The organism is Shinella sp. M31 (assembly GCF_049199205.1).
GTDB lineage: Bacteria > Pseudomonadota > Alphaproteobacteria > Rhizobiales > Rhizobiaceae > Shinella.
Genome location: NZ_JBLZPH010000101.1, coordinates 1 through 40,676 on the forward strand (window position 1 = coordinate 1; position 40,676 = coordinate 40,676).

The window sequence follows — 40,676 nt, forward strand, 5'->3', positions numbered from 1 at the left end:
ACCTCGCGGGGGGCGCCGTCATCGACATCGGGCCTGCCGAGCGCTATGCCTGCGTCGAAATCCCAACCTACAAGGAATATGGAATGCCGCGCGGATCGCATCGCGTTGCGGATCGCGTTAAAATAATCGTCGGCGTCCACGATGATTGAAAAATCGTCCGCGCGTGACATACGCCAGCAATTGGCCGCGGGCCGAAACAAAGACCCGTCAGGCATTCAGACCTCCCTTAAGGCACTCGGACAAACATTAAACCGGAGAAGTGTTTTCGATCAATCGTGACCGGCATGGCGAGCGGAAAATTCATCGCGACTTTATTCAATTTCCAGTGGCGATTTGAACAAACGTCTGGCCCATCATTTCAGGCAATGTTCTTGATCGCCCCCTGCTCGCCGGTTGAGAGATCGCCGAGGATGCATTCGGACTATGTCAATGATGTTGAAGAGTCACCATGATAAGACGGGCAATCAGTCGATCTTGAGTAGCTCGCTCGATCCGCCTGAGGAATTCTGGGCTCTGAATCCGGTGTTCGGTGCACGCACGATGCGATACCTCGCCTCCACCAGATTGTATATGCCGAAAGAAGCCAGGCCAAGGGCGACCACCGAATACAGGGTACCCCCAAACGGCAATCCGCGAATCCAGTTCAGTGCGTCAACCATGCCTCCCGCTTGTTCGGTGCGACGCTGACAGCGGCATAGACAAAGAAACACCCTGCAATCACGAACAGGACGCCCCTGGAGGCGAGGCCGTAGACGCAGGCAATTCTCAGCGGTTTGAGACCGCAGGCCGCCTCATCGAGATATCGCTCATATTTTCGAAGGACGCCTTTTGCGATGGTGACAGAGCCGCCGATCACGAAGCTGATTCCAATCACGCCCGCAAGGTAGCGCCCGAAAGGTTGCGCCATCACCCATTCCGCCAAACCCCGCTGGCCATCGCTATTTCCCTGGGACCCAAGATCGAGTGCGTGATCAACCGCATAGTAGGCGAGGCCGGAATAGGCGATCGCGCTTCCAAACAGGGCGACCCGGATGGCCGTGCCTTTCAGATCGCTGTGCTGGTTGTCGGCATTCAAGATGGACTGCGCGAGCCGCCAGATGACGAAACCCATTAGCCCCAACGCGATCAGGCCAACCCAAATCCTCCCGAAAGGCTGCCCGAGCAGCGTGTCCAAAGCAGACTTTGTGTCCGATTTTCCGCTGGAGAGCCCGGAAAAAAGGGCGAGGCCGCCAATAAGGAAAAACACTGCGGCCCGGGCCGCATATCCAGCCCTGGCTATCCATTGAAATTCTTTTGCGGACTGCATGCGTAACCCGTTTCCATGTGGCGTGTTGGCCTCAAACGGGTAAGCCGATGACAGGTTCCCGCTCCTTCAACGCTCTTGTTCTAGGATTCGCGACAAAGTGTTCGCTAAACCTGTTGCGAAGAAACGAACGGATCCACGGTTAAAGCTCCAAGAGATCGGGAAACCGCGACGGCGGCATATGGTAGGGCGCGTGTCGGTTGAGACGTGCGGGAGACGATCATGCGGGATCGGCTCCCATCACAAGGCCTTCGATGTCGTGCTTCTGGGTGATCGGCACCAGTTCATCGACGACTCGACAGACGAGATGCTGCCTGGCGATTTCGGGGAGGGCGTCATGCCACTCGCGCGTCACCATCATGTCGTGCAGTTCGGCATGCCCAGCTCCCGGTCGGTCGACGCCGAGCACCATTACGGGCCGGGCAATGGGCGACAGATGTTCGGTGCCGCGATGAACCGTCAGCGCCGAACGGCAGGAAATGTCCCCCCGCCGCGGATATTTGCGCGCGGCACGTTCCTGGAAACGGCCCCACAGCGCCTTGTCGGGGAACATTTCGTGCTTCCAGTCACGACCATCGTCATACTGCGTTCCCGGCGCGACCTCGAAAGGCCCCATATCCTCCGTTACGTCTACGCCGGTGAGATTGAAAGCGAGCGAGGTGATTTTGCGGTCGCGATAGGTGTCGACCGGCGAGGGGAAGTCGCGATGCCAAGGCTGGTACTTTGCGCCCTGGAAGGGCACGTCGAAGCCGATTTCCACGATCTGATAGTCCGGTCCGAGCACATTGGTGCAGACATCGACGACCCAAGGATGAGTGATGAGATCGACAAAGCCGCCAAAGGCCTGCGGGTGGATTTCAACATACCATCGGCGTGGCCCGCGACCGACGGCGCCGCCCGGTCTTTGTATGGCAGACCAGAACGCGGTCATCATGTCTTCGCGCATCGCGTCGGCCCATTGCGGGGTGAAAGCGCCCTTCAGCCCAATAATGCCATCCTCGGCAAGCTGTGCGACTTGCGCACCGATATCATAGTCGAATGTAGGTTGCGTAATCATTCGTCCGTTCCTCCAACTACTCTCAGGCTACCTCTACTAATAATTATTAGTCAATGGTCTAAATTTATTAGTTGGGTTAGAAGGAACGGAATGGAGGCGTGATGAGCAGCCCGAAGACGAAGAAGCGCGTGACGATGATGGATGTGGCGAAGGCCGCCGGCTGTTCGCAGGCGACCGTCTCCGTCGTCCTGAACAATGTCACCGATATCAAGATCTCGCCGGACCTGCGTACGCGGGTGCTGGAGCTGGCTCAAACCCTCGGCTATGGGCTTTCAGGTCCGATACGGCGGGCGGGCTTGGATAATTTGCGCGGGAGTTGCATCGGCTTCATCGTGGACCAGCTCGCGACGACGCCGGAAGCGGTCAACGCGATCGAGGGCGCCCGGCACGCCTCCTGGGAAAACGACGTGACAATCTTGGTGGCACAGACGCAAGGGCGGGCCGAACATGAGCGGAAGGCCGTGGAGCGCCTTCTGCAGGCCGGTGCGCAGGGTATTGTCTACATGTCGATCTTTACCCGTCGCGTGTCGCTCGACCCCGTTCTGGAAAAGCTCCCCGTACCGCTGGTGCTGCTCAATTGCTATACGAACGACAACCGATTCCCAGCCGTTGTTCCGGATGAAACGACCGGCGGCCGCATGGCCACGATGTCCCTGATCAGAAAGGGCCATACACGTATCGGCACGATCGTCGGCGAGAGCTTCATGGAGGCGGCACAGGATCGCTTGACGGGATACAGGGAAGCACTGGCACAAGCGGGCATCGCCTACGACGACAGCCTGGTGGCCGAAGGGAACTGGACGCCGACCTCCGGTTTCGAAGCAACGCAGAAACTTCTGTCGCTGGAGCACCCACCGACCGCGATCTTCTGCCAGAACGACAAGATGGCGATGGGATGCTTCAACGCAATCACAGAGGCGGGGATGAAGATCCCTGATGATCTTTCCGTCGTAGGCTATGACGATGATGAGCTTTCGCGCCATCTGCGCCCTCAACTGACCACGCTCGAACTTCCCCATCGACCGATGGGTGCGTGGGCGATCGCGCAGCTCGCTAGGAAACCAGCCTCGGCACCGCACGCTATTCACAAAGTTGCATGCGCGCTAATCGAACGTGCTTCGGTTGGCAGGTGCTCCGCACGGTCCTGAACGTGTTCCTTCGGGGTCACTCGCCCCGGTGTCTTGCGACGGCAATGACGCCGCTCATACCTCGATCGCGCGGCGGCAAATACTGCGAGGTCGCGATAGCCGCCGCGTCAAGTTTGGGATAGCTGCGTAGGAACGCGACCGTGGTCCACGCCTCTCGTAGCGCCACGCAACCGGCTAGGCCGGCCGGGCGCCACACGCGCTCATTAGCCGAGCGAGCTTGGCCGTATCAACCAGTTCGCCCTTCTCGAGCTTTGTTATTTCCAATTCCGTCAGTCCGGATATCACCGAAAGCTGCTCGAGCGTATAGCCCCTGGACTTGCGAAGCTCTGCGATCGGATTTTTCACGTCGATTGTCATGCGCATCTCCTGTTGGTGCATCGCAATATAGGGATATTGCAGCGCAATCCAAGATGCATGACACGACAGGCAGCGCGTTGACGCGGAACAACGTTATGCACCGAGCATTGCACGTCCATCAAGGAGAGCAGTCATGAACCGCATCATTTACATTGTGGGTCTAATCGTCATCGTACTCGTCATTCTGTCCTTCCTCGGGCTGAGATGACGCGACGCTAACTGAAACGAAGTATTTCTGCCCGCTTCAGGCGCTCCTGTGCCGTGTCATCAACTTGGCTTGCAGCACCACGACAACCAAAAGGAAGGCGCCGCGGATGACGGATTGCCAATAGGCGGAAAGGGAGATCCAGCCGAGGCCGTTTTCGAAATTGAGAATGTTGAAGACCATTGCGAGCAGCAATGCGCCGGCCAGCGTCGCGCCGACCGAGCCGGAGCCGCCGGTCAGAAGCGTGCCGCCCACGACGACAGAAGCAATCGCGAACAGTTCCCAGCCGACGCCCTCTGTCGGCTGGCCGGCGCCGAACTGTGCGGCAAGGATGACGCCGGCAAGGCCGGCGAGCGTGCCGGAGGCGGCGTAGACGATAGCAAGTGTCCGCTCGACCTTGAGGCCCATCAGACCGGCCGTCGCCTCGCCGTCGCCGATCGCCAGGATATGGCGGCCGACCGGCAGCTTTTCGAGTATCAGCCAGCCGAGAACATAGGCCGCAAGTCCGATCCAGGCCGGGATTGGAAAGCCGAGGAAATCATCTTGGCCTATGGTGGTGAAGCCCGTGTCGTAGGAGACGGAGACCGACTGGTTGTCCGCCAGAAGCAGCCCTGTGCCATAGGCGGCAAGCATGGTCGCGAGCGTGGCTATAAAGGGCTGGATGCGCATTTTCGTGATGATGAAGCCGTTGAGCGCGCCAACCGCGAGGCCCGCCGCCATGCCGCCGAAAAGTCCGGCCGCCCAGTGATAGGGCGAAAGCAGCGCTGCGACCACGCTCGCCATGGCTGCCGTGCCGCCGACGGAAAGATCGATGCCGCCGGTGATGATGACGAAGGCCATGCCCAGTGCGATCAGCGCGAACATGGAGTTGTAGCGCAGGAAACTCAGAATATTGAAAGGCGACAGGAAATTGTCGTAGCGCAGCGCGCCGAACAGGATGAGGCCGGCGAGCGCCAGGATGACGCCGATGCGGGCGAGATCGCCTGACGACTTGATGGTGAAGGGGCGGAGGAGGGCGTGCATGAAGGAACTCCTCAATGTTTGTCGGCGCGCTGCTGGATGAAGACGGCGAGCACGATCAGCCCGGCCTTGACGATGAGGGCTGCGGCATCCGGCACGCCATTGGCGAGAAGCGTGTAACGCACGAGTTGGATTACGAAGGCGCCGAGCAGAGTGCCGACGATATTGGCCCGCCCGCCCGTCAGCAGCGTACCGCCGACCGCGACGGCGGCGATGGCGTCGAGTTCCATGCCGAGCCCGACGAGATTGGCGTCGCTCGCCGAATTGCGCGCCACCACGATCAGGCCGGCAAGGCCGGCGAGCGCCCCGCTGATCATGTAGACGAGCAGCTTGACGCGCTTGACCGGAATCCCGGTCAGCCGCGCCGCCTTCTCGTTACCGCCGACCGCGATGATCTGACGGCCGATGACGGTGTAGCGGATCATGGCGGAGGCGAGAACGGCGATGACCAGCATCAGCACGACCTGTGCCGGAACGCCGGCGATGCGGCCCATGGCGATGAACTGGAAGCCTTCGTTCTTGAAGACCTGGAGGTTGCCGTTGGTCATGACCTGCGCGATGCCGCGGCCGGCGATGAACAGCACGAGCGTCGCAATGATCGGCTGAATGGAGAAGTGCGTGACGAGCAGACCGTTGAACAGTCCGAAGAGGCTGGCGACGACGACGGGCAGCAGCAGCGCGAGTGCCACCGCGAAAGCCATGTTCTCGACGTGGAAGAACTGGCCCATGAAGATCATTGGCGCGAGCGCCCCCGATATCGCCATCAGCGAGCCAACGGACAGGTCGATGCCGCCGGTGGCGATGACTAGCGTCATGCCTGTCGCCACGATGACGATGGTGGCGACCTGCGTCAGGTTCACGTTGAGCGTCTGCCAGGACAGGAAGTTCGGCGTCACCGCGATGTTGAAAAGGATGAGCGCCAGGAAAGCGACGAGGGTGCCGTATCGGCCAGCCAGTGTGAACAGCCGGCTGCCTGAGGAAAGCGTGCCCGAAGGCTGCGGGGCGGGGGTCTCGATCGTGGTCATGCCATTTCACCCGATGGGTCCACCTGACGGGCCATGGCGGAAAGCAGCGCCGCCTCGCTCAATTCCTTGCGCGGCAGGGTCGCGACCGATGTGCCGTCGCTGAGCACGGTGACGCGGTCGGCAGCGGCCAGAAGCTCTTCCAACTCGGAGGAGATCATCAGCACGCTGAGGCCCTCATCGGCAAGTCTGCGCAGGAGTTTGAGAATCTCGGATTTGGCGCCGATATCGATGCCGCGGGTCGGCTCGTCGATGATGAGCACGCGCGGGTCGGTGGCGAGCCAGCGGGCGAGCAGCACCTTCTGCTGGTTGCCGCCGGATAGCTCCTTGATCGGCTGATCCGGCGAGGCGCATTTGATGCCGAGCGCGCGGATGTAGCGGGTGACGATCTCGTCCTGCCGCGCGCGATCGACGACGCCGGCCTTTTTCAGTTTCGGCAGCAGCGCCAGGGTCATGTTCTCGCGAATGCTCATGTCTGGCACGATGCCGTCGATCTTGCGGTCCTCGGACACGAGGCCGATACCGTCGGCGATCGCATCCGTGGGTTCGTGATAGGCACATTCGCGACCGTCCATACGTAGGGTGCCGCGCTGCATCTTGTCGGCGCCGAAGATAAGGCGGGCCGTCTCAGTGCGGCCGGAGCCGAGCAGGCCGGCAAGGCCGGAAATTTCGCCCTCACGCACCTCAAGGCTGACATCGCGCACCCGCACGCCGGCGCCGGCATGCTCGACGGCAAGGCGGACGGGACGTTCCGGCACATCCTGATCGGGCACCATCGCCTGGAAGGCGGCGAGTTCCTTGCCGAGCATGTGGCGCACGAGTGCCATCTTCGGCATGTCCGCCATCAGGCTTTTTGCCACCGTCTGGCCGTCCCGCATGATCGTCACGCGGTCGCAGATTGCATAGAGTTCGTCCAGCCGGTGGCCGATGAAGATAACGGCGACGCCCGAGCGTTTCAGCGTGCGGATCGTCTCGAAGAGCACGGCGACTTCCCGCTCATCGAGCGAGGAGGTCGGCTCGTCCATGATGACGAGCCGGGCGTTCTGCGTAACGGCGCGGGCGATAGCCACCATCTGCCGCGTTGCGGCATCGAAATGCGCGACGGGACGGTCAACGTCGATGGAAAGGTTGAAGGTCTTTAGCACGGCCTCGGCGCCGCGGCGCATGGCCGCGTGATCGATCAGGCCGAAGCGTTTCGGCTCGCGGGAGAGGTGGATGTTTTCGGCGACCGAGCGTTGCGGGGCAAGGTTGATTTCCTGATAGATGGTCGCAATGCCGGCGCTTTGCGCTTCGGCTGGCATGAAAAAGTCGACCTCCCTGCCATCGAAGGCGATGCTGCCTTCGTCGCGACGGTAGACGCCTGTCAGGATCTTGATGAGCGTCGACTTGCCGGCGCCATTCTGGCCGACAAGGGCCATGACTTCCGCGGGCTCGACTTCGAGCGAAGCCGATTTCAGCGCGGCGACCCCGGCAAACGCCTTGGAAATGCCCTGCATGGACAGAAGCATCGGTTCCTCCTCTATCCCGACCGCATGATGAGCCTACACCCGAGCCGGCCGAAGGTCGTTCAAAAACGGCCGAGACGGCGATGCCGCCTCGGCCGCATGAGGCTTGGGAGTTATGATCAGTAGGCGTTGGCGAGTTCTGCGGCCGCGTTTGAGGCGTCGTAGAACTTGTCTTCGTTTACGAGGATCGGATCGATCTTCTCGCCCTTGGCATAACGCTGCATCGTCTCGAACGCCTTGGGCCCGAAGCGCGGGTTACATTCGACGACCGCCGCGATTTTTCCATCGACCACCGCCTGCACGGCTTCCTTGCCACCGTCGATGGAGAGCACGAGCACATCCTTACCGGGCACCTTGCCGGCTGCTTCCAGCGCCGCGATGGCACCCATCGCCATCTCGTCGTTATGGGCGTAGATGATATCGGCATCCGGATGGGCCTGGAGCAGCGCTTCGGCCACCTGACGGCCCTTGTCGCGCGCGAAGTCGCCGGTCTGCGAGGCGACGATCTCGAAGCCGCCGGCGGCCTTGATCGCTTCGTCGAAGCCCTTCTTGCGGTCGTTGGCGGGCGAGGAGCCGGTCGTGCCTTCCAGCTCGATGATCTTCGATTTGCCGTTGGCGTTCTTGACGAGCCATTCGGCGACGCGCTTGCCTTCCTCGACGAAGTTGGAGCCGATGAAGGTCAGATAGTCCTCACCGGCCTTGGCGAGCGACGGATCGACCGAGCGGTCGAGCAGGATGACCGGGATGCCGGCCTTCTTGGCGGCCATGACGGCGGGGATCAACGGCTTTTCCTCACGAGGTGCGAGGAAGATGACGTCGACACCCTGCGCGATCATCGAGTTGACGTCGGCGACCTGCTTGGCGGCCGAACCGGCGGCATCCGTGTAGACCAGCTGGTAGCCGAGCTTTTCAGCTTCGGCCTTCATGCTGTTCGTCTGGGCGATGCGCCAGGGATTGTTGGATTCGGTCTGTGCGAAGCCGACCTTGTAGGTGTCCTTTTGCGCCAGCTTCGGAACTTCGGCAATCGCGACGCCTGCAACGGCGAGCGCGCCGACAGCCGTTGCCGCGAGCATGAAAGTGCGACGGGAAATCATGGTCATGAGCGGGTTCTCCTCCCAGGGTCTGGCCGGTACTCCTCTACCGGACGTGAGCAAATTCCTGCTTCACATGTGCAAATCTTGCGCTAATAATATTAGCAGTCAAGAGCGAAAATTATGAGCACTTGCAAAAAATCCGCGTGCGGTGCAAAGCACGCCGAGGGCGAGGAACGACGCATGGCCAGGGGAAACGGTCGCAATACGAACAAAGAGGGCAGCGGACGCCCGACCATGACGGATATCGCCCGTATTGCTGGCGTATCCCAATCCAGTGTCTCCCTTGTGCTCAATGAAATGTCTGGTTCGCGCATTTCGGCGGAAACGCAACAGAAAGTGCGCGAGGCTGCTCATAAAATTGGTTATAGATTGCCGGCGACCCGAAGCCCTGTCGCCGCAGCCCCGACGGTCGAGAAGGACACGATCGCCTTCATCGTCGACGAGATTTCCACCAGCCCGCATCCCGTCGTCAGCCTCGACGGCATCCGTGACTATGCCTTCGAGCAAGGTCTTCTCGTTTCGGCCCATGCGACACGCTCGAATCCTGATCTCGAAGAGGCCGTCCTGCGCTCCGTGCTGCGCGATCCCTCGATTGCCGGCGTCATTTATGCGACGATCTTCACACGAAAGGTTTCGGTTCCCAAGGCGCTGAAATCCATCCCGACCGTGCTGCTCAACTGCTACTGCGAACCGCGCCAGCATGTGGCCATCGTGCCGGGGGAGGTGGCGGGCGGCTTCACCGCGACGGCGCATCTGACGTCGCTCGGGCACAAGCGCATCGGCTTCATCAACGGCGAGCCCTGGATGGATGCGGCGATGGATCGTCTGAAGGGTTACAAGCAGGCGCTCGCCACGGCCGATATCGCCTTCGACGAGACGCTGGTGCGCGATGGCGACTGGCTGCCCTTGCGCGGCTACGAGGCGGGACTTGAGCTTCTTTCGATGGACAATCCCCCCACGGCGATCTTTTGCGGCAACGACCTCATGGCCATCGGCGTCATGGAGGCGGTGCAGGAAAAGGGACTGCGTGTGCCGTACGATATCTCCGTCATGGGCTATGACGACCAGGAGCTCGCCCGCTATACCCATCCCCCGCTCTCGACACTGGTGCTCCCGAACTACGAGATGGGGCAAAGGGCTGCGGAAATACTCATCGACATGGCGATCCACGGCAAGCAGATGCGCCCCATGACCATCAAGGTCGACGGCCCTTTGGTCGTGCGCGAAACCACTGGGGCTGGCGGCACGCCTGATTAGGCTTAATCGGATAGCCGGATTTTCGCCTAGAGTCGCGACACGTCTGTAAGGTGGCGGCCTCGGCCAGTCGAGGCTCGCCTCGCTTTTCTATTTCCAACGCGTGGTCAAGGCGGCCGTCACGTCAAGCCGGGGCGCTTCTACGCGACCGTTGGCCGGCGCACGACCGGCGTCCCCTTGGTGAGGTTCTCGCCTTTTGACGGGACAGCGTGATACTATCCGCCAGCCCTCCGAGCGCATAGCTTAGCCGAGGCACTAGAAATGTCGTTAGGAAAGAAGTTAGGAGCCGGTTCAATCAAGAACCGACTCCTTCAATATAATCAGCAAGTTAGCTGAAGAAACTGGCTCCCCGAGCAGGAGCAAACTGCGAACTTTGAGTCGCCGATTACGCGCAAATCTACGCCAGAGCAACCCAAGCAAAGAAAACGCGAGCGAGATCGAGAAGAGCGAGTCCGCCTGGCCGGTGGGCCGAAGCCTTCATTGCGAGAGCGAGCTTACGCATTGGCGGCTGAACGAGGGACAGTGAAGACTCGCGATTTCACGGCGATTGGCATACCCCGCCACTATCTGACGTGGATGTGCGACGAAGGGCTGCTCGTGAAAGTTGGCTACGGCGTCTATCGCGCAAGGGATCGCGTGGCGGCCTGAGCGACGACTATGCTCGTTCCGAGGGGACAGATTTTGACGCATATGGAGGCCGCGATCGCCCGCCGCGGACTTCTGCGCACGTTGCACTATCCCGCTTGCTTTCACTCGATCAGAACGGGTCACCTAATACCCAGGGATGAGTATGGGCGAAATGGATGGGTTGGCTCGGATGGCAAGATTGGGGGAGATGACCTCGCGTCCAACTCCCGTGATTGTCATTACCGCTGTTGCGGATGAGGTGCTCAGGACACGCGCTAAGGCGCAGGGGTGCTATGCCTTTCTACTAAAGCCCTTCGATGCAGAAGCGCCGTTGAAGCACGTCCTTGATGCGATCGGTGATCGCTAAATTTTGGCTCAATCGTCAACCTCGATCACATCGACCCGATCGGCGTAGAAGGCCAAGTGATCCTTCACCTCGGCGGCGGCGAGAAACGGGTTTTCATACGACCAGATGGCGTTCACGCCTCGCTCGCCAGCAGCAGGAATACTGAAGTAGCTAGCGTCTCCTTTGTACGGGCAATAAGTGGAGTGATCAGAGCGGGCCAGCAGCGATGCGTCGATATCTGCTCGGGGGATGTAGAAAACTTTCGAGTGGTTGGTTTCCGAGAGCATGAGCGCTCTCGTCGAATCAGCGATCATTATGCCTTCGGCCTTCACGATGACGCGCCTTTTTGAGCGCTCAATTGTGATTCGATGATTATCATTCGGAATAAGGATGGGGCGGTCTGACAATGTTTCTCTCCGTCGCGTGTTAGCGGCATCCGCCGGTATAGTTGACGAGGTCGTCGTCGTGATCTTGCCGTGACAGCATGTGAAGGGCTCCGTCCCACAAGACGGAGCCCTTCGACCTGGGTGATCTGAAGCGCTCCCTCTAGGCCGCTACCAGCTCCCGACGCTCGGTCGCCGTCATGCGCTCCAATATCTGCCGGGTGGCCGCCATCGGCTGACCTTCGGCCAAGCCCACCGCGATGAGGTCGCTCAAGATCTGGCGATCCTGACGGTTGACCTTGCCGCCGTGATGGAAGCGGTTAAAGCCTTGTACGTCCCAGCGGGAGCATATCCTGTTCCCAGGTGCGCCAGAATTCAAGGATGCTGGTGGCGGTGGTCTGCGCCTTGGCCTGCTGGCCCGCCTGTCCGTGAATGCTGAGCCCCAAAATCTCCAGTGTGGAGGCGGTTCCGAGCCGCCAGAACTCTGATTCCGGATCAATGTCTGCGGGCTGGGGCCAGCCACCCATGCCCGCGGCAGCCAGTTGTGCGAAGGCAGGTGCAGCGAAGATCTTCATTTGTTCGGCGGGCATGACGATGCAAAGCGAGACGCCGCTGACGGAATACAGCGCCGCGAACTGAGCCGCCACCTCTGGCGCACTGTCGTCGACAATGAACCCGAAGGGAAAGCAGTGGCGATAGGCGTAGTCAGCCCGAGCCAGAAGGTCGGCATCCGTGGGCGCATGCAAAGGCAGTTCGGCGCTGCCGACGTTATGACTCTGGATGCCGAGAACCCCGTTGGTGACCTGGTCGGATGCCAAGCCAGACACCGAAAGAAACCACGGCAGCAACTCGACCCCGTAGGTGCCGAGAATGACGCGAGTCGACGTGTTGCGTGCAATACGCCCGACCGCTTCGGCGAGGGTCACGCCGGCCGGGTCGCGTAGCGCGGCGCTATCGAGCGTGATGAGGATATAGTCATATTCGTTCGGCGTGAGCTGTGCGAGGTCGGTAGCAAGCCCGTAGCCGTGGTACGAATTGAGTGCGCCGTCGTCGTAGGAGTAAAGAAGCTGCGGCCTTGCGAGCTGATTGATACGGTGGGGGCGCACCAGAAACGTCACTTCCGCGCCCGACAGCGCAAGATGATAGCCGCTGACGAGACCCATCGCGCCGGCGCCGGCGATCAAAATGCGGGGCTGATTGATTTTTTTCATTGTCGAATCCTGTCCGTGTTGCCGCGAACCGGCGCCGATGAATCTGTTCGGCCTCGTCGCGATGACATGAATCTAAGGATTTTCGGCTATTCGACTATGGCTCAGAATTAGGATGAGCTTGTGAGTGGGGCTCAGTAATCTTTCGCCGGGTTGGTAGACATAACGGCTGTTGGCTATTGCTCCGGCGCGATGCTTCCCCGCCACCGCAATGTCTCGATTACCGCGCGCATCGCCGGCCTGACTTGCCGCCTGCTCGGGTAATATATGTAGCAGGCCTCGTGCGGTACGTTCCAGTCGGGGAGCAGTTCCACCAGCATACCCGTCGCGAGGTGCTGGGCGACATAGTCGCGATGGACATACGCTGGTCCAGCGCCACTGAGCGCTGCAGCAATCAGAACCTGCATGTCGTTCGTTGAGAACGTCGGCTCAACAACGACATGTAGCCGTCTCTGTCCCTGCAGGAATTCCCATTTGAGCAGTGCGCCCGATGACGGGAAACGCCACAAAAGACAGGGGTGCGCCATCAGGTCCTCTGGCCTATTTATCGCCTGTGCGCTGGCCAGATACTCGGGCGCCGCGACTACGGCCGAACGATCTTCGGGGCTGATACGCACCGCAACCATGTCCCTGGCGAGAGCCTCGCCGTCCCGAATGCCCGCGTCAAAGCCGGCCGCGACGATGTCGACTGGAGTGTCGTCAATCGTCAATTCGAGGACTACGTCGGGGTAGTTTCGCCGCAATGTCGAGATTTTTGGGGCAACGTGGGCAAGCGCGCCTACCCTATGCGAGTTGACCCGAACAACTCCCGACGGACGGTCGCGAGCGTCCGCCAGCGTTTCGAGGCCCATCTCGATGTCGCGCAGCGCAGGGCTGAGCGTGTCGAGGAACCGCTGCCCCTCTACGGTTGGCGCAACGCTTCGCGTCGTGCGGCTGAGCAGCCGCGTACCAAGCCGTTCCTCCAACAGCCGGATAGCGTGGCTCAGCGCGGAGCCCGAGATGCCCAGACGACTAGCTGCGCGCGTGAAGCTGCGTTCTTCCGCAATGACCGCGAAGGCCATCAGATCAGCCAGATCCTCTCTCTCTTCATTGCTGAGCTGCCCTCACAAACTCCCTAAGACTGCTCAATTTAGCACAGGAGTATAGAGTGATCTAGCAATGGAAGATCGAGATTATTAGCCGGGACTAGCCGCCCGGCTGCAGCTTGTCCTGGGTGCGCACGTTGAAATCGCTGGCGTCATGGCGCTCGTGCAACTGTTCGTTCAACGGTCCCCAGAACTTGTTTACGATGCGGCCCCGTTGGACGGCGGGTCGCTCATCAATCTGTTTTGCCCAGCGCATCAGATGCGTGTAGCTCGCCACATCGAGGAATTCGGCGGCGTCATAGAGGCGGCCCAGAACCGTGCTGCCGTACCAGGGCCAAATCGCGATGTCCGCGATGCTATAGTCTTTTCCGGCGATGAACTCATGGTCGGCTAACCGCTTGTCGAGCACGTCCAGTTGCCTTTTGACCTCCATGGCGTAGCGGTTGATCGGATACTCGTATTTCTCCGGTGCGGAGGCATAGAAGTGACCGAATTCCAGCAATAAAAGCCGCGGAAATAGAGATCGGGCGAGCCGTCGGGCAAGCGCCCGGCCTCGATCGGATTCAAGTCATCGACCAGGAAGAGGAAGACGTCACGATCGGAGGCGTAGAGCGTCGTCGTGTCCTTGGTGATATCGACGCGCGGGTTGTATATGCCGGTCGACCAGTCGAGCACGCCGGGGACTTTCTATCGGGTGTCGCCCGTGCCGTTGCCGGCGATGCGCTGCACGGCTTCAACCAGCTCCGCGTCGAATATCCTCCCGTAATCCGGGCCGGTGACGGCGCGCAGTTCCGTGCGGCCGTCGTCGGTTTCCAGCGTCTTGACCTGCTCGGCGCGATTGGAAGTCAGGCCATATTGCAGATTGATGGCGGCGAGCGGGGCCGGAAGTTGGCGCAAATAGGCGGCGGGAGCGCCGACGAGCCCGGCGAACTGGCCGAAGGACCAGTGGGTCGGCGCAATGGCCGTATCGGTGCCCGGGAGGATCAGGGCCAACCGCTCCGGATCACTGCGATTGGCCTCCACATGGATCAGCGCGCTTTCCACCGCACGGGTCCGGCTGCGATCGGCGCGGTCGCGCACCGACCTGGCCAGTTCCGACAGTGAAAGGTAGCGCTCATCGGCCGGACGCGAGAACCACTCGGACGAAACGCGGCCGATCCGCTCGCCACGGCTGACATCCACCTTGTAACCGCCACGTGTGTCACGGCGAGCATCGAGAACCTGCATGTTCATGGGACCAATCTCCATGACGGGCGCGGGAGCCTCTCTCCCAGCTTTTCACCCGTCACGGAAAACCGGTCCGCACTCTCACTCTCAGGGGGCGTTGCGGGGTCTCCCCGCAGAAGGGGTCGGCCGAGACTTAAGGCTCGGTCGCAGGGGAAGGCATTCCCCCTAAAAGCTTAAACCCACGCTTGGCCAGCCCGGCCACCTTCGCCCACACCACGAGATTGGCGATGCCCGTTTCGTCTTCCAGGGTGATAAACATCACGCCTTTGGCGCTGACGGACGAGGACGATGCCGGCCGCCTCAAGCCAGCGCCCGTCACGGGTCGCCATCGCCTCCGCGCAGTGATTCCGAACGCAAGCACCGATTTCGCGCGCCGGCCTCTGCCTTCGATTTTCTCGATCTGCGCGCGCAACGACTCTATGCGGGCTCGGGCCGCAAGCTCGTTCTTGACCTCCAGGGGCGAGTTAAACATTATATTCTCTATTTGTTCTGGTTGATGCCCCGGAGTCAAGAAGGCTTGAGGCCGTTGTCATCGTCAGGGTTGGGATTTGCGCGGCGAGGGGGCGTAGCGTGCAACCTCGGCCTTGATCCTGTTGGATCCTCCAGCTTGGCGCCAACCGTTCTGCCGCAGCCGGGCGGACCGAAGACTCATGCCCATGATGTAGGAAACCGCGAGCGCGCTCTTCCCTAGATCGAAGAGCCGGTAGCAAATCTCGACGCCGCGCTTCGTGAGATGGCCAGTGGCGGGGCCGCCGTCCGAACCATTATTGTAGTGGTTCGCCGGGAAGCGCGGGTGCAAATCCCCGACCAGTTCCGACCCGCTCAAATCGAGCTCGGCGCTGATGGCTTGAAGGCGCTTCTGCTCGCTACGGATTTGCATCTGGATGAGCCGATCCAGGCGCTTCAGCTCGCCCTCATAAATCCGCTCCGCGTGTTCGAAGAGCAGGCCATCCATCGAGAGGGTGAGGATTAGCGCCTGAGCCCGCGTCCACAGGGAGTCTTTGTATGCGCGAAGACGATCGGGCGCGTCACCTTTGTATGTGGGTGCGGTGAAAGCTACATGCTCGGAGGTCCAATAGGATCGCGTCACGTCCGACATCACGAGGTGAATGCGGTGGGCAATATCGTTTCTGTAACTCAACAGTTCGACCAGCTCGTCAGCTTCCGCGGTTGAGGACATTCCCGCGTCGACCGCGAAGCGAAAAGCCTTGCGCAGCTTCTTGCCTTCCTTTGGGTCATGCTCCTGAGAGTGACGAAGCTTCTGCGCGTCTTCCGAAGCGAGCCGACCAGCCAATTCCGCATCGGATAGGATCTGACCGAGCACCCCTCGCAGACGGCGTTCTTCGGTCGTCTCCCAAAAGGGCGTGTTTGGGTCCTTGACGGCGCGCGGGTAGATATTCGCGAGCATAAAGTCGCGGACTTCCTCCGTATAGAACAGGTAAAGCGTAGCTTCTGCTGCGCGATACCGCAGGACGTTCTGCTCAAGGGCAGACGGCCGGCCGCCGCGAGGATCATCATACTGGCTATGTGGGAAAGCCCGTCCGAAATCTCGCTTCCGATGCGACTTGGTTACCCCCGCCATGGTCATCCTCCTTCTTCTGGTCCGCTCCTATGCCCGAGATCCTGCAGAAAACGTGCGGTGGACGGCTGATCCGCGTCGGCCGGCGCGAAGCTCGTAGTCATTGGTGATCAGTCGGTCGTCGAACTCGCCCAAGATGTCCTCAGAGCGTGCAAGCTCGAATCCGGCTGGGTCGAGCCAGCGCACGATGGCGCCATCGGCGATCGGGATGACATTGTATCGTTGTCGACGGCCATCGGTGCCCGTGAGAGCAACCGGTTCGGGTTGCTCGACCGCGCCTTCGTGCGCCCGGCGCGGCAGAGTGCCTTGCCATTGGAGAAAGAGCTGGGGGTCGATGAGATCTTCGGACTCGATATCGTCGAATCCATCGTTGAGCCAGGCCTCGAACTCCTCCCGTCGCGCGGCCGCCGTTTCCCGCGTCTGCGCGAGATTTTGCGACAGTGCGAAGGCGACGAAGGGATCGTGCGTTCCCCATCTTAAAAGCTCGCGCGCCCAGAAGCCGAACCAGGGCAATCCCGTGGTGTCCTTCCATTCCGCGAGCGTTGGAACGGCGGACGGGTCCGCTGCACCCGTTGACCACGCCTGCGCAACGACTGCGCCGACTGCAACCCCAAGCCGAAACTCTAGATTGTCGCCAACGAAGCGCTGCCAAGCGCGCAGATCTTCCGCTTCCGGCGCCGCCGCGTCCGGTTCGTGCATCCACCATCCCAACACGTCCGCCCAGCGCCGCAGAAGCGCCTGATCCGTATCGGTCTGACGTACGCGGAAGCCGAAGCCGCGGTCAGCGGCGAGCAGTTCTCCGATCTCCTCGAAGACATCAATCCGCGCCGTGGCGTCGTCCTCGCCATATGTGGTTGCCGCCTCGATGAGCGCGCGAAGACGAGGAGCGATCGCTTCAAAGCGGCGTCCAACGACGGGAGAGAAGCCATACTGATAGAGCCGCCGGCGTTCGTCCGCGTCGGGATAGACGGTCTCGACGATCGCGCGACCTCGTTGCACGAAGGCTTGCTCGAGCCAACGCTCTTGGGCCGCGGCGGCGGCCGTGAACGTCGTCCGCCATAACTCCACGAGATGAGCCTCGGCGCGCGCGCCCGTCATATGGACTCCGTCGGCTCGTGAGACCTCTTCGATCGCGGTCAGCAGCACCCCGTCGAGTTCGTCGAGTGAATCGGCCAGGCGCGCACGGGGATCGGTCGCACCTTCGCCCGCTTGGCCGCTGATATCCGGGGGCAGCGCTTCTTCGAGCCACTCGACAAAGTCGTCGGGATCGATACCGAGCAGCCGCTCTGCACGATCGCGGATCGCATTGAGGAGCAGCGCCAATGGGCTTTCGACTTTGTCCGCATCCATCTCTTCGATCAGCAGCGATGCGCGCAGACGGTCATAATCTGTCTGCAGCTCGCGGAGTTGGCCACGTTGAACGGGGATTGTTGCGGGCGCGGTGGACGACACCTGCGTCGGCAGCGCGACAAGGGGCATGCCTTCGACCCCTTTCGCCGCGCCTGGCCTTCCGGCTCGTCCAGCAAGGTTGCGGAATTCGGCTGTCGACAGAGGCGCGACGACCTGGGTCTGGGTGACCTGATCCCATGAGCGGCGCTTGAGCGATGTTAGGAAGATCAGGTCGAAGGGAAGATTTACGCCTTCGGTGAGCGTCGCGGTGGCGACGGTGATGGGACAGATACGGCGCTCAATCATCTCGACCATCAGCCTCCGCAAGCGCTGCGGCATTTGCCCATGGCTGGTTGCGATTCCTCGATCGAGGAGGAACAGCTCGAACGAGCCTTCACCGCAATAGTCGATACAGGCTGCGCGCGCCTCGTCGAACCGCTCTCGATCGCGGCCTTCCGGCGGGGCGAAGGGCGGGACGGCAGCCCACGCGTCGAGTTCCAGCGCGTCCTTGAACCAGCGCATTGTTTGCTCGGGCTCTTGCGCGACGGAAATCAGAATTCGCTGATCCTCCTCGACGAGGTGGAGCGTGGTCCAGAGAACGCTGAGGCAGTTGAAGCGATTGAGGCTGTTGCGCATCGCCGCCGGAAGCTGGGGCATCGGCTGCATTCGAAGCGGGAGATAGACCGGTTGCTCTTGGCCGCGCACGTAGAGCGTCCGGCCGTTCATGATATCGAGGAGGATGCGACCGGTCGCGTTGGGGGCGGTTTCGAGAGTGCCGACTACCTGCCGCGTGCTGCGGTAGCGCACGCCCACCGCGTCTGCATCGGCGCGGCCCTCGACCCATCGGGCAACGGGAAGAGCGGCGCCGCCCGCGACGGCCGTAAGTGCGATGCGCACCACGTCAGGCCGCTGCGCGATCACACGCGAAACGAAGTTCTCCAGCCGGATCGAACGGTTGCTGTGGTCCGAGAAGCTAACGCGCGTATTGTCGTTGGCGTCAGGCACGACCTGGTGGGCTTCATCGAGGATCAGGAGCCGCAGGCGAGCTGTGATTATCGGACCGAGATAGCGCATCAGCGCGTCGGCTTTTTCGACGGTCGCGATCAGGACCGTTGGCTCATCTCCGGTGAGCCAGTAGTCGGTGATGCCCCAATCAGCGCCCCCGTAAAGGGCGGTAATGGTCATTTCGCTCCCGAGTTCGGCGCGAAGCTTGGCTTCGACCTCGCCGGCGAGCGCCCGCGAGGGGACGAGATAAACGGCGAGCGGAGCGAGGCCATCGTGTTCGCGCAGCAGTAGCTCCTTCAGCAGCGCCAGGTTTGCTACCAGCGTCTTTCCCGAACCGGTCGGAGTGCAAAGTGCGAACGACGAGTCGCGCAGTAGGCGATCGAGGCCTTGGAGCTGGGATGTCCATAGAATTCCACGACCACGGCTGAACTGGTCGCGGGCATATGCCACGAGCTTTCCGGTCCTCGTCGGATTCAGCGCTGCAAGCGCCCGCAGCGGCCCATAGATGCTGGCTGCTTTGTAGCTATCTGCGACCTGTCGCATGAGCGCTATCACTAGCGAGGCATCGTCGCTGAACGTCCTCGCGGCCATTTCGTCGAGCGCATAGAGTTTCGACATTGCCACCTCCAGCCTCGCGTCGTCGCCGCGGCGAAGGCTGTCAGAGATCAATCCGAGGCTGCGGACGAGTTCGACGGTGAAGAACCACGCAACGCGATGATCGTCTTCGTCGAGATCGAATTCTTCGACTCCAGCCGCAGCGAGCCGTCGCGACGCGTCTGGTTCGGTCAGGTCGGGATGCGTGTTCCAGAAGGCGGAGGATCGACGAATGACGCCGTCGAAATCCGCTCTCAGAAATGCCGAATAGAGCGCGACGCCACTGTGATCGGTCTCGATCTGCTTGAGCAGGCCTGATGCCATCGCAGGCAGGCATCCGAGTTGGTACGCGGCGGCCGCGAGCAGCTCGATCGGGACGATCGAGCGAAGGCCGTCGGCGGCGCGCGATAGCCACTCCAGAATTTCCCCCGTCCTGCGATAGCAGTCGATTGCCCGGGGCGAGGATGTTCCCTCGATCTGCCGAAAGATATGCGCTGCATGCAGCAAGCGGCGGGCGTCCGCCAATTGCCGGGCCGATTCGCGATCGCTCCACTGAATGGCCGGAACCTGCCAGGTGGTTTGAAGGCAGCGCACATATGCGCGCGCTTGTGGGCGCGAAAGTTCATTCTCAATGGCCAGCGCGCGACGGAGGGTATCGGCAACGTCTAGGCGGTCAGCGTCAAGCTCGGGCATTATTTCGCCTCCTGCCACAAGCTCGAATAGAGCCCATCGATGAGACGCTCGCCGTCGCTCAGGATGAGCTCAACGACCTGAAGATCGTGCGGAGCAGTATATTCCTCGGGCGCCTCTTCCCACCCGATGAGTACGTCGAGTGGCTTGCGATCGCGAGCGCCATTACCGGCAATTAGGATGAGATTGGTTCGAGGCAGCGGTGGCGCATCTTCCAAAAGGACGGCCTGGTCGATCGATAGAATTGCAGCCTGATGGCCCACGGGGTCGCGCAATTCGAGGAGTCGCTGGAGTTGCCGCAGGCCGTGCGGGAGCGGCGTGTCCCGATTAACCTCGAACCAGACACCACGACCGGATCGGGCGCGCTCACCGGTTTCTTCGTCCTCTTCCCAGGGGCCGAGCATCAGGGAGTTGACCGCCGAGTCGGTTAGTCGCTGGCGCCACTTCGCTTCTCCCGCGATGAAGCGGACGACTTCGCCGTCCTCGTTGAGGGCGAGCCCCAGGAAATCGGATCCGAAGCGGCCGAAAATCTGGCGAACGCGGTCTGGATTACGCGCCAGATTCCAGAGATAGGCTTCGACGTCGGCGTGCTGTCGGAAAAGGAAGATCGGGATGCACCATGGATGGCCGCCGACGAATTTGGCCTGGAATGCCTCTGTCACCATTCCGGCCATCACTTCGCCGAAGAGCCCGCGCCGCGCAGTTGACGGAAGGCAGCTCGGGTAACACGCTTGGGCGCCGGGAGCGTCTGCGTCGGGATGGAGGTCGATGCCGATCTGACGGTGGAAATACTCGCGAGCATCGAGATGCGCAGACTCGAAATATGGTCGCATAGCGTCGATTAGATCGTCGTCAGTGGCTGCCTTCTGTTCGAGCAGGAGATGGCCATACGAGCCTCTGATCGTTCCGTTAGACGAGAGCCACTCGTCGATCGCTTCGGTAGGTGGTTCACACGTATGCACTGTCGTCGCCCCCCAGCGGGAGGCAAACGGAACAGCCTAGATGCCGGCAGTCACGGATTGAGCGCTCCCCGATAATAAACTTTAGAGGGCAAATCTTGATGATTGCCCCTTCATGCCCCGCCCCGCAACGGATTGATGATGTCGATCCCTGCGAAATCGCGCTCATTGTCTGTGACGACGATGCAGTCGTTGGCAGCGGCGATAGCGGCGATGATCGTGTCGAGGCCGCTGCGCGGCCGGCCGGCGGCTCTCCCTTCGGCCATCAGTTCCGCCCATGCGAGGCCGGCCCGTTCATCAAATGAGAGGATTCGGCCAGCGAATAGCGCCTGTGGACCTTGGGGGCCGCTGAACCAGGCATCAAGCTGATCCCGACGTTTCCCGGCAGGCTTTTCAAGTACGCCTCTACGGACCTCCGCCAGCGTCAGAGAAGCAATGAACAGGTCGTCGTCGGACTGCTCGGCCATCCATGCGACCAGGGATTCCGAAGGAGCAGGTTTAGTGAAGTTGCTGATGATGTTGGTGTCGAGAAGATACCGCATCAAATATCGACCTTCCGTCCTTCCTCATGCGGACGGGATAGGTCGAGTTCGGAGCCGATCAGGGGCGACGCCAGTAGCGCCTTCAGGATGCCGCCCTTCCTAGGGGGCTCGCCGGCGATGGAATGGCTGACAGCGGCTCGCAGTCGATCTGCATCCGCACCGCCCTCGGCAAGGCGTTTGGCGACCGACCGGATCAGATCGCGGTCGTTCTCTCGTCCAATCACCTCGAAGCGCGCCATGCCTCGTTCAGTCAGGCGACTACGGTAGTTATCGATTGCACGACGCTGAGGACTCTTGCTCATTCTGGCTCTCCGGGCTATAACCGGTAATATAACCAGAACGCTCGGAATCTGCAAGGCCAAGGTGGTCGAGATCGTGGATTCCGCCTACGCCAGGAAACGCTGATGCACTCCGAAATGTCCGCCAAGCCTACGCGGGACTACCATTTCGCCGAAATGCGCAAGTATTTGTACTACGCGGGGGGTTTCGGGGCCGCGCCAGAGCCACCGGGCATTCGCCACGATCGCCCCTCCATGCGAAACCCCGTAGCGGCTACGCCTCTGGATTTCATCCCGATTGCGGCGACTATAGTGGCATGTCCGCAGAGATTATTCCATTCGGCCGACAGCCAAACGGCGAAGACGACTACCTGGATTTCTACCGGGCACCGCCTGCGCGCAAGCGGTCTGCGCGACCACCCAAGCCGAAATGGCAGCCGAAAATCGTGGATGACTGGCCAGACGAGATTCCCGTCTTCGCCGAGGAACTTGAACTCTTCGAACTGTATCTCGGTGACGAGTTGGACAGGCTTCTCGGCATTACGAAGTGACTCATATCGTGGAGGTCTCGCATGAACGCCAACGCGACTCCCGCCTTGGCGGCGCTGGGGCGTGCCGCGCTATATCTTCGTGTTTCGACTGGGAGGCAGGCCGAACAGGACCTTTCGATCCCTGATCAACGGCGGCAGCTTCTGGGTTACTGCGAGGCGCGCGGAATCGAGGTCATCGCCGAGTTTGTCGAACCGGGTGCAACCGCAACAGACGACAAGCGCCCGTCATTTCAGCGGATGATGGATGAGGCATCACAGAAGCCTGCGCCCTTCGACACGATTATCGTCCACTCGTTCTCGCGCTTCTTCCACGATCAATTCCAGCTCGAGTTTTATGTCCGCCGTCTTGCCAAGAATGGCATCCGACTGACGTCCATCACGCAGGATCTCGGTGACGATCCGATGAGCGTGATGATGCGACAGATCATGGCGCTGTTCGACGAATATCAATCGAAGGAGAATGCCAAGCACACCCTTCGCGCCATGCGCGAGAATGCCCGGCAAGGCTTCAGGAACGGCGCACGCCCACCGTTCGGCTACAAGATCGTGGCTGCGGATGTGCGGGGAACGCGGACTAAAAAGAAGATCGAGCCAGATCCGGCGCATATCGAAACCGTTCGCCTTATCTTCCGTCTAGCTCGGATCGGTGATGGCGACGGCCCATTGGGCGTCAGGCAGATCGCCGGATATTTGAATGAGCGTGGGTTGCGCACCCAGACCGGCGGTCGCTGGGGTCTGGGCGCGGTCCACGAGCTGCTGACCCGCACGACCTACATCGGCGCTCATCGCTTTAATGTCAGCGGCAAGCGCAAGGGCACCAAGAAAAATCCGGAGGACATCGTCGAGGTCGAGGTCCCGTCGATCATCGAACCCGAGGAGTTCGAGGAGGTCCAGGAGCTGCTCAAATCACGGGCTCCGCAGCTCAAGGCGCCTCGCTTCGTCAATTCCCCGACGCTGCTCGGCGGGGTGGTGTATTGCGCCGACTGCGGTGGGGCCATGACCTTGCGGACTTCCGGCAAGGGCGAGGAATACCGCTACTACACCTGCTGCACCGCCGCTCGACAGGGGAAGACGGGCTGCAAGGGGCGAACCATCCCGATGGCAGAGCTTGACGCTATGGTGGTGGAGCACGTCGAGACGCGGCTGCTGGCACCGGGCCGCCTTGAGAGCATGCTTGGTTCACTCGTGGATCGTCGGGCAGAGCATGCCGGGAAGGAGAAGGAGCGCATCACCGCCCTGAAGCATCAGGCCTCTGATGCCGAGGAAAAGCTGACGAGGCTTTACCGGGCGATCGAGAATGGGCTGGCAGACTTGGACGATTCGAACCTGAAAGGGAGAATCGAGGAACTGAGGCGAATAAGGGATTCGGCCCGCGCAGATGTTGAGCGCGCGGAGAACCGCGACGCCAAGAGCGCGACGATCACCATGGAGTCGATCAACGAGTTCGCGAGGCTGGCGCGACAGGGGCTGCGTAAGGAGGATGGCACCTTTCGCAGGAGCCATATTCAACGTCTCGTGCAGCGGGCTGAGGTCGGAGCGGATCAGATTATGATCAAAGGTTCGGCTCTCAAGCTCCTCCAGACCCTCACTGAGGTGTCTGGAGGAAAGCCTGGAGTGGAAACTGCGGGCCTAGGCGTTCGCAGTTTCGTACCGAAATGGCTCCCCGGGCCGGAAAAGGTCAGGCAACCAAGCTGACCAAACTGATCCTCATAACCCGTTGATGTGCTGTGGTTTCGGGATTTCCTTGCCCATTGTGACCATTGTGGCTACTACTAGCAATGACCCCAAAAGTGGGAAAAATTGCGGGGAAGGAAAATGGGGAGCCATACTCGGAATGTGCTGACGGTCAAAGCGATCGAGGCCAGCAAATCCAAGAAGCTACGCGACGGCGGCGGACTTTGGTTGGTGACCAAAGGAAACGCCAGGTACTGGATATTCGATTTTACCCACAGTGGAAAACGCAGGCAACTTGGGCTCGGGCCTCTACTCAGCGTCAGCTTGGCTGAGGCCAGAAAGAAGGCCGAAGAGGCTCGTAAGCTCGTCCGGGCTGGAGTGGACCCAGTCGAGCAGCGCAAGGCGGTTGAGAAGAAGCCGACGACCTTCGGCGAATATGCCGACGCTTTCGTCGATGCAGCGGTGAAGGCCGGCCGCTGGCGAGGCGAGAAAACCCAGGCGCGTTGGCGCAATATCCTCGAAAACCATGCTGCATGTTTGCGTCCGAAGACTATCGAGGCAATCGCCGTCCCTGACGTCTTGGAGGTTCTACGCCCAATCTGGGGTGTTCGGCAGGAAACGGCCGAGAAAGCTCGTGAAGCGATAGAGCGCGTCCTTGATGCTGCAAAAGTTGAGGGACACCGGAGCGGGGAGAATCCAGCCACTTGGCGCGGTCAGCTTGAGCACGTACTTCATAAGCCGAACTCCATCGTTAAGAAGAGACATCACCCGGCGATGCCGCATGGGGACGTGGCGGCGTTTATGATGAGTTTGCGAGAGACGAAAGGGGTGGAAGCGCGCGCGCTCGAGCTGTGCGTGCTGACCGCGACGAGGAGCGGAGAGGTAAGGGGGGCGACCTGGCCTGAAGTAGACCTCGTGAAAAAGATTTGGACGATACCCGCAGCCCGGACAAAGCAGGGTAGGGAGCACAGAGTTCCGCTCTCGACACAGGCTGTCCAGCTTTTAGAGACGATGAAGAAATCGTCCATCAATGACTTCGTCTTCCCTAGCGTGCGCGACGGTAAGAAGCTCTCCGACGCAACTTTGGGAACGGTCCTCAAAGCCGCTGGAGGCAATGGCTCAGTAACGCATGGATTTCGCTCGTCTTTTAGGGACTTCGCAACGGAAGTGGCTCATGCCCCGCGTGAGATCGCCGAAGCGGCCCTCGGCCACGCTGTTGGAGATGCGGTCGAGCGGTCCTACGCCCGTAGTGATGCCCTCGAGCGGAGGAGGGTGCTTATGCAGGCATGGGCGGATTACGTGGAAAGTCAGCTGATTTAGAAATCATAATCAAGCTGAATATTTCAACTTCCGCAAGATTGTTTTCTGGAGAAATTTGTAAAAATCGACTATCTATATCAATACAGTCACATTGGTGATTGGAGCGGGGTTGGTGCCCGCATAGGACCTGCAGGAGCAGGTTCGACCCATTAGGGTAAAGCAGCGGGAAAACCGCCGGAAGCGTGACCGAGTCGCGCGGCGCTTGCGTCGATCAATCACAACCCGGCATGCCTGCCGATCACCTAACCTTCTCGAATTTAGCACGATTCAACTGACGCCCGGAATCCGTTCCGCGCCAGCAAGGGGAAACGCCATGCAGCCGTCAAACGATAATTTTCCCGTTCTGATTTCTCTGAATGAGGCATGCCGTCTTACGTCGATGAGCCGATCGATGCTGAACCGTTACCGCGCAGAGCGCCGCTTTCCTGCCGCGGTTGATTTAGGTGACCGCCGCGTTGCGTTCGTCCGTGCCGAGGTCGTGGAGTGGGTCTCGATGAAGATCGCCTCAAGGGCGGCCGCCTAGCCGCCCTTGACCCGTTTCGATGCGTCTAGGTTAATCGAAGCACCGGCGCTCGTGTAGCGCGCCAATTCATCACGACCACCCCATAATCACAAAACCGGCCTCGTCGCCGGTAGAGGAGGAATTTTGCGCTCAGAATCAACACCAGTGCGCGGCTACGGGCTGACGCTGTATCGCGACCAGGACGGACACGATGTCTGCGGCTTCCTCGACGGCTCGCCCGTACTCGTTCCAACTAGGACCGAGAAAACGCCAGAAGGGCGTCGCATCCGCTTTGCCGAGGGCAAGCGAGAACTCCCCCAGGTCGGCGACATATTCTGCGCGAACTCGGAAACGGCTGGACTTGTTCGGGATGCGCTCAACGAAAAGTTCGGCCGAGAACGCGATGCCGTAAATGCGTTTCGCGTCGTCTCAGCAAACCTTTCTCGGCGACAGCGTTACCTGTTTCTCTATGTCGGCATTGCCAACATGCAAACCGGCTCTGTCGATACTGTTTCGTTCACCCTTGAAGCACCTGACGAGCGCGTGCAGCGCGACGGCCAAGCCAAATTCGGTCGGTTCGTCGATGCGCTCGGCCTGACCGAAATCGCCGACAGCGACATGTTGCTTGGCCGGGCGGCGACAATGGGGGGTACTGGAGAAGCGCGGATCTTCAGGCGGTGGCTGTCCTGATGGAGCCTGTCATCCAATCAATCGCGGCGGTCGAAAGACCGCCGTCTCAAGGCGGCGCTAGAACACTCGCGAAGTTTACCGTCGATCTCGACGGCGTCCGGATATTCGGTCTTCTCCTGCGAGAACTGCCCGACGGAAGTAGGCGAACGGTCGCACCGAATCTTGGCGTCCACCACGTCGCGACATTTCGACGAGAAGTTGCCGAGAAGATTACCGACGCAGCATCCGCAGCACTTGGGGGCCACTTTGCCAAAGAACAGCACCGCCGTAGGGCCTGAACTTCCGCTCACCGATATTCGCCTTCGATTGTTGGAGAATGGTTATCGACCAATTCCCGTTGATGGCAAGCGCCCTCGAATTTCCGGCTGGTCGACCCTCCAGCCGACACCCGCAGCCATCGAAGCGTGGGAGCGCGGCCACGCTGATCACCGCAACACTGGCGTGTTGACCGGCAGTGTTGTCGCGATCGACGTCGACGCGCTCGATCAAGGCGTCTGCGACGCGCTTGTTGACAGGCTCCTGGAAATTCCTGACGCGGGTCTCGCTCCGTGCCGCACCGGCATGGCCCCGAAATGCCTGTTTGTCTTCCGATGCGACGCCCCGCGGCAAAAGCAGAAAACCGGCGAGTACCTCGCGAACGGGCTGAAGTGCCAGGTCGAGGTACTCGGAGCGGGCCAGCAATTCGTAGCGTTCGGCGAACACCCTGAGATTCATCGGCCATACGTTTGGTCAGGTGGTGACCTGCTATCGATTCCATTCGCCGACCTTCCAGAGATTGCTGAAGCCGACCTCGACGCGTTTCTCGCTGACGCCGAGGCGATACTCGCGGCCGCAGGGACGCCAGTCCGTCCGCCCGCAATGAAGCGCGAAGCTGCAACAGCCGGAGAGACATTCTGGCGACGAGTTAACTCGGCTGCGCTGGCATCGCCAGAACGGTGGGTCCGCGAAGTCTTTCCGAGCGCGAAACAGGAGCCCGGCACTGGCGCGTGGCGCGTGTCCTCGGCCGATCTAGGCCGCGGTCTACAAGAGGACATCTCGATACATGCGGATGGCATTCGTGATTTCGGAACGGAGCAAGCTGAGGCCCCCATCAGCATCGTTCAGAAGTGGGGCGGCCAGCAAACACCGCGTGATGCGGCGTTCTGGCTATGCGACCGCCTCGGCCGCGATCCTGAAGAGTGTGGGTGGCAGCGCCAGGATATCGGCGTTCGAATGACGCTCGGCTCGTTGCGGGGCGCACCTGCCGCCGCAAACGATGATGACGAAGGGGATATTACTCCCACGACCGCACCCTCCACCGGCGGGCTGCCGGAAACGTTGTGCTTCCCACCGGGCGCCGTCGGAGAGTTTGCCCGCTTCATAGCTGGATGCTCTCGGTTTCCCTCCGCCCACCTCTCGTTGGTGGCCTCACTTGCTTTCACGGCTGGCCTTGTTGGACGCAGGTACAAAGGGCCTACCGGACTGCGTTCGAACCTCTATGTCGTCGGCCTCGCGGAATCCGGCTTCGGTAAGGATGTGACGATCCGCGCGACAGCCGCGCTCGCGGACAGTACCTCATGGGGCGCTAAGGTGAGCGAAATGCTGTTCGCAGACCAAATCCGGAGCCTTCCGGGGCTCGCTGGCAAGCTACGCAAATCGCCCTCCACGGTGGTCGTGCAGGACGAATTCGGCCGCTGGCTGGCAGAACACACCGGACGGAACGTCGCCTCCCATCGAGCCGAGATCACGGCGGCCCTCATGGAGCTCACTGGTGCGCCCTCGGGGTTTTGGGGCGGCATGGAGAAGGCCGGAGGCAACATTCCGCGCATCGCATCGCCCTGTCTAACCATTCATGGGGTCTCGACACCGTCAACATTTTGGAACGCGTTGTCATCCGGGAACATCTCCGAAGGGCTGTTGGGACGCATTGTTTTGATCGACGTGGGAGACGCAGAGCCGATTAAGGTGCGACGTCCGCCGAACTCCCTCGAAGACATCCCAGTTAGTCTGTCTGACCAGGTGGCAGCCCTCCTTGGGCTATCAGCGGGGAAGTATACGGGGTCTTTCTGCGCGTTGACCGCAAAGTCAGACGAGAAGCCTCACCCCATTATGACGGTCGGATGGGCTCCCGGCGTTGATGACTTATTCGAAGAATTTGACGATCGGATCCGTGCGATGAAGCGCAGCGTCAATCCGGAGTATCGGCCAATCCTGAACCGCGTGGGCGAGAATGCTGCGCGGCTTGCAATGATCGTAGCGGTCGGCGTCGATCCGAAGGAACCCGTGATCACTGACGAAATACAGGAATGGGCCAACATGGTGGCTGAGCATTCGCTGCATGTCATCCTCCGCGGCGCCGACCAGCACATTGCCGACAACGAAAAGGCAGCGGAGTATCTACGTGTTCGGCAGATCGTCGCGCGCAAGCAGGAGGAAGGGATAACGCTTAAGGGCATCCTGAAGGCGCTCCGCGGCTCGCTGGACGGCCGCCGCCTCGACGATATCCTCGCGATGCTGAGACAGTCCGGAAGCGTACATTTTGCGAAGCTTCTCTCGCCGAGCGGGCAGACGAAAACGCGGTTCTGGGCTGGGGAAGTTCTGCCCGCAGGGGCCGAGGTAATCCCATCCGAATGACGGGGTTAAAGTGGGTGTCAAAGACCGGGGCAAAGCCGGGGGGCAGATCTCGGGTTCTCAAAAAAGGCGGCAAGTGATGCACCCCCTCTTGGGCCGGCCTTCGCCCCCCCTTTACCCCCCTCTTTGACCCCCTCTTTAAAGTAATAAAACTTATTATTTACATATAGATAGAGAGAGGAGGGGTGCATGCTAAAGTGAGATACACCCCCGCGCCGGGTCTTGGCGTGATTTTCAGGGGTGTGCATTCGCGTGCGCGAGATTTCACCCCGTCTTCGCAGGATCAAGGAGGATCGATGAGAGCAGGATCTAATCCCACCTATGCCGTTCATCTGGGGTCCGTCCCCCACATCGAAAACGAGACAGACACCGCCCGCTATCTCCGCGCGTTCGAGCAAATGCTTGCGGAAGCGCCGCCTACGACTGCCGACCAAGACTGGATCGCTGACGCGGCAAAGGACGCCATCCGGTTCTTAGCCGATGACGCCTTCCGCCTCGGCTTTGAAGCTTGCCACGAGAACGTTGTGAAGCCGCTACGGGAGAGCACCGTGGCAATCAGAGACGTCCAAGTCGCCCTGCGCCAGTATGGGGAACGTGTCAGAAACGGGATCGCTATGCGGTTCGAGGAAGCGCCAGGCGTTCCTACGCAACTTAGTGTCGACATCGACGAAATGCCTTTGCCGCCGACGAATGGGCTATTGCCATGAGATGGTCGGCAAAGGAACTGCGGCTCACACGGGTCCAGGCGACGTATTTGGCGCGTCAGGATGCGTCAGTACACGAACGCGTAAATGACCGCACCGAGCTCATTCTTTCAGCCCGCAAATTGCTCGCTTGGAAACGGGATCGATCAGGTGAGTGGCATCTCGGACCATCGGCGAAGGGCGACGCCGCCCTGGCAAAATTCTACTCGAGGAGGAAACGATGACCGCACGCACCACCGCCGAGCACCGTGCTGAACTGGAAGCTTGGCGTGCTACGGCGCCAGCCGATGACATAGAAATCCTTGCAACAATAGTGGGAAAGCCCAAGAAGGAGAAAAGGCCTCGCCATCGCGATCTTGCCCAGCTGGATGCCATCCTTGCCTTCCATCGGCGTCCGGACGGCGTGGCAGAGGCCGTGCAGCCCGAGCCCGCAGCACCGGTAAAAACCAACTGGTCGCTAACCCCTGCGAATGACAACCGCGCCCCGGAGGATGGCTCAGGACGGGAGCAGGCGGTCGAGTACATCCCATCCATTCCCGCAATCGAAGCTGCCATGGGCACGATCGAAATGAGATATCGTGCCGAGCCGATGATGAAATGCTCCGAGGTCATGGGCCTAGTATACCATGAGTGGGAATCTCGGCGCGCTGGTCGCGAAGTGCACGGCATCGTCACCGGCGGTGATGTCGAGTACGGCTGGCACGTCACTAACCGCATCGACGAAAATGGCGACCAGCACGAGAAGAAGCACAGAACTATCACCCGCATCGGCCGGTTGCGCTTTAGCGACGGGACGCAGACTGAGCGTGGCGAAAAACTATCGATGGGACAGGTGGTGGCATCTCGCATCGAGATGCCAGTCGGGGCAATGCTTGGCTGCCGAGAAAAGGCGACCCGCGACAAGGGGGCGGTGCAGGATCCGGTCGAGCTTGCTTACACAATGGACTATTTTGCCGGCAAGAACGACCCTCCGGGCCTTTTCGATGCTCAACTCGCTGGCCGTGTGAAAAAGAAGCCGCGGTCCTTCCATACGGGCCCGAAGACAAAGGAGGAGGCGCGGCAGTGGTTGGCCGACGCCATCGCCAATACGCCAGTCATGCCGCCTGTGAAGAAGTGCACCGACGGCTTTCCTGCTGGGCCAAGGAACCTCGCCGACCTGTTCCCGGGGTTGGTGAAGGTGGCGACTGGAGGCAGTGGGTCGCAAGCATGGGACGGAATCGCTTCGGCGTTGGAGGAGCGGAACGAATGGCACGCGGTTTTGCAAGGGATGAAGGAGGAACACGTCGAAACTCTCACCCGAGCTTCGAACGCGCGGAGCTTGCGGGAGCTTGGTGAAATTCGCGGCTCTAAAGGAAAATACGCCATTGCGGCAGGACGGCGGCTCCTGATCGCAGCGAATGACAATTACTTAGCGGCCAGAAAGTTGGCCGAGGAGGCGAGGGCGGCGTAGCACGACGTATTTGGCGGTCGTTGTTAGTCAGACGGCGGCCGCCAGCCCGTCTCATCCATTGCCATCATCAATAGAGCGACCAGGCGCGGCACCGGAATAGGATTCGTGGTGCGTTCGAATTCCGAAACGCGGATTGAAGACCCATACCCCAATAGCGCAGCGAGCTCGGCTTGCTTATAGCCGAGCCGTTTGCGGATGGCTTTGAATTCGTCGCCGGTCATGCGACCCGCAGGTAGTTGAGGCCGTACACGTTGCACATCATGTCCGTTTCTTCGGCAACTTCCTGCGCCTGGATGACGAGCATGAAAGCCCGGTGCTTCGAAACTTCGCGGTGGATCTGATCATCGATGCGAACGTCAAAGGCATAGACCTTGCAGGAACCGTCGAAGCGGCGGGTGATGTTCACTTTGATTTCTGCGGTGCTCTCGATCATTTGCTTGCCCCCTTTTGATATTTTGAAGCTAACGGATATCCGTTATTCCGTCAAGGGTAAAATAACGGATATACGTTATTTTTGCGGACGACCTGACTTTTTGCGCCTGTTATGCCCCTTGGATATGAAGGGGCCAGGGAGCCTCGCCCCCGCGTCATGCTGCACTCCGTTGCAGCCGCTGAACGTGGGGTAACTACCCACCGACGTACACCCTGTATAGGCGAAGCGCAGCGCGCCGGCCGTTCCTTGCCACCATATAACGAAGATGCTGCGCTCCGGTGACGGATGTCGTCTTGGGTGGGATTGCGATCGCAAGCCGTAGCCCACCAACCTCAGAGATGCACTTGTGCTGTCTCTGTCATCTTCCTTTCCGCATTGCCCTTGCGCGCCTCCTCTCGCAGCATGGGCGATCGTGCGGCCGCCTCCCTTCGGGTTGAGGTGGCCGCTTTTGTTTTCTGGTGACTCATGGCCAACAAGAGCGAATGGCACCACCTATACCAGCGTGCAGTGTGGAAGCGCCTGAGGGCGCATCAGTTGGCTATCCAGCCGTTATGCGAGTTCTGCCTGATCACCGAGGATGTGACGGAAGCTGACACGGTAGACCACAAGAAGCCCCACAAGGGCGACCTGACACTGTTCCTCGACCCAAGAAACCTGCAGTCCCTCTGCGCGCCATGCCATAACGGGCACAAGCAGCGCATCGAACGCGGCACCAAGGCTGTTGTGATCGGGGTTGATGGGTATCCGATTGAGATTGGGTGATATCAATGGCATATCGACATTCGCTAACAAAATAGGCAAAGAAAAGTCGAAATACCATTGAAGAAGCACTATTATTTCGCATTTTCTTGTTGACGGATCAGCATTATGATAAAATGGAGGGTTGCCTTGCCGGGAGGGGGTGGGTCGATCTTCGGGGCCGTCGGGATGGGTACCGGCGTCGGGGTTCAGCGTTAGTGCTAATACAGATTTTTCTATGAGGTGATCGCCATGGCGAAGCGGAAGGCGCGTATCGATAGCGCTGCCGAAGCTGTCCGCGTGATGGCTAAGGCGGCTGAGGAAATACAGCCGCCGGCCAATGTGCCGCTAGATCAAGAAGATATCCCATTTTTCCGAAATGTCATAGCGGAATATGCGCGGTCGGAATGGTCATCTCATCAACTCGAGCTTGCCGCGATGCTGGCTCGGACGATGGCGGACCTAACGCGCGAGCAGAAATTGCTGCGCGACGAGGGTGGTGTGGCCTTCTCGGAAAAAGGTACGCCGGTAGCAAACCCGCGCAAGTCAATCGTGCAGATGCACGCCAGTTCAATTCTGTCCTTTCGCCGGTCGTTGTCACTTCACGCGCGTGCGCAAGCGGGCGAGGCGAGGGACGTCGCCAAGCGGCGGGATGCGGCCAAGGAAATCGAAAGCGACAATCCGCTGGATGACGATTTGCTGGCGCGACCCGGTTAGGGGAATGCATGGCAAAGAAGCCGATGACTCGCGGCGAGCGTGTTATCGCGTTCGTGGAGCGATACTGCCTAGTTCCGGAAGGAACCTTGCTTGGCAAGCCAGTGCGACTTCTGCCGTTCCAGAAGAAGTTCATTCTCGCGGTATACGACAATCCGGCTGGCACATCGCGTGCCTATCTGTCTATTGCTCGCAAGAACGGCAAGACAGGCCTGATCGCCTGCCTGCTGTTAGCTCACATTGTCGGACCAGAGGCCTATCCAAACGGACGCATCGTCTCTGGCGCGCGCAGCCGAAAACAGGCTGCCGAAGTCTTCAACTACGCAGCGAAGATGGTGATGATGTCGACGGAGCTTTCAAAGCTCGCGCGCATCGTGCCGTCGGCGAAGATGATCGTTGGCCTGGCGCGGAACGTTGAATACCAGGCAAGTTCCGCCGAAGCCAAGAGCGCGCACGGCGGCTCGCCAATTCTGGCTATCCTCGACGAGGTCGGCCAGATCAAGGGCCCGACGGACGATTTCGTTGAGGCAATCGAGACATCGCAGGGCGCCTACGAAGGGCGGGCGATGCTGTTTGCGATCTCGACGCAGGCGGCGACCGACAATGACCTCTTTTCTCGCTGGATTGACGACGCGGAGACGTCGAAGGATCCGCGAATTGTCAGCCACGTCTATACGGCGCCGGTCGATTGCGATCTGGCCGACCGTGATGGATGGGCCGCGGCCAATCCTGCTCTTGGTGTATTCCGCTCGATCAAGGACGTTGAGGACTTTTCGCTTCTTGCACAGCGCATGCCGACGAAAGAAGCCAGTTTCCGCTGGCTGTTCCTGAATCAGCGCATCGATGCGTCGGCGCCTTTCGTGTCTCCGGCAGTGTGGAGAGCGTGCGACGGGCCGGTCGAAAAGAGCTTTGATGGTCTTCCTGTGTTTGGCGGGCTCGACCTTTCTGAGGTGTCAGACCTTACGTCCCTCGTGCTTATGGCGCCGCGGGAAGCAGAGACGGGAACCATCTGGCATATCAAGCCGACGTTCTGGCTGCCTGGCGACAACCTTCGTGAGAAAGCCAAGGCCGATCGCGTGCCCTATGACGTCTGGCATATCCCGAATGAGGATGGCGTTCGGTTCCTAGAGGCACCTGACGGCCCTACCGTCGACTATGAGTTCGTCGCGCATCACCTTCGCGAGTTGTTCGATACGCTGGATATCAGGAAAATCGCCTTCGACCGATGGAACTGGCGGCATTTCAAGCCGTGGCTGCAGAAAGTTGGCTTCACCGAGGAGCAGCTTGACGGCGACGAAGCGGTGTTCGAGCCGATGGGGCAGGGTTTTCAATCCATGTCGCCGGCTCTTCGTGACCTCGAAAGCCTGATCCTCAACCGGAAGATTGTTCATGGTGCTCACCCTGTACTGACCATGTGCATGATGAACGCCACGGTGAAGCAGGATCCGAGCGGCAACCGTAAGCTTGATAAGCAGAAGTCGCGCGGGCGCATTGACGGCGCTGTAGCGCTGACGATGGCGACGGCAATGGCGGGGACCTATGAAGGGGCGCCAAGCACGGTAAGCCCATGGGATGACCCGGAATTCTCACTTAATAAGGCGGCATAATGGCTATAAAAGACTGGTTTGGCCGCCGAAACGCGGGAAAACCCGCTGAAACGCGGGCTAGCATTGAAAATCCTACGGTCCCGGTGAGCGCGGAAAACTTTTTCGCGTTTTTCGGGGTCAACTCTGCTAATTTGCCGGCCGTGACCGTCGATAGCGCCTTGACCGTTCCGGCGGTGTGGGCGGCGGTTGCCTTTTTGTCCCGTACGTTGGCTTCGCTGCCGCGACACGCTTTTCGCGACGGCAAGGAAGGCGCAAAGCGCATTACCGGTAAGATTGAAACGGTAGTTAATGTCGCCCCGAATGACGGCATTGGTTCGTTCGCGTTTTGGCAATGGTTCTGGCAGCAGGTATTTACCGGCGGCCGTGGGTTGGCGTACATCGAGCGCACGTCGCAAGGCATCGACTCGCTGTGGCCGATGGATCCGAACAAGACGACGATCAAGCGCGTCGGCCTGAAGGTCACTTACGAGTATGACGGACAGTCATACGACGCAGCGGACGTCATCGACGTTCCATTCATGCGTCGCAGTTGCGGCATCCGGCACTATGGCCCGATAAGCCAGGCGTCGAAGGCGATTCAGCTAGCCATCGCTATGAACGACTACGGCAGCAACTTCTTTGCGGGGGGTGGCGTGCCGCCTCTCTCACTTGAAGGCCCACTGCCTGCCAACCAAGAAGCCATCAAGAGAGCGCAGGCGGATATTATGCGCTCAGTCGACGCTGCGAAAAATGCCAGCGAGCCCGTGTTCCCGATCCCGGCCGGATACAAGCTCCAGCCCGTCGGCATTGACCCTGCCAAAGGGCAGATGGTCGAGGCTCGCCGGTTTCAGGTTGAGGAAATCGCGCGCGCGTATCAGTTACCGCCGGTATTTCTTCAGGACTTGAGCCGCGCGACATTCAGCAACGCCGAACAGCAGGATCTGCATCTCGTAAAGCATCTGATTGGCCAATGGGCCAAGGCTCTCGAAGATGAAATCAATCTGAAGTTCTTTGGTCGGTCTGGCAGCGCGCGGTACATCGAGCACAACCTCGATGGCTTGCTGCGGGGCGACTTCAAGAGTCGAATGGATGGCTATGGCATCGCAATCCAGAACGGGATTCGCACGCCAGATGAAGTTCGCGCGCTGGAGAATCTGCCAGCGAAGGGCGGCGAGGCTGAGAGGTTGCACATTCAGGGTGCGACGGTGCCCCTGGGGCAGCAGAACGCGTCGCAGGGCGCCCAGCAGCCAGCCAACGACAATCAAAATAACGAGGCGCAGGCCGCATGAGCGAATTTGAGAAGCGTATTGCGCAGAAGGTTGAGCTGCGCGCAGACGAGAGTGGCACGAAGACACTCATTGGCTATGCCGCCGTCTTCAATTCCGCAACGGACATCGGGGGATATTTCACCGAGCAGATCGCGCCAGGAGCATTTGCTGACACCATCCGGGGCGACGTCAGGTGCCTGTTCAACCATCAGAGCGGAAACGTGCTGGGGCGAACGAAAAGCGGCACGCTGCGACTTTCCGAAGACGGTCATGGACTGCGTTTTGAAGTCGACCTTCCTGACACGGTGTTGGGCAGGGACGTCGGAACGCTTGTCAGTCGCGGCGACATCAGTGGGTGCTCGTTCGATTTTCGCGCCCTAAAGCAGTCATGGGATGACACAGTTGACCCGCCCAAGCGGACGCTTGAGAAGGTCGATATCAGCGAAATCTCGATCGTCACCTTCCCAGCATACGCCGACACTACCGTCGGCGTTCGATCGCTCGAGGCCGTGAGAGCCGAAGCTGAGGAAGCAAGGGCCGAGGAAAAGCGCAGGGCGGAAAATGCCGCCGCCGCCGCCCGTCGGGTTGCCGGCCGTCGAGCAGCCACAGAACAAAAAATTCGTGGCATCCGGCAGGACGCCTCGTAGCCCAGCCGCAAGGCTGAAGTCACCCGGCATTTAGTCGGAGGGCCGGACGAGACTGTCCTGCCAATCACCAAACCCCAACACATTTTGGAGGCCTATATGGCAACTCTTACCGAGCTTCAGGAGAAGCGCGGCCGCCTCGTCACGCAGGCGCGCGAAGCACTGAACGAAATCCAGTCGAACACCGATGAAGCACGCTCCGCCGAGCTTGAATCGCGCCACGACAACATTATGGCAGAATTCGACCAGGTCGAGCGCAACATCGAACGCGAAGAGCGCCAGGCCGCCCTCGAAGCTCGCTTCGAAGAGCGCGCCCGCAAGGATCGCGAGAACAGGCGCCCCGGCTCCAAGACCGAAGACCGTGCGTCTGCGTCTGACGTAGGCGACGCGCTGAGCTACCGCTCTGTCTTCTTCAAGTTCATCGCCTCGGGCGCCGATCTCGCCGCGCTTGAGCCGGAGGAGCGCGCGGTTCTTAAGGCCGGCGTACAGGCCGCCGACGAATACCGCGCTCAGTCGTCCGCCACCGGCGCTGCTGGCGGGTACACGGTTCCGACCGAACTCGCCAACGAAATCATCAAGTCGATGAAGGCTTGGGGTCCGATGTACGACCCCGGCGTCTCCACCGAAATCAACACGTCTTCTGGCGCTGTGATCCAGCTTCCGACGATCGACGACACTTCTGGCACGGGCTTTGCCCATACTCAGGGTGCCGATCTTGTTGATGACGGCTCAGTTGACGCGGTCTTCGGCCAGAAGCAGCTCGAGGCCTACGTCTTCGACACGAAGTTCATCAAGTTCTCGTTCGAACTGGCGCAGGACTCCATTTTCAATATGGAGGCGCTGCTCGGTTCGCTGCTCGGCGAACGCCTCGGCCGCGTTGCCAACGCGCAGCTGACCACGGGCACTGGTTCTTCGGCCCCGAACGGTGTGGCTACGGCTTCTACGCTAGGCAAGACGGGCGCCTCGGCGACGGCGATCGCCTCCGATGAACTCATCGACCTCGTGCACTCTGTGGACCCGGCGTATCGCACTGCTCCTAAGGTCGGCTTCCAGTTCAACGACACTACGCTCGCGGCCATCCGCAAGCTGAAGGACGGCCAGGGCAATTATCTCTGGCAGATGGGCGACGTCACGAAGGGCCAGCCCGGAACACTTCTTAGCTACCGCTACACCATCAACCAGGCCGTTGCGTCTATCGCAACCGGCAACAAGTCTGTTCTGTTCGGCGACTTCGGCAAGTATTTCGTCCGAAAGGTTGGCTCTCCGGTTATCGGCGTCATGCGCGAGCGCTTCTGGCCGAACCTCGGCATCGCCGGGTACATCCGATTCGACGGTGAGCTCGCCGATACCGCGGCAATCAAGCACCTGAAGCAGGCCTAATAGGCTGAGCGAGCCTGTTTTGACGCAGGCTTGCTCCTTTCTTGGAGGCGATATGCTTTTGAAGATGATTGCCGGCTTGTCCGGCCCACTGTTTAACCTGAAGCCCGGTGACGAGTACGAGTTCGGTGATGATGAGGCTGCTCGCCTGATTGACGCAGGGTTCGCGACTGAGGCAACCGGTTCTGGCGCTTCGCCAACGGCTGCAAAGAGGAAGGCGAAGGCTGATGTGGTATCCACCGAAGGTCACGATCCCGCCAGCTGAGCCGGTCTCGGTCGCAGAGGCAAAACTCCAATGCAACGTTCTGCATGACGATGATGACGCGTTGCTTGGGGCGATTATCGCTGCCGCACGGGACCATGTCGAGGGTTACTGTGGGACGCCTTTGGCGACGCAAACGGTGGAGGTGAAATGCGACGACTTCTGCGATATGGCGCGTCTTCCAATTGCGCCAGCGCAGTCCGTGACGACGATAATTTACACCGACACGTCCGGCGACGAGCAAACGTTGTCTGCGTCAGTGTATGAGGAACGATTTGACGGCCTAGAGGCCGCGGTCGTCCCTGCGTACGGGCAGAGATGGCCAGTAAAACGGGCAGGTTCGCGTATCACGTTGACTGCAGTCGTTGGCTACGAAACTACGCCACCAGCCGTCAAGCATGCGATGCTGCTCTGGATCGCCGAAGCCTATCTCAATCGCGAGAATGCGGAAACGCCCGGATGGACGGCGTTCGACGCTCTATTGACCAATTACCGGCGTTAGGCCGCAGGAGACCCCATGGCAGACCTGACAATCACCGCGGCGAGCGTCGTCGCAGGCACGAATTCCACGCGCGACCACGGCACGGCAGGCGAGACGATTACGGCCGGCAAGGCTGTGTTTCTCGATGCAACCACGAACAAGTGGATGCTCTCTGACAATAACGGCACGGGCACGCGGGCGGTCAATGGTATCGCTCTGAACGGCGCCAGCCTTAACCAGCCGCTGGCAATCCACAAGAGCGGCGACATCACTATCGGTGCGACGATTACGGCGGGCACAGCATACTACCTGTCGGCTACGGCGGGTGGAATTTGCCCGGTTGGCGACCTGGCGAGCGGCATGGACCCGATTCTGATCGGCATCGCCAAGTCCGCAAGCGTGCTGGCCGTTGACATCCAGGATCCGGGTGTGACGCTCTAAGATGTGGGTCCGGTTCACCGAGGATCACGACTGGGTGCAGCCGGGGTTCACCATCGCCTACAAGGCGGGCATGCATCTGAACGTCACGCGCGCATGTGCTGACCAAGCCGTGACAGCTGGGAAGGCAGTTAGGGCGAAGAGGCCGGTTGATGGCAAAGAAGCCGAATAGCGGCGCCCTGCGCGTCAAGCTGCACTTTCAGGTGCGGCCTCTTGTCGACGACGGCATGGGCAACGAGCAGGCCGGGGATTTTGCCACGGTCTTCACCGACTTTGCCGAATTGATCCCGCTCAAGGGCGGCGAGCCCGTGCAGGCTGCCCGTCTGACGGGCGTACAGCCGTATATCGTGCGAGTGCGCAGTCATACGGCCAGCCGTGAGGTAGCGCCGTCTTGGCGAGCTCTAGACGCTCGCAATCCGAAGCGGGTTCTGAACATCCGGTCGTCGGCTGACCCGGACCAGACGAACGCCTGGCTTGAAATGATGGCCGACGACGGCGTCGCAACATAGTAGCAGGCGGGGTAGGGTATGGCGCTGAAGGCCACGATTACTGGCAAGGATGAGTTATTCCGTCGCTTGACAGAGGTTGCTCCGAACGTTGCGAAGTACGCCACCGAAGCCAAGCGGAAAGCCGGCGACGAGCTGGCCGAGGCTATCCGTCAGCGAGCACCCACCGGCGCGACGCTGGAATACATGGAAAGCATCGAGGCCGACGAGATCGCGAACCGTCCGCATCAGGAGCGCGTGAGCAAGGCTGCGGCCAAGGATCCGACTGCTGTTGGGCTCTTTGCCGAATACATCTGGCGTTTCCTCGAGTTCGGGACTGCGCCGCACAATACCGCTCCGGGTGGCGGCACGGTTTTAGGGCAGGCCACGCACCGTGAGGGCGGAGGCATGCAGCATCCAGGCACACGAGCGCAGCCACATATTTTTCCGACCTATCGCGCAATGAAGCCAAAGATCATGAAGCGCATCCGCGCCGCGGTGAACAAGGGTGTTCGGGAGGCCATGAGCAAATGAGTCCCGAACTAGAGTTGCAGGATGTCATCGTAAAACGCCTCAAGGCGGACGTGGCGCTCATGAACCTCGTGAATGGCGTCTATGACGAGCCACCTACCACACGGTGGGCCGAGCCAAAACTTGGCTACGTCACAATCGGCGAGGCGCAATTCATCCGAGACGATGCCACCTGCATCCATGCCGGCGACGTCTATCTGACCTTGCACGCATGGTCTCGGAAGGTCGGCTTTCCAGCCGTGAAGGAGATCGCGTTCGCGGTCTCCGAAAACTTGCATATGGCGCCGCTGGTCCTAGCATCTTGGCGCCTCGTTTCCATCATGCACCGACAGACGCGCGTT

40 protein-coding genes and 4 pseudogenes are annotated in these 40,676 nt (G+C 60.4%); 24 read left to right on the forward strand and 20 right to left on the reverse strand.

Annotation, left to right across the window (positions count from 1 at the left end; all coding sequences use genetic code 11):
* Positions 1-464 precede the first annotated feature (464 nt).
* Both ACOZKU_RS17430 and ACOZKU_RS17435 read right to left on the reverse strand, forming a co-directional pair.
* Positions 465-1,306 (reverse strand): annotated as a pseudogene (locus ACOZKU_RS17430) (DUF1206 domain-containing protein).
* A gap of 217 nt (positions 1,307-1,523) precedes the next feature.
* The gene (locus tag ACOZKU_RS17435) at positions 1,524-2,360 is read right to left on the reverse strand and encodes a phytanoyl-CoA dioxygenase family protein (protein WP_421579931.1); all 837 of its coding nucleotides are present in this window, start codon (positions 2,358-2,360) and stop codon (positions 1,524-1,526) included.
* A 101-nt stretch (positions 2,361-2,461) separates the two neighbouring features.
* Here ACOZKU_RS17435 and ACOZKU_RS17440 point away from each other — a divergent pair, with 101 nt between their 5' ends.
* The gene (locus ACOZKU_RS17440) at positions 2,462-3,508 is read left to right on the forward strand and encodes a LacI family DNA-binding transcriptional regulator (protein ID WP_421579932.1); all 1,047 of its coding nucleotides are present in this window, start codon (positions 2,462-2,464) and stop codon (positions 3,506-3,508) included.
* Positions 3,509-3,682: 174 nt separating this feature from the next.
* Here ACOZKU_RS17440 and ACOZKU_RS17445 read toward each other — a convergent pair whose 3' ends face one another.
* The 5 genes from ACOZKU_RS17445 to ACOZKU_RS17465 form a co-directional block, all read right to left on the reverse strand.
* Positions 3,683-3,865: a helix-turn-helix transcriptional regulator gene (locus ACOZKU_RS17445; protein WP_314094934.1), complete on the reverse strand. Its 183-nt coding sequence runs from the start codon at positions 3,863-3,865 to the stop codon at positions 3,683-3,685.
* A 244-nt stretch (positions 3,866-4,109) separates the two neighbouring features.
* Entirely contained in the window at positions 4,110-5,093 is a 984-nt protein-coding gene (locus tag ACOZKU_RS17450) for an ABC transporter permease (protein WP_421579933.1), read from the reverse strand.
* Between the two features lie 11 nt (positions 5,094-5,104).
* Entirely contained in the window at positions 5,105-6,115 is a 1,011-nt protein-coding gene (locus ACOZKU_RS17455) for an ABC transporter permease (RefSeq protein ID WP_421579934.1), read from the reverse strand.
* On the reverse strand, positions 6,112-7,620 hold the full coding sequence (locus tag ACOZKU_RS17460) for a sugar ABC transporter ATP-binding protein (RefSeq protein WP_421579935.1): 1,509 nt from the start codon (positions 7,618-7,620) through the stop codon (positions 6,112-6,114). Before ACOZKU_RS17460 ends, ACOZKU_RS17455 begins: the two co-directional genes overlap by 4 nt.
* A gap of 116 nt (positions 7,621-7,736) precedes the next feature.
* Positions 7,737-8,717 carry an ABC transporter substrate-binding protein gene (locus ACOZKU_RS17465; protein WP_314094927.1) on the reverse strand — a complete coding sequence of 327 codons (981 nt, stop codon included), beginning with the start codon at positions 8,715-8,717 and terminating at the stop codon, positions 7,737-7,739.
* A gap of 174 nt (positions 8,718-8,891) precedes the next feature.
* On the opposite strand from ACOZKU_RS17465, the gene ACOZKU_RS17470 reads away from it, so the two are divergent.
* From ACOZKU_RS17470 to ACOZKU_RS17480, 3 genes are all read left to right on the forward strand, one after another.
* Positions 8,892-9,968 (forward strand): LacI family DNA-binding transcriptional regulator, encoded by a 1,077-nt coding sequence (locus ACOZKU_RS17470; protein ID WP_421579936.1) that lies wholly within the window; start codon positions 8,892-8,894, stop codon positions 9,966-9,968.
* 498 nt (positions 9,969-10,466) lie between these two features.
* The gene (locus ACOZKU_RS17475; RefSeq protein WP_421579937.1) at positions 10,467-10,613 is read left to right on the forward strand and encodes a type IV toxin-antitoxin system AbiEi family antitoxin domain-containing protein; all 147 of its coding nucleotides are present in this window, start codon (positions 10,467-10,469) and stop codon (positions 10,611-10,613) included.
* A 142-nt stretch (positions 10,614-10,755) separates the two neighbouring features.
* On the forward strand, positions 10,756-10,959 hold the full coding sequence (locus tag ACOZKU_RS17480; RefSeq protein WP_421579938.1) for a response regulator: 204 nt from the start codon (positions 10,756-10,758) through the stop codon (positions 10,957-10,959).
* 8 nt (positions 10,960-10,967) lie between these two features.
* On the opposite strand, the gene ACOZKU_RS17485 is transcribed toward ACOZKU_RS17480, so the two are convergent.
* The 11 genes and pseudogenes from ACOZKU_RS17485 to ACOZKU_RS17535 form a co-directional block, all read right to left on the reverse strand.
* Positions 10,968-11,345, reverse strand: a complete 378-nt coding sequence (locus tag ACOZKU_RS17485) for a DUF427 domain-containing protein (protein WP_421579939.1) — start codon at positions 11,343-11,345, stop codon at positions 10,968-10,970.
* Between the two features lie 296 nt (positions 11,346-11,641).
* Positions 11,642-12,532 (reverse strand): ketopantoate reductase family protein, encoded by an 891-nt coding sequence (locus ACOZKU_RS17490; RefSeq protein WP_421579940.1) that lies wholly within the window; start codon positions 12,530-12,532, stop codon positions 11,642-11,644.
* A 173-nt stretch (positions 12,533-12,705) separates the two neighbouring features.
* Positions 12,706-13,590, reverse strand: coding sequence for a LysR family transcriptional regulator (locus ACOZKU_RS17495; protein ID WP_421579941.1), 885 nt, complete (start codon positions 13,588-13,590; stop codon positions 12,706-12,708).
* A gap of 124 nt (positions 13,591-13,714) precedes the next feature.
* Positions 13,715-14,107, reverse strand: a pseudogene (locus ACOZKU_RS17500) (glutathione S-transferase C-terminal domain-containing protein); the annotation flags it as partial.
* Positions 14,104-14,847, reverse strand: a pseudogene (locus ACOZKU_RS17505) (DUF932 domain-containing protein); the annotation flags it as partial. The pseudogenes ACOZKU_RS17500 and ACOZKU_RS17505, both read right to left, overlap by 4 nt.
* A 193-nt stretch (positions 14,848-15,040) precedes the next feature.
* Positions 15,041-15,182, reverse strand: a pseudogene (locus ACOZKU_RS17510) (DNA-binding protein); the annotation flags it as partial.
* Between the two features lie 194 nt (positions 15,183-15,376).
* Complete coding sequence (locus tag ACOZKU_RS17515) at positions 15,377-16,423, reverse strand: hypothetical protein (RefSeq protein WP_421579942.1); 1,047 nt, start codon at positions 16,421-16,423, stop codon at positions 15,377-15,379.
* Between the two features lie 27 nt (positions 16,424-16,450).
* Complete coding sequence (locus ACOZKU_RS17520; protein WP_421579943.1) at positions 16,451-20,101, reverse strand: DEAD/DEAH box helicase; 3,651 nt, start codon at positions 20,099-20,101, stop codon at positions 16,451-16,453.
* Positions 20,101-20,772, reverse strand: a complete 672-nt coding sequence (locus ACOZKU_RS17525; RefSeq protein ID WP_421579944.1) for a hypothetical protein — start codon at positions 20,770-20,772, stop codon at positions 20,101-20,103. The genes ACOZKU_RS17520 and ACOZKU_RS17525 overlap by 1 nt, the downstream gene beginning before the upstream one ends.
* A 398-nt stretch (positions 20,773-21,170) precedes the next feature.
* Positions 21,171-21,599 carry a PIN domain-containing protein gene (locus ACOZKU_RS17530; protein WP_421579945.1) on the reverse strand — a complete coding sequence of 143 codons (429 nt, stop codon included), beginning with the start codon at positions 21,597-21,599 and terminating at the stop codon, positions 21,171-21,173.
* On the reverse strand, positions 21,599-21,901 hold the full coding sequence (locus ACOZKU_RS17535) for a hypothetical protein (protein WP_421579946.1): 303 nt from the start codon (positions 21,899-21,901) through the stop codon (positions 21,599-21,601). Before ACOZKU_RS17535 ends, ACOZKU_RS17530 begins: the two co-directional genes overlap by 1 nt.
* Before the next feature lie 293 nt (positions 21,902-22,194).
* Between ACOZKU_RS17535 and ACOZKU_RS17540 the strand changes: the two genes are divergently transcribed.
* From ACOZKU_RS17540 to ACOZKU_RS17575, 8 genes are all read left to right on the forward strand, one after another.
* Positions 22,195-22,428 carry a hypothetical protein gene (locus tag ACOZKU_RS17540; protein WP_421579947.1) on the forward strand — a complete coding sequence of 78 codons (234 nt, stop codon included), beginning with the start codon at positions 22,195-22,197 and terminating at the stop codon, positions 22,426-22,428.
* A gap of 21 nt (positions 22,429-22,449) precedes the next feature.
* Entirely contained in the window at positions 22,450-24,123 is a 1,674-nt protein-coding gene (locus tag ACOZKU_RS17545) for a recombinase family protein (RefSeq protein WP_421579948.1), read from the forward strand.
* Between the two features lie 141 nt (positions 24,124-24,264).
* Complete coding sequence (locus ACOZKU_RS17550) at positions 24,265-25,422, forward strand: tyrosine-type recombinase/integrase (RefSeq protein ID WP_421579949.1); 1,158 nt, start codon at positions 24,265-24,267, stop codon at positions 25,420-25,422.
* A 313-nt stretch (positions 25,423-25,735) separates the two neighbouring features.
* The gene (locus ACOZKU_RS17555; protein ID WP_421579950.1) at positions 25,736-25,945 is read left to right on the forward strand and encodes a helix-turn-helix transcriptional regulator; all 210 of its coding nucleotides are present in this window, start codon (positions 25,736-25,738) and stop codon (positions 25,943-25,945) included.
* Positions 25,946-26,068: 123 nt separating this feature from the next.
* Positions 26,069-26,614, forward strand: a complete 546-nt coding sequence (locus ACOZKU_RS17560; RefSeq protein WP_421579951.1) for a hypothetical protein — start codon at positions 26,069-26,071, stop codon at positions 26,612-26,614.
* A 162-nt stretch (positions 26,615-26,776) separates the two neighbouring features.
* On the forward strand, positions 26,777-29,227 hold the full coding sequence (locus ACOZKU_RS17565; protein ID WP_421579952.1) for a bifunctional DNA primase/polymerase: 2,451 nt from the start codon (positions 26,777-26,779) through the stop codon (positions 29,225-29,227).
* A 293-nt stretch (positions 29,228-29,520) separates the two neighbouring features.
* Entirely contained in the window at positions 29,521-29,931 is a 411-nt protein-coding gene (locus ACOZKU_RS17570; protein ID WP_421579953.1) for a hypothetical protein, read from the forward strand.
* A gap of 217 nt (positions 29,932-30,148) precedes the next feature.
* Positions 30,149-31,378 (forward strand): hypothetical protein, encoded by a 1,230-nt coding sequence (locus ACOZKU_RS17575; protein ID WP_421579954.1) that lies wholly within the window; start codon positions 30,149-30,151, stop codon positions 31,376-31,378.
* 23 nt (positions 31,379-31,401) lie between these two features.
* Here the strand turns inward: ACOZKU_RS17575 and ACOZKU_RS17580 are convergent, their stop codons facing one another.
* Both ACOZKU_RS17580 and ACOZKU_RS17585 read right to left on the reverse strand, forming a co-directional pair.
* Complete coding sequence (locus ACOZKU_RS17580) at positions 31,402-31,599, reverse strand: helix-turn-helix domain-containing protein (RefSeq protein WP_421579955.1); 198 nt, start codon at positions 31,597-31,599, stop codon at positions 31,402-31,404.
* Positions 31,596-31,811, reverse strand: a complete 216-nt coding sequence (locus ACOZKU_RS17585) for a hypothetical protein (protein WP_421579956.1) — start codon at positions 31,809-31,811, stop codon at positions 31,596-31,598. Before ACOZKU_RS17585 ends, ACOZKU_RS17580 begins: the two co-directional genes overlap by 4 nt.
* A gap of 465 nt (positions 31,812-32,276) precedes the next feature.
* Here ACOZKU_RS17585 and ACOZKU_RS17590 point away from each other — a divergent pair, with 465 nt between their 5' ends.
* The 12 genes from ACOZKU_RS17590 to ACOZKU_RS17645 form a co-directional block, all read left to right on the forward strand.
* Entirely contained in the window at positions 32,277-32,573 is a 297-nt protein-coding gene (locus ACOZKU_RS17590) for an HNH endonuclease signature motif containing protein (protein WP_421579957.1), read from the forward strand.
* Positions 32,574-32,801: 228 nt separating this feature from the next.
* Positions 32,802-33,266: a terminase small subunit gene (locus tag ACOZKU_RS17595; protein ID WP_421579958.1), complete on the forward strand. Its 465-nt coding sequence runs from the start codon at positions 32,802-32,804 to the stop codon at positions 33,264-33,266.
* An 8-nt stretch (positions 33,267-33,274) separates the two neighbouring features.
* Positions 33,275-34,870 carry a terminase large subunit gene (locus ACOZKU_RS17600; protein WP_421579959.1) on the forward strand — a complete coding sequence of 532 codons (1,596 nt, stop codon included), beginning with the start codon at positions 33,275-33,277 and terminating at the stop codon, positions 34,868-34,870.
* Positions 34,870-36,138, forward strand: coding sequence for a phage portal protein (locus tag ACOZKU_RS17605; protein ID WP_421579960.1), 1,269 nt, complete (start codon positions 34,870-34,872; stop codon positions 36,136-36,138). Before ACOZKU_RS17600 ends, ACOZKU_RS17605 begins: the two co-directional genes overlap by 1 nt.
* A complete protein-coding gene (locus tag ACOZKU_RS17610) occupies positions 36,135-36,764 on the forward strand; it encodes an HK97 family phage prohead protease (protein ID WP_421579961.1) in 630 nt (209 codons plus the stop codon). Before ACOZKU_RS17605 ends, ACOZKU_RS17610 begins: the two co-directional genes overlap by 4 nt.
* 84 nt (positions 36,765-36,848) lie before the next feature.
* On the forward strand, positions 36,849-38,141 hold the full coding sequence (locus ACOZKU_RS17615) for a phage major capsid protein (RefSeq protein ID WP_421579962.1): 1,293 nt from the start codon (positions 36,849-36,851) through the stop codon (positions 38,139-38,141).
* Positions 38,142-38,193: 52 nt separating this feature from the next.
* Positions 38,194-38,403, forward strand: a complete 210-nt coding sequence (locus ACOZKU_RS17620) for a hypothetical protein (RefSeq protein ID WP_421579963.1) — start codon at positions 38,194-38,196, stop codon at positions 38,401-38,403.
* Complete coding sequence (locus ACOZKU_RS17625) at positions 38,366-38,902, forward strand: head-tail connector protein (protein WP_421579964.1); 537 nt, start codon at positions 38,366-38,368, stop codon at positions 38,900-38,902. Before ACOZKU_RS17620 ends, ACOZKU_RS17625 begins: the two co-directional genes overlap by 38 nt.
* Before the next feature lie 15 nt (positions 38,903-38,917).
* Positions 38,918-39,322 (forward strand): hypothetical protein, encoded by a 405-nt coding sequence (locus ACOZKU_RS17630; RefSeq protein ID WP_421579965.1) that lies wholly within the window; start codon positions 38,918-38,920, stop codon positions 39,320-39,322.
* A 149-nt stretch (positions 39,323-39,471) separates the two neighbouring features.
* Entirely contained in the window at positions 39,472-39,828 is a 357-nt protein-coding gene (locus ACOZKU_RS17635; RefSeq protein WP_421579966.1) for a head-tail adaptor protein, read from the forward strand.
* 18 nt (positions 39,829-39,846) lie between these two features.
* On the forward strand, positions 39,847-40,338 hold the full coding sequence (locus ACOZKU_RS17640) for an HK97-gp10 family putative phage morphogenesis protein (RefSeq protein WP_421579967.1): 492 nt from the start codon (positions 39,847-39,849) through the stop codon (positions 40,336-40,338).
* A 14-nt stretch (positions 40,339-40,352) separates the two neighbouring features.
* On the forward strand, positions 40,353-40,676 hold a 324-nt coding region (locus tag ACOZKU_RS17645; RefSeq protein WP_421579968.1), incomplete at its 3' end, for a DUF3168 domain-containing protein.

Excerpts from the sequence above, each read along its gene's own strand:
- ACOZKU_RS17525 (WP_421579944.1), bottom strand. The coding sequence starts at position 20,772 with ATGGCCGGAATGGTGACAGAGGCATTCCAGGCCAAATTCGTCGGCGGC.
- ACOZKU_RS17625 (WP_421579964.1), top strand. The coding sequence starts at position 38,366 with ATGTGGTATCCACCGAAGGTCACGATCCCGCCAGCTGAGCCGGTCTCG.
- ACOZKU_RS17555 (WP_421579950.1), top strand. The coding sequence starts at position 25,736 with ATGCAGCCGTCAAACGATAATTTTCCCGTTCTGATTTCTCTGAATGAG.
- ACOZKU_RS17590 (WP_421579957.1), top strand. The coding sequence starts at position 32,277 with ATGGCCAACAAGAGCGAATGGCACCACCTATACCAGCGTGCAGTGTGG.
- ACOZKU_RS17605 (WP_421579960.1), top strand. The coding sequence starts at position 34,870 with ATGGCTATAAAAGACTGGTTTGGCCGCCGAAACGCGGGAAAACCCGCT.
- ACOZKU_RS17480 (WP_421579938.1), top strand. The coding sequence starts at position 10,756 with ATGGGCGAAATGGATGGGTTGGCTCGGATGGCAAGATTGGGGGAGATG.
- ACOZKU_RS17610 (WP_421579961.1), top strand. The coding sequence starts at position 36,135 with ATGAGCGAATTTGAGAAGCGTATTGCGCAGAAGGTTGAGCTGCGCGCA.
- ACOZKU_RS17535 (WP_421579946.1), bottom strand. The coding sequence starts at position 21,901 with ATGAGCAAGAGTCCTCAGCGTCGTGCAATCGATAACTACCGTAGTCGC.
- ACOZKU_RS17620 (WP_421579963.1), top strand. The coding sequence starts at position 38,194 with ATGCTTTTGAAGATGATTGCCGGCTTGTCCGGCCCACTGTTTAACCTG.
- ACOZKU_RS17585 (WP_421579956.1), bottom strand. The coding sequence starts at position 31,811 with ATGATCGAGAGCACCGCAGAAATCAAAGTGAACATCACCCGCCGCTTC.
- ACOZKU_RS17640 (WP_421579967.1), top strand. The coding sequence starts at position 39,847 with ATGGCGCTGAAGGCCACGATTACTGGCAAGGATGAGTTATTCCGTCGC.
- ACOZKU_RS17595 (WP_421579958.1), top strand. The coding sequence starts at position 32,802 with ATGGCGAAGCGGAAGGCGCGTATCGATAGCGCTGCCGAAGCTGTCCGC.
- ACOZKU_RS17465 (WP_314094927.1), bottom strand. The coding sequence starts at position 8,717 with ATGACCATGATTTCCCGTCGCACTTTCATGCTCGCGGCAACGGCTGTC.
- ACOZKU_RS17570 (WP_421579953.1), top strand. The coding sequence starts at position 29,521 with ATGAGAGCAGGATCTAATCCCACCTATGCCGTTCATCTGGGGTCCGTC.
- ACOZKU_RS17630 (WP_421579965.1), top strand. The coding sequence starts at position 38,918 with ATGGCAGACCTGACAATCACCGCGGCGAGCGTCGTCGCAGGCACGAAT.
- ACOZKU_RS17435 (WP_421579931.1), bottom strand. The coding sequence starts at position 2,360 with ATGATTACGCAACCTACATTCGACTATGATATCGGTGCGCAAGTCGCA.
- ACOZKU_RS17440 (WP_421579932.1), top strand. The coding sequence starts at position 2,462 with ATGAGCAGCCCGAAGACGAAGAAGCGCGTGACGATGATGGATGTGGCG.
- ACOZKU_RS17635 (WP_421579966.1), top strand. The coding sequence starts at position 39,472 with ATGGCAAAGAAGCCGAATAGCGGCGCCCTGCGCGTCAAGCTGCACTTT.
- ACOZKU_RS17580 (WP_421579955.1), bottom strand. The coding sequence starts at position 31,599 with ATGACCGGCGACGAATTCAAAGCCATCCGCAAACGGCTCGGCTATAAG.
- ACOZKU_RS17450 (WP_421579933.1), bottom strand. The coding sequence starts at position 5,093 with ATGCACGCCCTCCTCCGCCCCTTCACCATCAAGTCGTCAGGCGATCTC.
- ACOZKU_RS17515 (WP_421579942.1), bottom strand. The coding sequence starts at position 16,423 with ATGGCGGGGGTAACCAAGTCGCATCGGAAGCGAGATTTCGGACGGGCT.
- ACOZKU_RS17600 (WP_421579959.1), top strand. The coding sequence starts at position 33,275 with ATGGCAAAGAAGCCGATGACTCGCGGCGAGCGTGTTATCGCGTTCGTG.
- ACOZKU_RS17540 (WP_421579947.1), top strand. The coding sequence starts at position 22,195 with ATGTCCGCAGAGATTATTCCATTCGGCCGACAGCCAAACGGCGAAGAC.
- ACOZKU_RS17455 (WP_421579934.1), bottom strand. The coding sequence starts at position 6,115 with ATGACCACGATCGAGACCCCCGCCCCGCAGCCTTCGGGCACGCTTTCC.
- ACOZKU_RS17490 (WP_421579940.1), bottom strand. The coding sequence starts at position 12,532 with ATGAAAAAAATCAATCAGCCCCGCATTTTGATCGCCGGCGCCGGCGCG.
- ACOZKU_RS17575 (WP_421579954.1), top strand. The coding sequence starts at position 30,149 with ATGACCGCACGCACCACCGCCGAGCACCGTGCTGAACTGGAAGCTTGG.
- ACOZKU_RS17460 (WP_421579935.1), bottom strand. The coding sequence starts at position 7,620 with ATGCTTCTGTCCATGCAGGGCATTTCCAAGGCGTTTGCCGGGGTCGCC.
- ACOZKU_RS17495 (WP_421579941.1), bottom strand. The coding sequence starts at position 13,590 with ATGGCCTTCGCGGTCATTGCGGAAGAACGCAGCTTCACGCGCGCAGCT.
- ACOZKU_RS17545 (WP_421579948.1), top strand. The coding sequence starts at position 22,450 with ATGAACGCCAACGCGACTCCCGCCTTGGCGGCGCTGGGGCGTGCCGCG.
- ACOZKU_RS17470 (WP_421579936.1), top strand. The coding sequence starts at position 8,892 with ATGGCCAGGGGAAACGGTCGCAATACGAACAAAGAGGGCAGCGGACGC.
- ACOZKU_RS17520 (WP_421579943.1), bottom strand. The coding sequence starts at position 20,101 with ATGCCCGAGCTTGACGCTGACCGCCTAGACGTTGCCGATACCCTCCGT.
- ACOZKU_RS17445 (WP_314094934.1), bottom strand. The coding sequence starts at position 3,865 with ATGACAATCGACGTGAAAAATCCGATCGCAGAGCTTCGCAAGTCCAGG.
- ACOZKU_RS17530 (WP_421579945.1), bottom strand. The coding sequence starts at position 21,599 with ATGCGGTATCTTCTCGACACCAACATCATCAGCAACTTCACTAAACCT.